Origin of the sequence: Gilliamella apicola, assembly GCF_000599985.1 — a bacterium.
Taxonomy (GTDB): Bacteria; Pseudomonadota; Gammaproteobacteria; order Enterobacterales; family Orbaceae; genus Gilliamella; species Gilliamella apicola.
The window spans coordinates 2,651,650-2,709,320 of sequence record NZ_CP007445.1 but is presented as its reverse complement, the minus strand read 5'-3'; the positions used below and the strand labels follow the sequence as shown (position 1 = coordinate 2,709,320).

Genomic DNA, 57,671 nt, shown 5'->3' with positions numbered 1-57,671 from the left:
TTATTTGTTTTATTTTATATGATGATTGCTAATGCAGATGTTCGCATTATTATCACCGATGGTGTTAGTTCTGCCAAACCAATAGCAGTTGTACCTTTTAAGTGGACGGGATCTGGAGAGCCGCCACAAAATATTGAAGATATAGTTGCTTCAGATTTACGTAATAGTGGTAAATTCAATCCTATTGATGTTAATAATATGCCACAAAAACCAACAACTGCTTCAGAGGTTACTCCTACTGTTTGGGATCAACTTGGAGTTTCAGCTGTGGTTGTTGGTACTATTCAACCTGATGCTTCTGGAAAATACTTAATTAATTATCAATTAGTTGATACCGTCACTCGTCCTGGTGCAGTTTTAGCTCAAAATCAATATTCTATTGATAAACGCTGGATTCGTTATGCAGCCCATACTGCAAGCGATGAAATTTTTGAGTCATTAACAGGCATAAAAGGCGCTTTTAGAACACGTATTGCTTATGTGGTTAAAACTACTAGAGGACCTTTTACACACGAATTAAGGGTGTCTGATTACGACGGGTATGATCAAATGACTGTCCACCGTTCTAAAGAACCATTAATGTCGCCTACATGGTCACCAGATGGCAAAAAACTTGCTTATGTAACTTTTGAAGGTGGTCGTTCATCATTAGTTGTAAAATCATTAGAAACCGGCGCTGTTCAAACAATTGCGGCTTTCCCTAAACATAATGGTGCTCCTGCTTTTTCTCCTGATGGCAGTAAATTAGCTTTTGCATTATCCAAAGATGGAAGTTTAAATTTATATATGATGGATTTAAACTCAAAGAAATTAACTCAAATTACATCAGGTCGTAGCAATGATACTGAGCCATCATGGATGCCAGATAGCCAAACAATTGTTTATACTTCTGACCAAGCTGGTCGTCCTCAACTTTATACTATTAATATAAATGGTGGGAGTTCCCAACGTTTAACATGGGATAATACACAGAATCAAAATGCCCGTGTAGCTCCTGATGGTTCTTTTATTGCAATGATTTCGACAAATAACGGCGAACAGCATATTACACGTTATGATATAGAAACAAATACTTATCAACGATTGACGGATTCATTTTTGGATGAAACACCAAGCATAGCACCTAATGGAACTATGATTATTTATAGCTCAACACAAGGATTAGGAACAATTTTGAATCTTGTGTCAACCGATGGTAATTTTAAAGCTAGACTACCTGCAACTGATGGACAAGTAAAATTCCCAGCTTGGTCGCCATATTTATAAATAAAAGATTGAAATTTTTTTCTATATTCTGAATTTTAAAATTGTGCAAAATGTAATAGCGTTATAATATATAACGCTATTATTTCTAATTGATAAATTGTGTTATTTTTTGATTAGTAAGAGATATAATATAAAAAGCAATATTTTTAAAACACAAAGGAGTTAATACAATGCAATTTTCTAACTTTCTTAAAGTAGCTGCGGTTGCTTTACCACTAATGGCAGTTACTGCATGTTCATCAAACAAAACCACTACTGACGAAGGTGGAACTACAATAGATAATGCATCACAAAAAGTTTTAGAACAAATTCGTAAATTACAACAAATGAATATCGTATATTTTGATTTTGATAGATACAATGTTAAACAAGAGTATGCAACATTATTAGATGCTCATGCAATTTTTATGCGTGCAAATTCAGGTGTTAAAGTTGTAATTGAAGGTCATGCTGATGAACGTGGTACTCCAGAATACAATATCGCATTAGGCGAACGTCGTGCGAGCGCAGTTAAATCATATCTACAAGGAAATGGTGTTTCTGGCGGACAAATGGACATCGTATCTTATGGTAAAGAAAAACCAGCAGTATTAGGGCATGACGAAGAAGCTTATTCTCAAAATCGTCGTGCAGTAATAACATACTCAGGTTTCTAATTAATTTATTCAACGGCTGTTTATCAGCCGTTTTATTTTTCAAGTTCACGCCGAGTATAAATAATATGCATAAAAAAGCACTGATATTGTTCTTATTTCTTTTATCTAACAGTTATAGTTGTGCAGCGAGAAGTTCAGATTTAGAAAGAACGATTCAAGCGCAAGGTCAATTACTAGTTGAAAGTCAACAGAAAATTAGTGAATTACAAGCAGACGTCGATACACTTCGTGGTCAATTAGAAGAAACTCAATACCAGCTTAATCAAACTATAGAACGTCAAAAAATGATTCTTCAGCAACTGGTTAATGGTTCAGGACTCCCTTCTAATACTAATCCACCCAAAGAGGGTATATCTTTACCAACTTCTCTTACTGAAGATCAACCACCATCAGATTTATCAAGCTGGACAAATTCTGGTAATGATAAAACTGATTATGACTTCATTGTACAATTTATTAATGATGATAAACAAAATGCGGATACAATAGTTGCCTTTCAAAAATTTATAAAGAATTACCCTAAATCAACTTATTTAGCTAATGCTAATTATTGGTTAGGTCAACTTTATTATAAGGAAGGAAAGAAAGATGAAGCTTCATTTTATTATGCTACTGTTGTAAAAAATTATCCATCTTCTTCCAAAGCAGCAGATAGCCTTTATAAAGTGGGTGTTATCTTATTGGATAAAGGTGATAAAAAGAATGCTAAAAACGTTTTTCAACAAGTTATAAGCAAATATGCTAAAGATAAAAAGACTGTTGATCTTGCGAAACAAAAATTAGCATCGATTAAATAAAGTGTATAAATAACCAGCTATTGAATTAAAATACTAATAAAAGGGTTGCGCTGCTTAGCAATTATAAGTATTATAGCAACCCGAAATCGCTTGTAGCGTTAGTTGTTAAGCATAAAGATTTCGTTCAATATGGGTTGTTAGCTCAGTCGGTAGAGCAGCGGACTTTTAATCCGTTTGTCGAGCGTTCGAATCGCTCACGACCCACCACTTTCTCTCTTCATTTAAAAATCATAAAAAAAATATCAATTTAATAAACTTAACTTAATAAAAAACATTAACGTTAGTAAAAATTTATCTTTAATAAATTTGAACAACAAGCATTCTTAATTCAAAATAGGTTAAGTATCAAAAGGTTAGAATAATCAAAATTAATTCTTATCATCTTCATTTATACTTTCTTAGTTTAACAAAATCACTTTGAATATATATTAACCGTTATAAAGGTATCACTTAATAAAATCGTATTACTTATATTTACTAATGTTACTATATTTCAACAAAATATAATTAAAAACCTATTTTATAGGGGGTGAAAAACATAAAATAAGTTGTATATGTAAATAATAATCATTATCATCATTATTGTTGTTTTAGCATTTATCAAATAACACAACAAATAATAGGAAAAATAATGAAATTAGTTAGTCAAATAGTCTTACCTTGTTTATTGAGCTCTACTGCTCTTATCGCTTACGCTCAAGAAAAAGTTAACGATGATAATGATATTGAAACTATGAAAGTTGTCGCAACAATTAAGGATAATAATGATCAGCGAATAAAAAAATCATCAACAGCAACTAAATCATCCTTTGATATAAAGGATATTCCTCAAACTATTAATTCGGTTGATCTTCAACAAGAGAAAATTTATGGACAAAATGATCTGAGCATCATAGTAAATAAATTACCTGGGGTAGATGCAACTTATGATATGCGAGATGAAGGTATCAAAATCCGAGGTTTTTCCGCCAGCTCTGGCGATATTTATCGTGATGGTGTTCGCGCGAGTGGACAAGTTAGACAAAGCACCGCTAACATTGAACGAATTGAAGTGTTAAAAGGGCCCGCCTCAGTACTTTATGGCAGAGGCTTAGGTGGCGGAATGATAAATATGATTAGTAAACAAGCAAACTTTGATTCACCCACTACGTTAAGTTTGAGAGGGGGATCTTGGGATAAATACGGCGGAATGATAGATATAAATCGTGTTTTACATGATAAGATTGCTATACGCATGACAATTGATCATCAATCAGATAAAAGTTTTCGTAAAGGAATAAAACAACGCGATACAATGGTTTCACCAAGTATATTGTATGATAATTTGGCTGGATTTAATTGGTTAGTACAATATACTCATGATAAATTATGGCGTAAGCCAGATAGGGCGCCAGCCTATTATAACCTACCTAAAGGCGTCTCAATTAAAACCGCTTATGCTCACCCTGATGACTATGTAAAAGATAATTTTAATTCATTACGTTCAGTTATGGGATATGAATTTAATCATGACTGGTCTATCAAGCTAACTAATCTATATCGTAAAGCTGATCAGAATTTCGATCACCTTTATGCAGGTAATTATTGTGATTTAAATGGTAAACTCAGTAATAGTGCGCCTTGCGACTACAAAGGTAAATTAAAATTCCGTCGAGCTTGGCAAGAAACATCAAATAAAACTTATAGCAATACCCTTGATTTAGTAGGTAAGTTTAATACGGCAAGTATTTCTCATGATATGTTAATAGGGTTTGAATATAATATTGAGAAACGAGAACCTAGATTAGCGTTAACTACTCAATATCCAGAAGCAGTTGATCCGTATCACCCTCATTGGAACTCGAAAAAACCTCGATATAATAAATTAAGTACGAAAACTAATCATAAAGCTACATCCAAAGGGATATATTGGCAAGACCTAATTAGTTTTACTAAGCAGTGGAAATTACTTGCAGGATTACGTTATGATAATTATGAGTTTGCATCGGATAACAAATTAAATCATCAAAATCGTTCATATGATGGACACTCCCTAAGTCCTCGGATCGGGTTAATTTGGCAGCCGATAGAATCTCAAAGTTTTTATGCTTCGTATAGTAAAAATTTTGCGCCATACGGCGGTCGCGGTTTAATCACAATTGCAACCGATTCTAAGACTGTTTACGATGACAAGCCTCAATATTCTCGTCAATATGAAGTTGGTGTTAAAAGCGATTGGTTTAATGATAAGCTTTCCTCTCAAATCGCGCTTTATGACCTTGAGCTTTATAATGTTCGTTATCAACCTGATGCTGTTAACGATCCTTATAATTGGCAAGTTAGAGGCAGTGATAGAAGCCAAGGTATAGAATTAAGCGTAATAGGAAAATTGAGCAATGATTGGTATATCAATAGCGGTATTGGTTATCAGCAAGCAAAAGTTCATAAAGATAAAAAAACACCTGCTAACAAAGACAAATATTTATCCAATACCGCTAAACATAGTGGTTATTTAAGCGTACGTTATTTGCCTTATGAAAATTGGTTTACTGAATTGGAAGTTAACTATAAGGGCTCAATGTATAACGATGATAACAATCAGATTAAACGTCCAGGTTATGCATCATGGAATGCTGCAATTGGTTATCAAACTCAATTCGTTGATGTGACTTTAGCTATAACTAATTTATTAGGTAAAGAGTATTGGCGTTCAAGTAGTATGCCCGGTACACCTCGAGCCTTTTTATTAACTGCAAGTTATAAATTATGATACTAAATTAATGTTTTTAGGCTTGAGAGCTAATAGGTTAACTATTTATGTATTCATAAAAAGTAAGCATAAATAATAAGTTGCTACAGTAAAGAGGGAATAGCATTCCCTCTTTTTTATGATGTTTAAACTTTAGCTGCTAATTCAATAATTTTCATTGTTACTTCGAATGATTTTACAAATGATGATAACGGTAAAAATTCGAAACATGAATGAAAGTTATGTGCACCAGTAAAGTAGTTTGGTGTAGTCAGGCCTCTTGCCGATAGAGCTGAACCATCTGTTCCGCCACGCATAGCAATTGTATTTGCCTTAATATTCAATTGCTCAAATGATCGATAAATTAAATCAATTGAACGCTTGTCTTCACCTAAATAATTAGCAATATTACTATAAGTATCGGTTATTTGACATCCGATTTTAGCTCTTGGATATTTACGGCTTATAAAACTTATCACTTCTTGGATATAAGTTTTACGGGCTTCATATTTAGCCAAATCAAAATCTCGGATACTCATTTTTAACGTTGTCGTACTTTGATTACCAATAATATCGTTAAACCAGAAATAACCTTCTTTACCTTCAGTATGTTCAGGCGTTTCGAAACTATCAAAACAGTTAATAATATCGTTAGCAATACCAATAGGGTTGATTAAAACATTTTTAGCTGACATTGGGTGTGCAGTTACACCTTCAATTTCAATAATTGCTGAACCTGCATTAAACGTTTCATAAACGACTTCACCTAATTCGCAACAGTCAATTGTGTAAGCAAAATCGGGTTTAAAACGATTCAAGTCAAGTTTCTTCGCGCCGTTTAAACCGACCTCTTCATCAGGTACGAAAGCAACATAAATATCACCATAGGTACAATTTTGCTTTTGTAATTGATCTAACATTGTCATAACAACAGCTATTGCAGCTTTATTATCGGCACCTAGCACACTTGTACCATCAGTAACAATTAATTCTTCATTGATGTATTTATTCAATTCAGGATGCTCAGCAACTTTAAACCAGATATTTTTATCTTTATTTAATAAAATATCTTCACCCGTAAAAGTGACTCGTTGTGGGTTAATTTTATCCGATAAGGCGACATCAACCGTATCAAGATGAGCGACGTAACCAATTTTAGGCGCATTTGGATTATTTCCAAGTAACTTAGCAGTTACAATACTGTGTTCATCAAGATGAACTTCTTGAAGATTAAGATCAATTAACTCTTGTTTGAGTAAATTGGCTAATTGTGTTTGTCCTGATGTAGAGGGAACATGCGCACAACCCATCGCACTTTGACTTGGTATACTAACGTAACGTAAAAAACGTTCAACTAATTGTTCGGTAATATTCATATTATTTTGACTCCTTATTGATGACTAATGATTCACGGGTGGATAAACATAACCACTATCAAAGCCGATAGGCAGTCCTAGGAACCAAAATAGCAGTAAATTAATTGTTAAAGCAATAAGTAAGCCCGCAGTATATGGGATCATCATAGAGCTTAAAGTACCCACTCCAGTATTTTTACAATACTGCTGACAATAGGCAATGATTAAAGGATAGAAAGCAAACATTGGTGTACTAACATTGACTGCTGAGCTAATACGATAGGCCGCTTGTGTTAGTTCTGGTGAGATACCAACAGACATGAGCATAGGAACGAAGATCGGCGCTAAAATAGCCCATTTTGACGAAGCAGAAGTAATTAATACATTTAACATGCTAGTTAAAATGATCACACCAAAAATAGTGACAACCGATGGTAAATGTAAGGCTTTTAAAAATTCAGCACCACCAATGGCAATCAATGTCCCTATTTGGGAGTGTGAAAAAACATATAAAAACTGTGCACAAAAGAATGCAAAAACAATAAAAGGAATAAGAGATTGAGTAATCTTTTCCATTGATTTGACAATATCACGTGATGATTTAAATGCGCCAGTGATTACGCCATGGATTAAACCAGGAATAGCAAAAAAAACAAATAATAAAGGTACAATAATTTGCATAATCGGTGCTTGATTGCTGGTTAAACTACCATCAGGTGCACGCAGTAAAGAATTTTCAGGTAACAGTAACAATACTAATCCAATAGCAATAATCAAAAATATGCAAGAAGCGATTTTAAAAGCGCGATTTTCTAAAGGTGTAATTGCTGGTGAATTAGCCAAATTATTAAGTTCAAGATCGTTATTTAGTGGCATCGTTGCTTTTAAGCGAGGTTCAACAATTTTATCTGTTATAAACCAACAAGCAATTAACACAAAGAATGTACCTCCAAAACTTAAAAAATAGTTACATAAAACATTAACTTGATAAGATGGATCGATAATTTGTGCCGCACTTTGGGTAAAACCTTGCATGATCGGATCGATGATTGATGGCGTATAACTTGAACTAAAACCACCTGCTAATCCTGCAAATGAGGCCGCTATCCCAGCCAGAGGATGACGGCCTGTTGCATAAAACATCATTGCCGAAACAGGCATTAAAATAACATAAGCAGAGTCAGCTGCAATATGACAAACCATACTGACAAAGATAACTGACGGAGTAACTAATTTTTGGGGAGTTACAGCCAATAACTTTTTAAGTAATACATGAATATAGCCACTACTTTCCGCAATTCCTATACCTAATGTGGCAACAATAGTAATGCCCAGTGGGGGAAAACTAACAAAATTGGGTACCATTTTAGTAAAAAATGTTACTAAATGATCAGGCGCTAGCATATTAACGACCGCCAGTTTTTCTTTAGTTACTGGATTTATAAAATCGAAGCTCACAAATGAAAGTAAAAATGAAGCAACAAAACAGATAATTAAAGCAAAGAAAAAAAGTGTGGTGACATCGGGGATTTTGTTTCCAATTCGTTCTATAGTATTTAAAAAGCCGCCGGTTCTAATCGGTGACGAATTTGTAGTTTGATTCATAAAAAAATAAGTATATATGTTGTCGGACCGACAATTTAGCACATATCAATACGGTAGGTAAACCAAGTGTTAGTTAAGTTTTATGCTATTTTATTAATTTAATTTAAATGTTCTTATCATTACTATAATTTATATAACTAGTTATTTTTAAAATATCTTTGATATGCATCTTAATTCATATTTCGTTAGTATAGCCTATATCACCGGTCATCTTTCATGCAAATTATATTCAATTATTATTAACAACAATGTAATTGCATAAAAAATTTTTAGTGATATATTAATTGAATATTTAGTCATAAAAACAGCATAAATATTCAATCAGGTTAAACGTAATACTTTAGGAAATATTATAATACACGCAGTGGGGGTTATCATGGTTTTCGATATTGATTTAATTAAATATATCTATCAGCACTATCCACAAAAAATTGACCTCATTCGGCAAAGAATCGGAAAACCATTAACCTTAACAGAAAAAATTCTTTATGCACATCTAACACCAGGAGAAGAGCTTAAAAATTATAAACGTGGTGAAGATTATGTTAATTTTGCGCCAGACCGAGTGGCTATGCAAGATGCAACCGCCCAAATGGCGCTCTTACAATTGATGAATTCAGGAAGAAATAGAGTTGCTGTACCATCAACAGTTCATTGCGATCACTTAATTCAAGCGTATAAAAATGCTCATGATGACTTAATTATTGCTGAAAGTAATAATCAAGAGGTCTATCAATTTCTACGAGATGTATCAAACAAGTATGGTATTGGGTTTTGGAAGCCTGATGCCGGCATCATTCACCAAGTTGTTCTTGAAAATTATGCTTTTCCGGGTGGGATGATGATAGGTACGGATTCACATACTCCAAATGCAGGAGGCCTTTCAATGATAGCTATTGGCGTCGGTGGAGCTGATGCTGTTGACGTCATGGCTGGTATGCCATGGGAATTAAAAATGCCTAAAATTATTGGGGTAAAATTGATTGGTAAATTATCTGGTTGGGTCTCACCTAAAGATGTTATTTTAAAACTTGCTGGTATTTTAACGGTTAAAGGTGCAACAAATTCAATTATTGAGTATTTTGGTGAGGGTGCTCAATCTTTATCAGCAACAGGAAAAGCAACAATATGTAATATGGGTGCAGAGGTTGGTGCTACAACATCCATATTTGCATATAGTAAAAAATCTGCCGATTACTTGGCGATAACTGGTCGCCAAGAGGTGGTTGATTTAGCGAATAAATTAGTTGACTGTTTTAATCCAGATTCTGCTGTTTTAGATCAACCAGAAAAATACTATGATCAAGTGATTGAAATTAACCTTTCCGAACTTGAGCCTTATGTAAATGGGCCTTTCACGCCAGATTTAGCTTATCCAATCTCACAACTTGCAACAGCAGTTAAAGAACATAATTACCCAGATAATATGGAAGTTGGATTGATTGGTTCATGTACTAACTCTTCCTATGAAGATATGATGCGTGCCGCATCGGTGATTAATAATGCTAACCAATTAGGGCTCACCGTAAAAGCCAAATTAATTATTAATCCAGGATCCGAGCAAGTAAAATATACTTCCAAGCGAGATGGTATATTAAATCATTTTGAACAAGCTGGCGCTGCCATCATGGCAAATGCTTGTGGACCTTGTATAGGACAATGGCGCCGTGATGAAGTAGCCGATGAACATAAAAATTCGATAGTAACATCGTTCAATCGTAACTTTGCTAAACGTAATGACGGCAGCCCAAACACTTATGCTTTTGTGTGCTCTCCTGAAATTGTAGTGGCATTATCTATTGCTGGAAAATTAAGCTTCAATCCATTAACCGATAACCTAATTAACGATAAAGGACAAAAAGTCAAACTTCAAGAGCCAAGCGGTGATGAATTACCGAAACGTGGATTTGAGGTAGATGACGCAGGCTATGTTGCTCCAATTGCTGATGGCAGTTTAGTGGAAGTTCATATTGCTACAAATTCTGAAAGGTTACAGCAACTTGCTCCTTTTTCTCCTTGGGATGGAAAAGACATTATATCACAACCGTTATTAATTAAAGCGACGGGTAAATGTACCACAGATCATATTTCAATGGCAGGTAAATGGCTAAAATTTCGCGGTCATTTAGATAATATTTCAAATAATATGCTGATCGGCGCTATTAATGCTTTTAATCATAAAAGCAACTCAGTGTTAGATACTCAAACGGGGGATTACATCGAAGTTCCAGCATTAGCTCGCAAATTGAAAGCACAAGGCATTGGTTCAATAGTAATTGCCGAAGAAAATTATGGTGAAGGTTCATCACGAGAACATGCTGCGATGGAGCCACGTTTCTTGAATGTTAAAGCGATAGTTGTTAAATCATTTGCTCGAATTCATGAAACCAATCTAAAAAAACAAGGAATGTTAGCACTGACATTTGTTGATAAGTCTGATTATGACAAAATTCGTGAAGATGATCTGATTAGCATTACCGGTTTAACTGATTTTATGCCTGAAAAACATCTGACATTAACGCTTCATCATCATGATGGTACAACAGATTCTTTTGCTGTTGCTCATACTTATAATCAATCTCAAATAGATTGGTTTAAAGCGGGCAGTGCTCTAAATAAAATGAAAGAACAATTTAATGAAAACCACAAATAAGAGGAATATAAAATGAATCAGCAAGTTTTGATTGCAAATGGACAACTCATCGTACCTGATAACCTGATAATTCCTTTTATTGAAGGTGATGGTATTGGTAAAGAAATTTGGGCGGCAGCGAATAAGATATTTGATAAAGCGATAGAAAAAGCTTATCAAGGTAAGCGTAAAGTTGAATGGCGCGAAGTACTTGCTGGTGAAAAGTCATTTAATTTGAATGGTAATTGGTTACCCGATGAGACTATGAATGCTTTTAAAAAATATTTGATTGGCATAAAAGGGCCATTAACAACACCCGTTGGTGGAGGCATTCGTTCTCTTAATGTTGCACTTCGCCAAGAGTTAGATCTCTATGTATGCTTACGACCGGTTCGCTGGTTTAAAGGTGTTGAATCGCCTGTAAAATACCCAGAAAAAGTTAACATGACTATTTTTCGAGAAAATACTGAAGATATTTATGCTGGCATCGAATGGATGCAAGGAACACCAGAAGCCGAAAAATTTTATCAGTTTTTATTTGAGCAAATGGGTGTAAAAAAAGTGCGTTTTCCTAAAACTTCATCTTTTGGTGTCAAACCCGTTTCAATTGAGGGATCTGAACGATTAATAAGATCTGCAATAAACTACGCATTACAACATAATCTGCCTTCAGTTACTTTAGTTCATAAAGGGAATATTATGAAGTTTACTGAAGGAGGATTTAAACAATGGGGATATGAACTGGCTGAAAAAGAATTTTCTGATGCGGTTTTTACAATGAATCAATATGCGAAGATACAAAAAACAGATGGAAAGGCCACAGCAGATAAGGCTTTAAATGATGCTATATCAGCATCTAAATTGATTGTAAAAGACGTGATTTGTGACGCATTTTTACAAAATACCCTGTTAAATCCGCAAGACTATTCCGTCGTCGCTACATTAAATCTAAACGGTGATTATGTATCAGATCAACTTGCAGCCATGGTTGGAGGTATTGGTATAGCACCTGGAGCTAATATTAATTATTTAACTGGGCACGCCATTTTTGAAGCAACACATGGCACAGCTCCTAATATAGCGGGTCAAAATCAAGCAAATCCTTCATCACTATTACTTTCTGGTGTCATGATGTTTGATTATCTTGGCTGGCATGAAGTTGGTCAACTGATTACTAAAGCTATGGAAACTTTATTTCAACAAGGAAAAGCTACTAGCGATTTAGCTCGTTTCATGCAAAATGGGCAACCCTTATCAACCACTCAATTTACTCAAGCAGTAATAGATAACTTATAAAATAAGGAGTAATTGTAAATGAAAGAAAAATTTTTAGTTTATAAGCTATCTGAAACTGTTAAAAATACTAGTAAGATTCAATCACAATTATTTGAAAAGTTTAATGTAAAACGTGGATTACGCAATGCCGATCACACAGGCGTCCTAGTCGGTTTAACTAAAATTGGTGATGTATTAGGTTATAAACATTTGGATGATGGCACATTAGAACCAATTCCAGGAAAATTATTATATCGAGGCATAGATATTGAAAATCTGGTTCACAATGCTCAAGAAGAACAACGAACAGGTTTTGAAGAAACCATCTATTTACTTCTATCAGGACGATTACCAGATGCAGAAGAACTTAGTGATTTTTCTAGATTACTAGGTGAATCAATGGCATTGGAAAAACAGACAAAGATAGCCATTATGGAACTCGAAGGCCACGATATAATGAATATTTTGGCCAGAACGGTTTTGGAAATGTACACCTATGATTCACAAGCGGATGATACCTCGCGTGATAATCTTATGCGTCAATCTATCGATCTTATTGCTAAATTCCCTGCAATTATTGCTTATGCTTACAATATGTTGAGTCATAGCGCTAAAGGTAAATCATTGCACATCCGCCATCCTCATGAACATTTTTCAATAGCAGAAAACTTTTTATATATGATGAAAGGCTCGGATGGATATACTGAGCTTGATGTGCGCGTTCTTGATTTAGCTATGATTATTCATGCTGAACATGGTGGTGGTAATAATTCAACATTTACCGTTCGTGTCACGAGTTCAACAGGTACAGATACCTATTCATCAATTGCCGCAGGCATTGGCTCATTAAAAGGACCGTTACATGGCGGAGCTAATCTACAAGTTGGTAAAATGTTAAAACATCTCGCAGAACAAATAAAAAACTGGACAGATGTGAACGAAATTGACAACTATCTACAGCGGATATTGAATAAAGAAGTATTCGATAAAAAAGGGCTAATTTATGGTATCGGCCACGCAGTTTATACTGTATCGGATCCTCGAGCCGTATTACTTAAAGAAATGGCACATGAACTAGCAAAAGAAAAAGGACGAGAAAAAGAATATAACTTCTTAAATCTGCTTGAAGAACGAGCAATCAATGCTGTTGTTAATCGAAAAAATGCCAGAACAAAAAAACTTGTATGTGCCAATGTTGATTTTTATTCAGGTTTTGTTTATGACATGATAGGTTTACCTAGAGAAGTTTATACACCATTATTTGCTATGTCTCGAATCGTTGGATGGTGTGCACATCGAATTGAAGAGCTTAATTTTGATGATCGACGCATAATTCGACCTGCCTATAAAAATATTGGTGAGCTTATGCCGTTTATTCCATTAAAAGATCGTTAAAATTATCTTCCGTCAGTTTAACACTGGCGGTTTGCAAGAAAACTTATTTTATTAAAAAAGCGTGGTGCTTTGAGGCAATAGTTTGTAGACTATCCCACATTGTCGGTTTTTGACTCTGTATTATATAAATGAATCTTTTAAAATCCTTAGCTACAGTGAGTTCCATGACCATGGTATCTCGTGTATTAGGTTTTGTGCGTGATGCTATCATTGCTCGCTTTTTTGGTGCCGGTATGGCTACCGATGCCTTTTTTGTTGCCTTTAAACTCCCCAACTTATTGCGGCGTATTTTTGCTGAGGGTGCATTTTCACAAGCCTTTGTACCGATTTTAGCTGAATATAAGAATCAACAAGGGATAGAAGCAACACGGACTTTTGTCGCTTATGTTGCTGGTTTATTAACTTTAGTATTAGCTATTGTTACCTTAATTGGCATAGTGTGTGCACCTTTTATTATTATGTTAACCGCTCCAGGATTTATGCAAGAATCTAGCGAAAAATTTGATCTTGCCACAACTATGTTGCGCATTACCTTTCCTTATATCTTTTTTATTTCACTTGCGTCATTGGTTGGGGCGATATTAAATACTTGGAATCGTTTTTCTGTTCCAGCTTTTGTTCCAACTTTGTTAAATATTAGCATGATTATGTTTACGCTATTTTTAACACCTTACTTTAATCCTCCCGTATTAGCTCTCGCGGTATCGGTTGGTGTAGGAGGGATTTTACAATTACTTTATCAACTCCCTTATTTAAAGAAAATTGGTATGTTGGTATTACCTAGAATTAGCTTTAAAGATAGTGGCGTTTGGCGAGTATTAAAACAGATGGCGCCTGCTATTTTAGGGGTATCGGTTGGGCAAATTTCGTTAATTATTAATACGATTTTTGCTTCATTCCTTATTTCTGGTTCTGTATCGTGGATGTATTATGCCGACCGACTTATGGAATTTCCAGCTGGAGTACTAGGGGTTGCGCTTGGCACAATTCTATTACCATCGCTATCTAAAAGCTTTTCTAAAGGTGATTATAAACAATATTCAGAGTTGCTAGATTGGGGATTGCGACTCTGTTTTTTATTAGCATTACCAAGTACTGTCGCTTTAGGTGTCATATCTCGACCACTTATATCAACCTTATTTGAATATGGACAATTTACCTTAAATGACGCCTTGATGACCCAGCGAGCATTGGTTGCTTATTCAGTTGGTTTACTTGGGATGATTTTAATTAAAGTATTAGCACCGGCTTTTTATTCACGACAGGATATTAAAACTCCTGTCAAAATTGCAATTGTTACCTTAATTTTAACACAACTGATGAACCTTGTTTTTATTGGTCCATTACAACATGCTGGGCTTTCGCTTTCAATTGGCCTTGCGGCTTGTTTCAATGCAGCGTTATTGTTCTGGCAATTACGTAAAAAACAACTATATCAACCTCAGCCAGGATGGTATAAATTTTTAGCTAAAGTTATTATTGCTGTTATTTTAATGTCCGTCGTTTTATGGTTTGGTGCACAACTATTACCTGATTGGTCAACTGGATCAATGTTAATGCGTATTGGACGACTACTAGTGTTAGTTATTTCTGGTATTATTATCTATTTTGCATCATTGATCGTAATGGGATTTAAGGTAAAGCATTTTATTAAACGTATTGATTGATAACAACTAAACAGCTAAAAAGATTTTGTCAAAAAGTTTGAGGTTAACATAACGTTTCAGTAAAAAAATGTAATTAAATTCGAGATTTGGTCTGATATTTCAACACTATTGAATAATTAGACGTTTATGATTTTAGATGTTAGTTTTATTTCCCTATCGATATTCAATTACTATGGACCGATACAATCATCGGTCCAGTTATTTATGAAAATAATCAACAAAACTTACTTTTTAGATTGATTGATTTTAATAATTCCTATTATTTTTATAAAAATGAACGATATGGTAATTCTGGTTCATCAGTAAAGATATCTCTAAATCCTCTATAATGCTGATAATGCATTTTATGTTGATCTGTAGGATATGTATATTTACCCCCAACTTGCCAGAAAAATGGTCTAAATTGATATTCAAGACGATCTTTTTTCATTTCCCAAAGAACTTCAATTTCACGAGGATCACTTTGGAAATTTGACCATATATCATGATGGAATGGAATCACTACTTTGGTATTAAGCGATTCAGCCGCACGCAAAATGTCTGATGAAGTCATTTTATCGGTAACGCCACGAGGGTTTTCACCATAAGAAAGTAAAGCCACATCAATTTTATGATCATTACCATGTTTGGCATAGTAGTTAGAATAATGAGAATCTCCTGAATGGTAAAGTGATCCTCCTGAAGTTTCAAATAAATAGTTAACAGCACGATCATTCATACCATCTAAAATTGATTTATCGGTAGAAGATACGCCTTTTGGTAACGTGACTAATGATGTTCTATCAAAAGAATCTAGTACATGAATTGTAATATCACCTACTTTAATTGTGTCACCAACTTTAGCAACGATGCAACGATCTTCTGGTACCCCCCAACTTTTCCATAACTCAACACAAGCTTTTGGACCAATAAATTTAACTTTTGGAGAACAATTTTGAATTACAGCAGCAGCGACATTGACATCAATATGATCGGCATGATCATGAGTTGCCATAACGGCATCAATTTCCTTAATCGCAAATGGATCTAACACAAATGGACTGGTTCTTAAATTAGGTTGCAATTCACGTACTCCACCCATACGCATCATTTGATGCTGTTTGTTCATTAATGGGTTAGCATGTGTTTTTTTTCCTGTACCACACCAAAAATCGACAGAGATATTAGTATTACCTGCTGATTTTAACCAAATCCCGGTACAAGCTAGCCACCACATGGTGAAAGTATTTGGTTTCACAACGGTGTTTTCAATCTCTTCATTTAACCAAGTTCCCCATTCAGGAAAAGTGTTTAAAATCCAAGAATCTCGGGTAATTTCATTTACTTTACTCATACTATGTTCCTTTTTTATTTAATAGTTAGACTAATATCACTTCAACTCCCTGCTTTTTAATGCATTCAATTACTTCCTTATTTGCTTGCGCCCCAGTAATCAAAATATCAATTTTATTTACTGGGCAAAAAAGCATGCCAGAGTTAGCTTTGGTATCGATCTTTGAGCTATCAACCACTACAACTAATTTTTCTGCTTTCTCTAATATCTGTTGTTCAGCAACAGCACCTAAAATTTCACTTTTATAAAGACCTGTTGACGTTAATGTTTTTCCACTAGTAAACATCCATTTTGCGGCATAAGAATCGGTGATACTTGCAATAGGATTGAGTATGATATTTTGTGTTTTATTATATAACCCACCCATAATGATCACATTTTCGTGGTCATGTTCAATCAAATAACACGCTAAAGGAAAATAATTAGTGATGATTGATACATTTTTTCCACAAAGTTCTCGCCCTAATAAAAATGCCGTTGAACCACAATTAATCACTATATTTTCATCACTACCGCATAACTTAGCTGCTCGAATCGCAATCCGCGCCTTTTCGTGATAATGATCAGTATTGTTATTACCTATTGGAGCCCAAATTGGTTTTTGTTCTTCAAGACGCATAATGCCATTGCGTACTTTTTTGACACGACCATCTTGATCTAATTTGGTGATATCTCTTCGAGCCGTAGCAGGTGATATTGAAAAATGACTGATTAATTCGGTCACTTTTAATTCACCTTTCTCGTTAACCAAAGCGACGATCTCATTATGTCGCGTTAATTCATTCATTAAGATCCCTTATTTTAATTTGATTATTTTTGATTATTTTGATAATAATTTTCATTATTAAAATTGTCAATTATCTTATTGTTTTTATTTGTCAATATTTATTTAATCTATTGATAATTATAAATATAGGTTTAAATTAATGTAGTTTTTTTTCATTATTATGTGAAGTTGATCACAGATATGGTTTCTGATTTTATAGAAAAGTGATCTTCATCAAAATAATCATAAATAATCATTGTGTGATTTATTTTGATTATAGAATATAACAAGCGTTAATCAAACCATCTTAATTTGATTAACAAAGTATAGGGTTAATTTAGCTCAAAGATTCATTCGACAGTGAACAACTATATAAAAAAGGGCATTAGGATAAGTTTTATTACTGCTTAGTAAGCACGATATAAACTTCAAATTTTAAAAAAGCCCATAACCAATGAGAGGGGCATATGGAAGTAATCTATAACGTATTTTATATTTTTTATAGTCAAGTCATGACTAAAGCACCATTGTTACTCGGCTTAGTAACAATGTTAGGTTATTGTCTTTTACGCAAAGATATAACTACAATTTTGAAAGGAACAATCAAAACCATTGTTGGTTTTATGTTGTTACAAGTTGGTTCAGGTGTACTGGTTTCAACATTTAAACCAGTGATTGCCAAACTGGCTGAGTATCATGGCATTAATGGATCGATTATTGATGTTTATGCTTCTATGATGACTGTAGAACATAATATGGGTGATAAATATTCTTGGGTTGGTTATGCCGTATTACTCGCATTGGCTATCAATATCCTTCTAGTAATTTTTCGCCGTATCACAGGTATTCGCACCATTATGTTAACGGGTCATATTATGTTCCAACAAGTGGGATTAATTGCTCTGTTTTATTTTCTGTTTGGTTACGGTATGTGGGAGACAATAATCTACTCCGCCATTATTACCGCATTATATTGGGGTATTTTTTCTAATATGATGTTTAAATCTACAGAAGCCGTTACTGGAGGTGCTGGGTTTTCGATTGGTCATCAACAACAATTGGGGTCTTGGATTGCTGTTAAATTAGCCCCTAAATTAGGTGATAAAAATGATACAGTTGATAATCTAAAATTACCTAAATGGTTACATATTTTTCACGATAGCATCGCCGCAACAGCGATTGTGATGACATTCTTTTTTGGCATCATCCTTCTTTCATTTGGTTTGGATAATTTGCAAACCATGGCAGGGTCAACCCATTGGACAATTTACATTTTAGAAACAGGTCTTAAATTCGCTGTCGCAATACAAGTCATCGTCGGTGGGGTCAGAATGTTTGTGGCTGAATTGTCTGAAGCGTTTAAAGGTATTTCTGAAAAATTAATTCCAAATGCCGTATTAGCAATTGATTGTGCCGCAATTTATGCTTTTTCTCCAAATGCAATGGTATTTGGCTTTATTTGGGGTGCATTAGGACAATTTTTAGCAATTGCCTTATTACTTATATTTAAATCACCGATTATGATCATTCCTGGTTTTATTCCAATGTTCTTCTCAAACGCAACTATTGGGGTATTTGCTAATCACTTTGGTGGTTGGAAAGCCGTTATGAAAATCTGTTTTGTCATGGGTATGATTGAGGTATTTGGTTCGGCTTGGGTGATTCATATCTTTGCAAAAAATGGCACTCCAATTGACTCTTGGATGGGAATGGCTGACTGGGCGATATTATTCCCACCTATTATACAAGGTTTATCTTACTCCCACTTATTTATCTATCTGATTATTGCATTGGCGTTAGTGTATATGTTCTTTGCTGCTAAACAATTACGCCAAGAGGAAGCAAATGCAAAAACTGAACCAGAACAAAACAATATTCATCAAGATGTTAATGAAAATGTTGTAGAAAAAATGGATGAAGTAGCAATAAGCGAAGGACGTGCAGTACGAATCTTAGCGGTATGTGGTAGCGGACAAGGCTCTTCTATGATGATGAAAATGAAAATAGCTAATTATTTAGATAAGAAAGGCATCGCCAATGTCATGGATTCTTGCGCGGTGACAGATTACAAATCACGGTTACCTAATGTTGACATTATTGTGGCGTCTAAACATTTAATTAACGAGATTGAAGTTAATGAAGGACAACATGCTTTAGGTGTCCAAAACATGTTAAATCCAAATACATTTGGCGAAGAACTTATTGAACTTATTAAAAAAGTGCTTGCTCAATAACGAATTGATTAAAAAAGGAGTACAACAATGGCATTGAAAGAATCATTAATTGAAAATAACTCTATTTTACTAAAAGCGGATGCATCAACTTGGCAAGAGGCGATCAAATTGGGTACAGATATGCTTGTTGCTTCCAAAGCGATTAACCCTTCTTATTATGATGCAATTATTAACTGTGTAAAAAAAATGGGGCCTTACATTATTATTGCACCAAATTTTGCGATGCCTCATGCCAGACCGGAAGATGGTGTAAATCGCACTGCTTTTGCTTTAGTGACATTAAATTCTCCAGTCTACTTTGAAGGTGAAGAGCAACCTGTTGATGTGTTAGTTACCTTAGCGGGCAGTACCTCAGATGAGCATATGCAAGGCTTAATGGAAGTCACGCAAATATTAGATGACGAAGACAGCCCAACAGGTATCGATCTTGATAAGTTGAGAGCATGTAACAGCAAAGAAGATGTTTATGCTGTTATTGATAAGGCTTTATTAGGAGACTAATGTTATGTATCAAGCATTAAAAGAAAGAGTATTACAGGCTAACTTAACCTTACCTAAATATCATTTAGTCACTTTTACATGGGGTAATGTTTCTGAAATCGACCGTGCTAAAGGTGTTATTGCTATCAAACCTTCAGGCGTTGAATACAACAACATGAAAATTGACGATATTGTTGTGGTGTCATTAACGGGTGAAATTGTTGAGGGTAAATTAAATCCGTCTAGTGATACTGCAACTCATATTGAACTTTATAAAGCCTTTGAAAATATTGGTGGTATTGTTCATACACATTCTCGCTACGCAACCGTTTGGGCGCAAGCTGAATTAGATGTTCCAGCTTTGGGAACAACTCATGCCGACTATTTTTATGGTGATGTACCTTGTACTCGTCGTTTAACTGATAGCGAAATCAATACTGATTACGAAAAAAATACTGGTTTGGTGATCATTGAAGAGTTTAAACGAAGAGGCATTGATCCTACAGCGATGCCAGCAGCCGTTATTTCTGGACACGCTCCATTTTGTTGGGGAAAAAACGCTTCGGATGCTGTACATAATGCTGTAGTCCTTGAAGAAGTAGCCATGATGGCAATATCAACCAGACAACTTAATAAAACAATTAAAATTCAACAAACTTTATCTGATAAACACTATTTTCGTAAGCATGGAGCAAATGCTTATTACGGACAAAAATAGTATTTATAAGGGAGAAATAAAATGACAAAACCAAAATTACAAATTGCATTAGATCAAACAGAATTAGAGCCAGCTTTAGCGGTAGCCAAGAACGTAGCTGGATTTGTAGATATTATTGAAGTTGGAACCATTCTTGCCTTTGGCGCAGGTATTAATGGCGTAAAAACTTTAAGAGAAAAGTATCCAAACCATATTTTAGTTTGTGATTTAAAAACCACTGATGGAGGTGCTATTTTAGCAAAAATGGCTTTTTCGGCGGGTGCTGATTGGTTAACTGTTTCAGCAGCCGCTCACATTGCAACAATTGAAGCTTGTAAAAAAGTAGCGGATGAATTTGGGCGTGAAATTCAAATCGAACTTTATGGACATTGGACTTTTGATGATGCAAAAGCATGGCGAAAACTGGGTATCAAACAGGCAATTTATCATCGTTCTCGTGATGCTGAATTAGCTGGTGTTGGTTGGGGTGAAGAAGATTTAACTAAAATGCGACAACTTTCTGATTTAGGTTTGGAACTATCAATAACAGGTGGCATTGTACCTGAAGATATTCATCTGTTTGCTGGTATTAAAACGAAAGCTTTTATTGCTGGACGAGCTTTAGCCAATGAAAATGGTCAAAAAACTGCTCAAGACTTAAGAGAGCAGATTGCTAAATATTGGTAGGGAGTGTGCTAACAGTCGGGAAATCGGCTGTTAGCTTTTTACCTTAATATTATCGGATCTAAATTATGACAAATAATACAATCAATATGACCAGACAAACTCCATGTATGGGTATTTACGAAAAGGCACTACCTAATACACTTTCTTGGCAGCAAAAAATACTAGAGGCAAAATCTTTAGGATTTGATTTTATAGAACTTTCTATTGATGAATCCGATGAACGTCAAGCTAGGCTTGATTGGTCTGATGAAGAAATCTATTCATTGCGTCATCTATGTGAAGAAAATGGCGTTTTTTTTCACTCAATATGTCTTAGTGCACATCGCAAATATCCGTTTGGTTCTGCTGATGCAACGATCAGAGAACACGCTAAAAGTATTATGTGTAAGGCTATTACCCTTGCTTATAAACTTGGCGTTAGAGTGATTCAACTCGCTGGGTATGATGTTTATTATGAGCCAGCTAACTTACAAACCCATCAACGCTTTATTGCTGGTATGCAATGGTGTGCAAAACAGGCAGAAAAAGCAGGTGTTATGTTAGCTGTTGAAATTATGGATACTAACTATCTAAATTCACTGAGTAAGTTTGAAATTTTAAAAGCCGAGATAAATTCACCTTATTTTATGGCCTATCCTGATGTGGGAAACATCTCTGGTTGGAATTATGATGTTAGTACTGAGCTATTGTTAAGCCGTAACCATATTGTTCAAATTCATTTGAAAGATACCTATAAAGTAAAACCCAATTATGCAGGACAGTTTAGAGATTTGGTGATCGGTGAGGGGGAGGTTGATTTTTCGGCAGTATTTAGAACACTTAAATCTATTGATTATTGTGCGCCATTAGTGATTGAAATGTGGGCGAAAGATAATCAGTGGAAAGAAAATATTATTACTGCACAACAACGTTTAAAATCCATTGCTGACCAAGCTAATTTTCCTCTCTTCAACGCTTAAATTGAAGCATAAAAATAAATTTCTATTTTATAATTTGCTTCATCATATTTTAAATGATGAAGCATTAATTCCCTTTTACATAATAATTCATCGAAAAATAGCTCTGCTTATTAATGTAATCATCTAAAAAATATAATGTTTTATACTAATCATTAATACTATAAGTATTGATGATTATTGTTGATTAAAAAAGTCTTTGGTATTATTGTAAACATATTTTAACTCAATAGGTTATTTTTAATGACTCAATAGGACATTGTTGTTGAGTTTAATTTTATGTTGTTATCAAAATGTTTTTTAAAAAAGAGAGAATTTACTGATCTTGAGTATCAAAACGGAAAAACTAGCTTTTTTTAAGCTACCTTTTATTTTTATTGTGCTATTTTTTTTCTGTAGTGCTTTGATTTTTAATATTAGATTTGGTATTACCTTTATATCAACCTTTCATGACTATCAATTTTTATGGAGTATATTATATAAATTTACCCCATATCAATTACTACGTACAATTCCAGAATGTTTGTTGTTATTTGGTATTTCAGCGATCAGTTTATATCGGGTTAATGTTCATCAAGTGACATTTAAAAATATTACACTGTTAATTTTTAATATAATTATTGTTTGTATGATTGGCTATTTAATAAATGCGATAGCTGAAGGTATTTTTGATAATGTATTAATAAAAATAATTAATGTGGCTTCATGGTTATTTATTTTAGTTTTATGTATTATTCCAAGTTGTCTATTTTATCTATTTTCAGGATTATTTACCTATTTTTATATCAAAATATTAAATAATCATTTCGACAAAAGTAAACAGACTTTCGAACTAACTATAATCAATAGTACTAAAATTCATTTTATTCTATTTTTAGTATTTTTCTTTTTTATTTTAATCGCCTTTCCTTCTTTTATTTTAGATGTTTTAGTACATAACAGTTACTACTTTATTTCATTTTGGGAGCATATTTTCTTACCAAGCGGTTGTTATTTATTTAGTTTATTAGTTGTTATTTTAATTAGTAAAAACATGTTTACCCAAATGTTTGTTGTATTACAAACGGATAGAATAATAAAGTGTGCGATCTCTTTAAATATCATTATATTTCTTTTAAATTTTATTTTGTGGAAACTAGCCAATTGGTTAATTTATTATGTTTTATCTCAAAATACAGAACTAACATCTATAGTGATCATATTGTTAGGCACTATATCATTTATCCTATCGTGCTTAATTATTCGAAGATTGACTAAATATTACTTTCATCCAGCAGTTAAATACAAGATTAATTTATAGTATTGGTCTTGTCATTTGTTGTTGTTTTAAAAATGTATAAATCTCTTTTTGCGATTTTAATGTTCTAATATTTTGTAACATCTCAGATGCTTCTACATAATATTGTTTTAAATAAGCAAGCCATTGTTTAATACGAGCAGAATGATAAAGTGGTTTCACATCATCAATAGAAGAACTTGCATAGTGGATTAAAATTTCCAATACTTGTGACCAACTTAACGCGGGTTGTTTGTTGCGGATCATATTAGCTAGATTAGGAATAGTTAAAATCCCACGTCCCAACATAATGTCTTGCGTTTGACTTTGAGCAATGCATTTTTGTGCATCTTCAACAGAGAAAATTTCACCATTGGCAATCACAGGAATTGTTAAGTTTTGTTTGATTTGTGCTATTGTTTGCCAATCAATTTTATCCGCTTTATAACCATCCTCTTTAGTTCTACCATGAATAGCAATTTCATTAGCTCCAGCACATTCAATTGCATTGGCTATTTCATAGCAATGAGATTTGTTTGACCAGCCTAAGCGAATTTTAACTGATAATATGTCCGAGCGACCAATAGATTGTCGAACTTGACTAACAATATTAAAAATTTGTTCAGGGTATTGTAATAAATAAGCTCCGCCTTGACTGCCAATTACGGTTTTAGCTGGGCAACCAAAATTAATATCAATACCAAATGAACCAAGTTCAATCGCTTTTACTGCATTTTCTGCCATCCATTGTGGTGATTGACCTAGAATTTGTACTCGAATAGGAGTACCTGAAGCAGTCTTACCACCATTATAAAGTTCAGGACAAAGGCGATAAAAGGTGCGGTTGGATAATTGGTAATGAGTGACTCGCACAAATTCTGTTACACAATAATCAAATTGATTGATCTCAGTTAAAATTTGTCTCACTTGATAATCAAGTACTCCCTCCATTGGAGCTAAGATAATTCGGTTATTTTGTTTCATTCTGCTTATTGATCAGTTTGGTGATTACCACAGACAGGGCAATTTGCCTGCTTAGATATAGAAAATTGATTAAATTGCATGTTCATTGTATCAACCATCAATAATCGACCTGATAACGGACGACCGTAATGAGTAAGGATTTTTATTGCTTCTATGGCTTGCATTGAGCCAAACATACCAACTAAAGGCGCCATAACTCCTGTTTCAACACAAGTAAGCTGATCATTCCCAAATAGATGACTCAAACATTGATAACATGGTTCGTTAGATTGGAAGGTAAATACACTTAGCAAGCCTTCCATTCGTATTGCAGCGCCTGAAACTAAAGGTTTCTTTTCTTGAAAACAACAGCGATTAATCTGCTCACGGGTAACTAAGTTATCTGTACAATCAATGACAATATTATGTTGCTTAATAAGCGAAATAAGATCGTTATCATTTAGCGACTGATTAACTGTTTCAATTAGTATGTTGGGATTTATATTGGTTAAAGAGTGTTTAGCCACATCAACTTTTTTTTGATTAATTGATTTATGGGTATATAAAATTTGACGATTTAAATTTGAAGCGGATATGGTATCAAAATCATTTAATGTTAACTTACCAATACCCGATGCAGCTAAATAGAGAGAAGCTGAACAACCTAATCCCCCTAATCCAATAATTAATACTGAACTATTTTTTAAAATTTGTTGCTTTTCAATGTCGAAACCCTGCAAAGTTATTTGCCTGTCATAACGAAACAATTCTTGATCGGTAAGCGTTAACATATGAAGTGATTATTGTTGTTGATAATAATGTGGATAGTATAACAAAAACTTGGCACAAGATTGTGCCAAGTTCTAAACTTTATTTATCAAAACCCGATAGGAATTTTAAATATTCTTCTTTTGTCATTAGCGGTTTGTAATTTGTCATTAGGGTTTGAGCAGCTAGAGCGTCATCATAAAGTAAGTCAATAATCGTACAAGCCATCATTTGTGCAGGACGGATATAAGCCATCTCTTCATCAAATACGGTATAATCTTTACCATGTAAAATTCCTCTAACCGAACCAATCCAAGGGTGACTTACTGGCATAATATGTGATAGATCACCGGTATCTGTACTTCCAGTCATATGTGGTGCGATTGAAACGTTTTCTTCCCCAATTAAATTTTCAGCGTTTTGCTTTAAAAGATCATTAAGTGTTGGGTTATTATTTAACGGCAGATAACCTGGAAGATCTTTAATTTCACACGTAGCACCAATAGCCATTGCACCAGCTTTTAACGCTTGATTAATTCTTTCATTGGCATCAATCATAGCTGGAACATTGCCTGCTCGTACATAACTTTCCATTCTTACATCGCTTGGTATGACATTTACTAAATCACCACCTTGGGTAATAATTGGATGAAATCGAATGTAATCTTTTTCTTGAAATGTTTCTCGGATAGCATGGACACCCATCATTCCCATCATAGCTGCATTTAACGCATTTACACCAGCGTGAGGTGCCGCTGCGGCATGGGATGCTTCACCTTTATATTTAATTAGTTTACCAATAAAGCCATTGCTTGTTGTTGAGATTTCAATAAAACCATCTTGACGTTCATTTGGTACACTTGTTAAATGTATCTGCAACGCCATATCAACATCATCAAAATCACCACGTGAAATCAATTCTGGTTTGCCACCAATGTATTTGATTTTACCTTCTTCAATTAAGCGATTGCGATAGGTTATTTCAACATATTCTTCTGCAGGAACAGCAAATGGTACTACATCACCCGCTAAAAATTGCATGGCACCTGAGTCAATTAGTCCCATAGTGACAGCCATCATATTAGCGATTTGTGCATTATGACCACAACAGTGAGCCGCTCCTGATGTCTCATCGGCAGCTGGGTGGTCGGCACAAATAATTGCATCAAGTTCTCCAATAACTGCGATGCTGTATTTGCTTCCTTTACCGCCTTTAAGACGACCTTTAACACCCGTTAGTGCTAATTTATTTTTAAAAGGGACACCCAATTTCTCAAAAGCGTTTTCTACTTTTTTAGCCGTTTTGTGTTCTTTATAGCCAAGCTCTGGTTCGGACCAAATCGCTTCAGCAATCGATTTGATGTCTGCTTTTCGGTTTGCAATCGCGTCACAAACTTTTTTCTTTAGTTCATCTTTAGTCATAAATTAAATCCTTATCTAAATTAGATAACGCCTTCCCAATGCAAAGTGACTTGAGCTATTAAGGCTGCAAAAATAAACGTACCTGAAAATACCGCTAAAGATACGGGAATAATGCGCCAAGAGATATTTTTAAATAGCGCAAGATCTTTACCTATGGCAAGTCCTGCATAAGCAAGTACTGGCGTACACACTGCAAGTAGCGAAACTTGATCTGTAATTGCAACCAATTCTTTATGGTATGGGAATATAGGTGAAGAAGCTACAGCTGCAACAATCGATACCCATAAAATTACTGGAAATTTTTTAAGTCCGGGTAACTTACTTAGTAAAAATCCTACAATAGAGATAACAACTAGGACTGCTAAAGCTTCAAACGACGAAATAATATCAATTTTATAACCCACACTGTTTCCAGCAGCCATAATAATGGCTACTAAAATAAGCACAAAAATTGTTTCTAAAATCTTCATTTTTGGCTCCTTATTTATTGCGTCGAAAACGGGCTAACGTGTTATACATAAAAGAAGCAAAAGGTAAAGAAAAGAGCGTATAAATATATATACCAACCATACCAGACATTAAATTTGCTGTTGTTGCATAAGCGTTAATATTTTCAGATAAATCTGGATATAAATCACTTATCGGGGCAAGCGATGCCGCCATCATGCTTCCACTTCCTACACCAGCTCCCATGGCTAAAGCATAAGGATGAAGAATATCCAAATGAGCAATTAGACTCGCAAGAATACTCATCCAAATTGCACCATAAAGAGTACCACATATATACATAGCCATTACACCACGACCTTCTGGTGAATCTAAACCATATTTATCTGCTACAATGGCTATATTGGGTTCGCGAGCAACGGAATAGGTCGCCCCAACAGCCTCTCGTTTCATACCTAAGAGCATTGCTAATGGCAACCCAAGTAAAATTGTTCCAGCAAAATGACCTAATTCTTGAAAAATTAGAGCTAATTTAGCATCTTCTAAAATCATATCAATTTTGGGACCTACTGCTACACCAAGTTTTGCAACAAGTAACATTAATGTAACCATCATAACGATACTTGCATTTTGCATATTTTTATTGGTGAGTATTTTAAGTTTTGGCAAACTAATGATTCCGCCAAAAATCATCGCATATAACATTGGATAAACGGCAATAATCCATATCGATTGCTTGCCGATAAGTTCACAACTAACTACTACTAAAAGTGCAATTATATGCAATTTAAAGTCTCGTAAAACCTCCATTCCTGCTCCTTTTTTAATTGTTATCTATTGTTATATTAACGTTGCCCCTAAGGTATTTTGAAAGTGTTTTAAAGCCCATTGATGACCAATAGGATCAAAGCTTGCAACTGCATTTTGATGAATAACTATTTTATAACCTAAGTTATAGGCATCTACGGCTGTATGTAGAATGCAAATATCCGTACAAACACCAATTAAATGGATTTCGGTAATATGTCTTTCACGTAAACGTAGATCGAGATCTGTACCACAAAATGCTGAGTAGTGGCGTTTGTTGATCCAGTAAATATTGGTTGAATTTTTATTTTTTTGATAAAGTTGATGTAAATCACCAAATAATTGTTGGCCAACAGTTCCAACAATATTATGAGGTGGAAAAAGTGCATTTTCAGGGTGATATTCATCGGTCGGATCGTGAGCATCAATTGCCAAAACGATAAATTGATTATTTTTAATAAATGATTCAGTTATTTTTAACATTTCTGATTCAATTTGTTGACCGGCTAAACCTGTAGTTAAAGTACCATCATCCGCAATGAAATCATTCGTGTAGTCAATTGAAATTAAAGCTTTCATATCAAGTTAATAATATTTAAATAATACTTAAGCTTATTAATAAATATTTGATATTACAAGTTAATAAAGCAAACATTTTTCAAGTACAGCTAAATAATGCGCTTTTTGAATAATTATCCTATTGAATTTTAATAAAATTATAAAAAGCTATATAAGGTAAAATTATTATCATAAACCGAGTATAAATAAAATAAATAGTGATTATTTTAAAACATAGTCTTTATACCCTGATAAATTGCTCTATAATAATTATTATTTTCGACAATTGTACACAGGATATATTTAATGAGAACAATTTATTGCGGACAATTAAACGCAAGTTATGTTAATCAAGAAGTTACACTATGTGGATGGGTTAATAAACGCCGAGACTTAGGCGGTATGATTTTTATTGATATGCGTGATCGTGAAGGAATTGTGCAAGTTTTTTTTGATCCTGATTATCCACAAGCATATCAATTAGCTGGCGAGTTACGTAATGAATTTTGTATTCAAATTAAAGGAAAGGTGAGAGCCAGACCTGAAGGTCAAATTAATAAAGATATGGCAACCGGTGAGGTTGAAATTTTAGCGACCGAACTTACTATTTTCAATCGTAGTGATGTATTACCTCTCGATTTTAATCAAAATAATAGTGAAGAACAGCGGTTAAAATATCGATATATAGATTTACGCCGCCCAGAAATGACCTCAATCTTTAAAACTCGTGCACAAATTACCGCATTTGTTCGTTCATTTATGAATGAAAATGGTTTTTTAGATATTGAAACTCCTATGTTGACCAAGGCTACGCCAGAAGGTGCTCGTGACTATTTGGTACCGAGTCGAATCCATAAAGGTGAATTTTATGCATTGCCACAATCACCACAATTATTTAAGCAATTGCTTATGATGTCCGGGTTTGACCGTTATTACCAAATTGTTAAATGTTTTCGTGATGAAGATTTACGAGCCGATCGTCAGCCAGAATTTACACAGATAGATGTTGAAACTTCATTTATGACAGCCGAACAAGTGCGTGAAATCATGGAAAAAATGATACGCGAACTTTGGCTGCATGTTAAAAATGTTGACTTAGGTAAATTCCCAATTATGACTTTTAGCGAGGCAATGCGTCGTTACGGTAGTGATAAGCCAGATCTACGTAATCCGCTTGAAATTATCGATGTGGCTGATTTGGTTAAAGATGTCGATTTTAAAGTATTTTCAACTCCAGCAAATGATCCAAAAGGTCGAGTAGCGTTACTTTGCGTGCCAAATGGTGCTCAATTAACACGTAAACAGTTAGACGAATATACTCAATTTATTTCTGTTTATGGTGCAAAAGGTATGGCTTGGATCAAAGTCAATGAACGCAGTAAAGGTTTAGAAGGTGTACAAAGTCCAATCTCTAAATTCTTTAATGAATCACAAATGGAAGCGTTGTTAAGCCGTGCTAATGCGAAAGATGGTGATATTTTATTATTTGGTGCTGATAGCTATAAAGTTGTTAGTGATGCATTAGGTGCATTACGTTTGAAAGTTGGCAAGGATTTAGGCCTCACAGATGAAAACAAATGGGCGGTACTTTGGGTCGTTGATTTCCCTATGTTTGAAGAAACAGATGAAGGTTTAAGTGCTATGCATCATCCGTTCACATCACCAAAAGGTTACACTCCTGAAGAGTTAATTAACAATCCTCAAAATGCTGTAGCGAATGCTTATGATATGGTAATCAATGGCTATGAAGTCGGTGGAGGATCGGTACGTATTCACCGTAGTGAAATGCAACAAGCGGTATTTTCAATATTAGGAATTGGTGAACAAGATCAACGTGAAAAATTTGGTTTCTTACTTGATGCATTGAAATATGGTACACCACCTCATGCAGGTTTAGCTTTCGGGTTAGATAGATTAAGTATGTTGCTCACAGGAACAGATAACATCCGCGATGTGATTGCATTTCCTAAAACAACAGCGGCAACGTGTTTACTTACTGATGCACCAAGTCCAGCAAATTCTGCTGCATTAATAGAACTTGGTATTGAAGTCGCTAAAAAATAACGATATTTAGATGCGAGAATATAAAAAACCTGAGTCGGTTCTGGTGGTGATTTACTGCCAGACAACCAATCGTTACCTTATGTTACAACGCAAAGATGATCCATTATTTTGGCAATCAGTAACAGGTAGTATGGAGACAAATGAATTGCCACGTCAAACAGCAATTCGTGAAGTTTTGGAAGAAACAGGCATTGATATTATAAAGGAAAATCTTGAGCTAATTAATGCTAACCATACAGTTGAATTTGAGATTTTCCCACAGTTTAGACACAGATATTCGCCAGAAGTTAAGATAAATAAAGAACATTGGTTTTATTTGCCTCTTGCTAACGAAGTAATTCCAGTTCTTACCGAGCACTTAGCTTATCAATGGCTGACTATGGAGGATGCGGCTAAACTAACTGTATCGTCTAATAATAGTCAGGCTATTTGTAATATTAACAACTTTCTTAAATTGAGTTAAGAGGTAAAAAATGAAATTAAGCCAGTATACCATTGTATTATTTTGTTTACTTTTTTCGATAACGAGCAGTTATGCCGAAATTAATATTGAAAAATGTAAAACAAATGAAAGTGATTATATTATTTTTGATGAATATGATTCTCAAATTGCTGAAAAAATAATTGATTATAAATTACATAACCAACCAGAAAAGCGCGAAAGTAGTATTATCAAAATATTTGCCAATGAAAATAGTGATGACCGTAATTATTGGTTAGCTTCTTTCCAATTTGATGATCAAACTCAGCAATATTTATTTTTTCAAGTTGAACCCGAAACATTTATTGAAATTGATAAAAACCAATTTGAAGCTTTACTACCTAAAATTGTAGAGTGTAATCAAAATCAACAAACACCCATTTACAGTGAAAATTTTGATGAAGACTAACTGCAATTAAAGAGATAACCTCTTTGAGGATTAAAAGGTACCTTTGAATATTATTTACAAAAGGTCAACAAGTAATAGAGAGTGGTAATAAATGAACTTTTCTGATTTCCGTGAATTTTTAGATTATCTTGAACAGCAAGGTGAATTAAAAAGAATTACTTATCCTGTTAATCCTTATCTTGAAATGACAGAAATTGCCGATCGAGTACTTCGTAATGAAGGACCTGCTTTATTGTTTGAAAATCCGATTGGTTATGATATGCCAGTTTTATGTAATTTATTTGGTACACCTAAGCGTGTGGCTATGGGGATGGGCCGTGAAAACACTTCTGCTTTGCGTGAAATAGGGGAATTGTTAGCATTTTTACGTGAGCCCGATCCACCTAAAGGCATTCGCCAATTTTTTAATGTACTACCTAAATATAAACAAGTCTTAAATATGCCAGTTAAACAACGGTCATCAGCACCTTGTCAAGAGGTGATCTTTGAAAATGATGAAGTTGATTTAACGCGTTTACCCATTATGCACTGTTGGCCTGAAGATGTCGCACCTTTGTTATCTTGGGGATTGACTATTACCAAAGGTCCATTTAAAGATCGGCAAAATCTCGGTATTTATCGCTTACAGCTCTTAGGTAACAATAAATTAATCATGCGCTGGTTAGCTCATCGTGGAGGTGCGCTAGATTTTTCTGAGTGGCAACAAGCACATCCTAATGAAAAATTTCCAGTTAGCGTTGCAATTGGCGCTGATCCAGCGACAATTTTAGCCGCAGTCACACCCGTACCCGATACTTTACCTGAATATGCTTTTGCAGGATTGTTAAGAGGTAAACGAACAGAGGTAGTTAAATCATTATCCAACGATTTGAATGTACCTGCAACGGCTGAAATTATTCTTGAAGGTTATATTGACCCCAATGAGTTAGCAAAAGAAGGTCCTTATGGTGATCATACTGGTTATTATAATGAAATTGAACAATTTCCAGTTTTTACTGTAACTCATATAACTCATCGTAAAGATGCTATTTATCATTCGACTTATACTGGGCGACCACCTGATGAACCTGCAGTCATGGGACTTGCATTAAATGAAGTGTTTATTCCAATTTTGCAAAAACAATTTCCTGAAATTGTGGATTTCTATTTGCCACCGGAAGGGTGCTCATATCGTATTGCTATTGTTACTATAAGAAAGCAATATCCGGGGCATGCTAAGCGTGTCATGATGGGAGTATGGTCTTATTTGCGTCAATTTATGTATACTAAATTTGTGATTGTCTGTGATGATGATATTAATGCTCGAGATTGGAAAGATGTCATGTGGGCAATTTCGACACGTATGGATCCGCATCGTGATACGACTTTTATTGACAATACCCCGATTGATTATTTAGATTTTGCTTCACCTATTTCTGGATTAGGTTCTAAAATGGGTTTAGATGCAACCAATAAATGGGCTGGGGAAACCGGTCGAGAGTGGGGAAAAATAATAAAAAAGAATCCCCAAATTGTTGCTCATATTGATGAAATTTGGGACAAACTTGGAATATCATGAATTAAATATTGCAAGTGAAAAATAATTATAGTTAAAATTATGTACTGTAGATAAATGAATCAAAAAAATAAAAACTATTTTTTTTAGATAATTGTGTATAATTATTGACCATGTTATGGTAATAAAAAACTTATGAAAAAACTTCAAATTTTATTGGTACTATTTTTATTCATCTCTTATGGTGCTTTGGCGAGTGAAACTAAAGTGCAATCAGATATGGATCTACAAGTTGCCGAACCTGGGGCATTGATTCCTTCTTTGCGTGTATCTGCTGAAAACGGTAATGCTGAAGCACAATATTCTCTAGGCACTATTTATAAACAAGGATTAGGTGTTGAAATTAGCGATATTAGAGCATTATTTTGGTATAAAAAAGCGGCAGATCAAGGTTTGGCTAAAGCACAAAATAATTTGGCATTTATGTATCAAAATGGTTTGGGGACAGTAGCTGATCCCTATGAAGCGTTCAAATATTACAAACTTGCCGCAGATCAAGATTATGCATTAGCCAAATATAATTTAGGCTTAATGTATAAAAATGGTGAAGGCACCGACAAAAATCCATCAATTGCGGTTAACTACTTTGTTGAAGCGGGTAATCAAGGTGTTTTAGATGCTTATCTAAATCTAGGCATTATGTATTTTTTTGGTGATGGTGTTGAACAAGATCGTTTGATTGCTGCCGACTGGTTTAGTAAAGCCGCGACAGAAAGTAATCCAGAGGCCCAATACTATTTAGGATTAATGTCAGAGCACGGCGATGGGTTGACTAAAGATTATGTTGCAGCCATCTATTTTTATACTCAAGCCGCTACACAAGGTAATGTGCTTGCCATGTATAATTTAGGCATCATGTATGCAACGGGTACTGGTACTAAACCCGATAATGTGCAGGCAGCCAATTGGTTTACTAAAGCTGCGGAAGCTGGTAACGCTGATGCTCAATATAATATTGGAGTTATGTATGATGTTGGTGGTGGAGTGTCAAAAGATATTGCAAAAGCCATAGAATGGTACATAAAAGCGGCTGAGCAAGGTAGTGTTGATGCTCAATATAATTTAGCTATTAAGTATTTAGATGGCGAAGGGACAGAAAAAAATATTAATAAAGCGATATATTGGTTTACTAAAGCTAGTGAGCAAGGTGACCAAGATGCTAAAGTATATTTAGATGAATTATTAGAAAAATAAAAAGAGCAATTGATTGCTCTTTTTATTTTTTCCTGTTTTTAACTATCCTGAGTTACGCATACCTGCCGCAATACCAGAGATGGTGATCATTAATCCTTGTTCAACGTTACTATTTTCATCCTCATTACGATTACGCGAACGACTTAATAATTCAGCCTGTAATAAATTTAGTGGCTCAATGTAGGTATTACGTAATGCAACAGATTCTGCAATCCAGGGTAGATCGGCCATCAAACTGATATCATCAGTGATAGTGAGTACCGTGTTGATATCTTGCGTTAATAGATTTCTTAACTCTTCTCCTAACGGCCATAAGGCAGGATCAACAAGTCTTTGCTCATAATATTCATGGATATTTGGTGCTGCTTTTGCGTACACCATTTCGAGCATACCTAGGCGAGCATTAAAGAAAGGCCAATTATGATACATGTCTTTAAGTAGATTTTTGTTACCTTTTTCGATAACTTGTTTGAGTGCTGTTCCTGCACCGAGCCAAGAAGGAACCATCAAACGGTTTTGTGTCCAAGCAAAAATCCATGGAATGGCTCTTAAACTTTCAATACCGCCTCCTGTTCGTCTTTTTTGTGGACGAGAACCGAGTGGTAATCTACCTAATTCAGTTTCTGGTGTTACTGCTCTAAAATAATCGACAAATTCAGAACGTTCACGAATGTAACTACGATAACAACGACAAGAGATATCAGACATTTCGTCCATAATATCCCGCCAGTTTTGTTTAGGTTCAGGTGGTGGTAATAAATTAGCTTGCAAAATGGCTGAGGCATATAACATCAAACTGCTGAGTGCTACTTCAGGTAAACCGAGTTTAAAACGAATCATTTCACCTTGTTCGGTGACTCGAAGCCCTCCTTTCAATGACCCAGGCGGTTGAGATAATAATGCGGCATGTGCTGGCGCACCACCACGACCAATTGAGCCACCACGACCATGAAATAAAACTAAATTAATATTATATTTTTCGAATAATTTAACTAACTCTTCTTGTGAACGATACTGAGCCCATGATGCAGCAAGCGTTCCTGCGTCTTTAGCTGAATCAGAATAGCCAATCATAACCATTTGCTTGCCATGAATCTTTTCGCGATACCATGGAATATCAAGCAGTTTTTGCATAACTGTCTTGGCATTATTTAAATCGTCTAAGGTTTCAAATAATGGCGCTACAGGAATTACCTTTTGACAGTCAACTATTTTTAATAATAAGTAAACAGCCAAGATGTCTGAAGGTGCTTTGGCCATTGATATAACGTATGAAGCAATGGATTCTTCACCAGCCTTTTTAATAACTCGACAGGTATCTAAAACTTCTTGAACCATTTCATTTGGTTGCCAATGGTAAGGTAACAGTGGACGATTTGATTGAAGTTCAGTTAACAAAAAAGCCTGTTTTTCTTCTTCTGACCACTCGGCATAACTGCCTAAGTTAAGTTCTTTGGTTAATGCATCCAGTGCTTCTGTGTGTACGGAACTATCTTGTCGGATGTCTAATCTAACCAGTTGCAGACCAAAATTTTTTATACGTCGCAAAGTATCAAGCAGTGGTCCATGTGCAATCGTTGACATGCCATTTTCGATTAATGATTCATAACATGTATAGAGTGGTCCCCATAATTGTTCGTTTTTAATTAAAATATCCGCTGGGGGTAATACTTGTTCGTTATTTAATAATGACACTATAAAACTGTGAGTTTTTACTAAACGTGCACGCAGTTGTTTCATTACCGCGCGATAAGGTTCAGTTGCAGCTTTATTATTTTCATCTAATAGATCGATGACAGATTGACTGCACTCAGTCATGGATAATTCACGAACCAGAATTTGAATATCCGCTAAAAAAAGTTCAATTGCTTTTAATCTAGCTTGCAACATAACTTTTTCAGTCACTTTTGCTGTTACATTAGGGTTGCCATCGCGATCACCACCCATCCACGAAGTAAATTTAATTGGTACATGCTCAACGGATAATTGTTCATTAAATGCATCGACTAACTGATCATTAAATTCGCGCAAAAAGAGTGGTACCCCTTCCCAAAGACTATCTTCAATAACCGAAAAGCCCCATTTAGCTTCATCCAGTGGCGTTGGTCTTTTTTTACGAATCTCATCGGTGTACCATGCTTGACAAACTAACTGCTTCAAACGACGCATAATTCGCTCTATTTCATAATCTGCTAAATCGTCGTGATCAAGTTGCGATAGACAGCTATTAATCGCTGTATAAGTATTTATCATGGTTCGGCGATTGATCTCTGTTGGATGTGCAGTTAACACAAGTTCAATCGAAAGATCATTAATGGCTTGAGTGATCGTCTGATTTGAAAAATTAAGATTTTTTAAAGTACTAAACAGTTCTGTCATTTTTTTAGGGCTACTTGATGCTTCACCATGTGGGGATATTCCATAATATTCTGCTGCGGTGTTAACTAAATTTAAGAACTGATTAAATGCACGAGCCACATGTAATAAATCTTCATCATTAAGATTTTCAATCAGTTTAAGTAACTTATTATGAGCTTGCTTATTACCTTGTTGAGCTGATTTTGATAATTGTCTGATTTGTTCAACTAAGTCAAAAGTATCGTTACCTGTAGCCCGTTTAATTGCATCACCTAGTAAAGTACCTAGCATATTGACGTTGCTTCGCATAGAGGAATATTCACTGTTCATTATCTTCTCGTTTTTATCTTTATTAAGTCATAACAAACTTTAAGTTGTCTAATGAGCATGACAATTTAAAGGCGTTGGAATAGATGTTAGTTAATGTGTTTAACTTATACACTTTATAACAATACCACATTGAATTTAAATCATAAAATTTTATAATTTTTATTTTTTTTAACGTTTTAATTATATTTGTTATACTTTACTGATTGATAAAAACAAAATTTTCTAACATTTTTTAACCAAATCTCATCTTTTTATGTTTGCTTTATGTTAATACAATGTCAGTAAACTGTATCTTGATATGATTTGGGTATATACTAACAAAACTATAAATGCATATTGGATTATTATTTGATGCTTATTGTTTTCTATATTGCGTCTATTATTGCGGTGTTTGCCAGTATAAAAGCAATTAGTTGCTTACGTGTTGATAAGGCTCTTTTGTACTTTATGGTTTCACTTTTTTCTTCAGCCTTAATATTTATCTTGCTTGATGCATATTTTTCCGTTGTCTTATACATTTTATTATTTATTGCCGGCTCAGTGACTTTGTTCTTATCTGTTGCCATTGTATTGCAAATTCGTATAGATAATGTTGAAAATAGAAAACGAGGTATCAGTCCTAAAATTTGGTTAGGGCCTTTAGTTTTAGCATTTATTTTACTCGTTGTTCTTATTTATGGTGTAGTTAGTACTGACTATTCACAGATTAAAGAATCGCACGAATTGATGCATGAAATGTCAGTATATGCTTACATTTTGATATCTGAACTCGCTGGTTTTTTATTATTAGGTGCAATTGTGATCGCTTATCATTTTATGCATCGACTCTTGTCGGAGAAGTAATATGATTCCTCTTATGTATAGTCTTATTTTTGCCTCAATTTTATTTGTGATAGGTTTATTAGGGGTAATGATTCGACGTAATCTCTATTTTTTGTTATTAAGCCTTATGATTATGAATAATGGTGCTATTGTTGCATTGGTTTCTGTAAGTAGCTATTGGCAACAATCGGAAGGACAACTCCTTGCTATTTTAGCGGTGATTACTGTATTAGCTCAAGCTTGTGTAGGACTTGCGTTGTTTATGAAATTAATTTATCGCCGTAAAATCTTTAATATTGATTCACTGAGTGAAATGAAAGGATGAATTTACTTTACTTAACTATTATTACTCCCTTGCTGTCTTTTTTGTTGTTAGTTTGCTTGGGTAGACATCTTCGACCAATCAACGTCATGATTATTGGCTTTAGTACAATGCTAATAACAAATCTTATTACTATATTTACCTGTATTGATTTTATAAAAAACACAGTTCCGGATATGTTGTTAGTATATACAAGACCATTATGGACTTGGTTTTCTGTTGGGGATTTTGTTGTACCTTTATCATTAACGTTAGACGGTTTATCGTTAACTTTCTTAGTGATAATTGCATTTTTGGGATTATTAATTTATTTCTTTGCAGCAAGTTATCTAACATCAAAAAAAGATATCTATACTTTTTATGCCTATAGCAATTTATTAATCGCGAGTATGTTAACCATTATATTGGTTGATAATCTACTTGTTATGCTTATTGGTTGGGAAGGAGTAAGTATAAGTACTTACTTACTTATTGGCATCTATTATAAACAATTGCGCAATGGTTACGCTGCCGTTAAAGCTTTTGTTATTATGCATTTAACGGATATCTTTTTAATCATTGGTGTATTTTTACTTTATCAAACTTTAAATACTTTAAATATACGTGAAATTTTAACTCAAGCTCATGACAATTTAGCGATTGATTCCGATATTATATTTTGGATCACATTAATGCTATTTTTAGGTGCTATTAGTAAGTCCGCTCTTTTTCCAATGCAATCTTGGTTTGTCGAAACAACATTAGCACCAATGCCTGCGGTAGCTTTAATGCAATCATCTACTGTTATATTAGCGGGTGTATACTTGATTTTAAGATTAAGTAACTTGTTTATGATGTCTAGTGACACATTAGCCCTCATGACTATTTTCTCCTCGCTAACGGTTTTATTTGCAAGCTCAATCGCCTTGGTTCAAAGTGATGTTAAACGAATCGTAACTTATATTAATTTAGCCCAAATAAGTTATTTGTTTTATGCTTTTGCAACACAAAATTGGGGATTATCGCTTAATTGTTTAATTAATTATGTTGTAACTAGCACTTTATTGATTTTAGCATCGGCAATATTGCTCAAAAAATGTCAAGGCGAGCGAGATATTAATAAACTCGGTGGACTTGTAAAATTATTCCCTGTTCTCAATGCGATATTTTTAATTATTATGTTATCGTTAAGTGCGATTCCTTGGATTTCAGCTTCATTTTATATTAAAGGTGATATTATTTGGGGATTAATGATAAAAGATCATTTAATGGCTGGAACGATTGGTTTATTAGGTATTTTGTTATCTAGCTTAAGTATTTGGCGCCTAATTTTTATGGTCTTTTATCATAAACCAAAAATTGCTGAATTTGCTAAAACAAAATGGATTAGTTATTGTCCAATTTTTATCTTACTCATATTTACGACAGCCATTTTTATCTATTTGCCAATACCTGTACAAAGTATTATTCCTATTGCTAAATATGATACTAATAGTCAGTTATCGTTTCAATTATTGTTATCTGCGGTAACCATATTAAGCTTTGTTATTGCTTATATCTTTTATGCACACCCAAATAGTGAAGTGCAAGAAGTATTAAATACGCCAGTGGTTAAAATTATTATAAGATTATGTAGTTGTGATTGGCGATTTGATTATTTACTGAGTATCATTTTCGTGAAACCTTATCAGCATTTAGCTAACATGCTTAAAAAAGATCCATTGGCGATTTGGGACAATTGGATTATGTTGGGCATAAAAAAAATAAACTCATATATTGTCAGCTTTGAAAATGGGCATATTCGGTGGTATATGGTATCTATTGTTATAGGCAGCATTATTATATTAATGTTACTGGTTTTTATTTAATAAAGGTGTAATCATTCATGTTGTTATGGCTTGTTTTTTTACCTGTTATAGGTGGATTTATTAGTTGGTTATGCCATGTATTTTTATTGCGGATTGTAAGATCCTCGCGAATGGTATCGCGCTGGTATCAATTGCCGATGATTATTGCTTTCATAACCATTTTTATAACTCTATTGTTATCACTTAGTTTATGGCAAGAAGGAATAACTGTTTTACAGCAAGGCAATAATTGGAAAGAAGAAGTTAACATTGAATGGATCCCTTTGCTTAATATTCACTTTCATTTAGTCTTAGATGGTCTATCGTTAGTTTTAATTACTTCAACTCTATTTATTGTTTTACTAACAATTGGTTATTCAAGTAAAGAAAGCCCTAATAATTTTGGTTTATTTTATTTATGCATTTTATTTATGACATCTGCCATTATGATGTTATTTGTCATAACAGATCTATTTTTAATGTTCTTTTTTTGGGAAGCAGTGGCAATCCCAATCTATTTTCTAATTTCTTTATGGGGAAGACGAGATTCAAATTCTCAATTACGTTTTAATGGAGCAAGTAAATTTTTAATTTATACACAAATTAGTAGTTTACTGATGTTGATTTCAATTGTTTCATTGGCTTTAATTAACTGGACTTTATCCGGTCATTGGACATTTGATTACCAAGAACTAACCAAAACACCTATTTCAAGTTACACTGAATTTATGCTAATGCTAGGTTTTTTAGCTGCCTTTATTATACGTATCCCATTTGTACCTTTTCATAGCTGGTTTATTGATGCGCACATTGAATCATCAACTACTGGTTCAATGATGATAAGTGGATTATTACTCACAACCGCGACATTTGGTTTATTACGTATTGTTATTCCGCTTTTTCCTAATGCCTCTGTTATGATTATGCCGTTAATTATGATAATGGCATTATTTACGGTTATCTACTCGGCATTACTGACATTTATTCAAACCGATATTAAAAAATTAATTGCTTATGTACATATCGCTTTAATGGGGTTTGTAACTGCAATTATCTATAGTGGTTCTGTTATTGCTTACCAAGGCATTGTGATACAAATGATTGCTATTAATTTAGTAATTGTTGGCATGTTCATGATTAGTGGCTTGTTAGTAGAATGTTATTCAACACGAAACATTAGTCAATTTACGGGTCTTAAGCAACAAGTACGTTATATATCTTCTTTTACCCTATTTTTTATGTTAGCGATTTTAGGTATTCCAGGAACAGCTAATTTTGTTGGAAATTATATGATGCTACTTGGCAGTTATTCATCTTTTTCATCTTATACAATTTTGCTCGTTGTTGGCCTATTACTAGTGTCAATTTCTTTAATTATTCGAATGCAACCTATATTTTATGGCGTTGTTGAAAAAGGTTGTGTAACCAAGCATCAACTTGATAAAAAAGATATTTTGCTACTCGCTAGCGTATTTATTGTACTTGTCTTTATTGGCTTATATCCGCAAATAGTTTTAGATATGTCTTATTCTGTGGTGAATCAAACACAGCAATATATAACTGCAGAGCAAGTGGGAGAGTAATAACTTATGATAGCATTATCGCCTATATTTGTAATAAGCTTGACTATCATTGTTTTGCTTATCTTATTAATTTTCTTAAAAATAAATACAAAAACATGCGCTTTGATAACCATATGTGGTTTAGGGTGTGCATTAGCTTGTGCTGTCATTATTGGATACAATATTTCATCTAGAACCCAAATGATTACTAATATTAGTAATGATAATATGCAAATATCGGACAATTCTGATGCATCTAGTCAAGACGCTGTGTCGCCAAGTGAGGAAACTATTGCTGTTGAAGCCGTACCAACTGAAACAGGCAATTCGGCTAATGAAAACAGTGTTAATCCGCAAGTTGATACCAAAACCGAAAGTAATAATACCGAAATTAATACTAATTCTGGAGTCAACACTAATAGTGAAGCTGGTACTAACATTAATGGCGAAACTAATACTAATTCAGAAACCCAAACTAATAATGAAGCTAGCACTAACATTAATAAAGAAACTAATACTAATTCTGGAGTCAACACTAATACTGAAGCTAATACTAACATTAATGGCGAAACTAATACTAATTCAGAAACCCAAACTAATAATGAAGCTAGCACTAACATTAATAAAGAAACTAATATTAATGCTGGAGCTAATACTAACACCGAAACTGGTAATAATAATGTAACGAACACTAATATTGAAGCGAGTACTACTGCTGGAAGTAATACTAATACAGATACTGCAACGGTTGATAACAATAAAAGTGATACCGATCAACAAACAGATCCTTCAATGGAATATTGGAAAGCTCGTCAGATCACTGCACTTTTTACGTGTGATGGTTATGGATTATTATATACTAGCTTAGTTTTAATTATTGCCATTATCGTATCTTGTTTGGCTTATCGTTGGTTTGTACAAGAGCATTTATCTAATAATCTTTTTTACGTCATTTTATTGTTTATGACGTTAGGCGGTGTAACACTTGTCTATGCTAGCCATTTAATTGCATTCTTTATTGGTATTGAATTGCTTTCAATACCTTTTGTCGGATTAATAGGATACCAATATATTCAAACTCACTCCTTAGAAGCTGCCGTTAAATATATGATTTTATCTGCTGTGGCGAGTGCGTTTTTATTAATGGGAATAGCCTTTTATTATGCTACAACAGGTGAGCTTACTTTTAGTGGTTTAAGCTATCAACTCTCAACGATGTCTTATCCAAGTAATTTACTACTGATGGGAGTTTGTTTAATACTCGTTGGCGTAGGTTTCAAGCTATCATTGGTTCCATTTCAGCTTTGGTTACCTGATGTTTATCAAGGCGCGCCTACTGTTGTGGCTTTGCTATTATCAACAGTTGGTAAAGTTGCATTATTCTGCGCTATTGCAAGATTATTTTTATTGGCACCGATTGTTAATAATGAAACCATTCGTATGATTTTAGTTATCATGGCCTTTTTATCAATTTTATGGGGTAATTTAGTTGCGTTAATGCAAACTAGTTTGAAAAGGTTGCTAGCTTACTCCTCAATTGCACATTTCGGGTATCTATTGATCGCTTTAATTTCCGTACAATATCAAGTACTTGCTTTAGAAACCATTGGCGTCTATTTAATCGGTTATATTTTGGCAAACATCTGTATTTTAGGTGTTATTAGTCTAGAATCTCATTCAAATGAACTGCAAGATCATGAAAACGAAGTCGACCTTTCTGGTCTATTTTGGCGTAGACCGATTTTAGCATTAACTATGGGAATGGGCTTATTATCATTAGCAGGTGTACCGCTTACAGCCGGCTTTGTAGGTCGCTTTTTACTAGTATTATTAGGTGTGACTGCGGAATTGTGGTGGTTAATTGCCGCTGTAGTAATAGGTAGTGCATTAGGGCTCTATTTCTATGCACGTTTGATAATCAATCTTTATATCAGACCGACTTATCGCGATGATCAATTAACAAACAATCCAGTGATTAAGTTAAAATGGCAGGATATTAAAATAAGTGAACTTATGATTGCGTTTTCTGCACTATTAATTTTGATTTGCGGGATTTATCCAAAATGGTTATTCAACTTGGTAAGCATGGCGCAATACTTAACAACCTAATAAATACGTTTTAAATACGTTTCCGCCTTCATTATCATGTTGGCGGAATTATTATAGATTATCTAATATAAATCGCTATTTTTTATACTCAAACGTATAGTGAATCTGAAACTTCTTGACAAGAAATAGTTAATAACAGATTTGTTTCTTGTGTTATAATTCTGACCTTTAATATTTTATTTGAATCAAGAGGACCTGTATGGACTTTTTAATTTCTAATGCTTATGCTGCTGATGGCGCTGCAGTTGAAACTAATCCTTATTTCTTACCTATTATGTTAGTTGTATTTGGTTTGTTTTTCTATTTCATGATTATGCGCCCACAACAAAAACGAGCTAAAGCTCATCGTGACTTAATGGCTGCTATTTCTAAAGGTGATGAAGTATTAACTAATGGTGGACTTATTGGTCGAGTAGCAAAAGTTAACGAAAATGGTTATATTGCGTTAGAATTAAATGATTCAACTCAAGTTGTGATCAAACGTGACTTTATCACATCTGTTTTACCAAAAGGGACAATGAAATCACTATAATAGTGTGTTTCCTATTATAGTTCATTGTGTTAATTACCTAATCCCACAAGAGAATACGTCGTGTTAAATCGCTATCCTTTGTGGAAGTACATTATGTTGGTCGTCGTGATTTGCGTCGGCCTTCTTTATGCACTTCCTAATATTTATGGTGAAGATCCTGCTATACAGATTTCTGGTTCTAATACTTCTGAAATTGATATTACCACACAAGATAAAATCAGAAAAATTTTGGCGGATAACCACATTGAAACCAAATCCTTTGTTTTTGAAAATAAATCTATCTTAATTCGTGTTGGTGATAATGATACTCAGCTAAAAGCTAAAGAGCTGATTTCGAAAGAGCTAGGTGACGCTTATATCGTTGCTTTAAATTTGGCTCCAGCAACACCAAAATGGCTTACTGTATTAGGTGCAGAGCCGATGAAACTTGGTTTAGATTTGCGAGGTGGTGTTCACTTCTTAATGGAAGTAGATATGACCACAGCATTAAGTAAACTTACTGAACAATCCATCGAAAATTTAAAATTTGAGTTTAATAATAGCAAATTAAAATATAAAGCACTTAATAAAGATGGTAATCAACAAATTGTCATGCAATTTGATAATACCGAAGATCGTAACAAAGCCATCACTAAGATCAATGGCATCCCAGATTTTAAACTCATCTCTCAAACTGAAAACAGTATTACCTTAAGCGTTAGTGAACAACGATTACAACAAGCTAAGAATGATGCAGTCCAACAAAATACGACCATCTTACGTAATCGTGTAAATCAATTAGGTGTAGCTGAACCGATTGTTCAACGTCAAGGTGCAGATCGAATTGTTGTCGAATTACCGGGTATTCAAGATACAGCATTAGCTAAACGTATTTTAGGTGCAACTGCTACCCTTGAATTTAGACAAGTAAATGAAGAAAATACCGCCAATTTACCAGCCATGCTTACAGGTGAAATGCGTGTACCTTACGGATCTGAAATCAAATTTATGGAAAATGGACGTCCTGTTTTACTCTATAAACGCATCGTTTTAACGGGAGATCATATTACCGACTCCTCATTTAGAGTTAATGAATATGGTCAACCAGAAGTTTCCATTACACTTGATAATTCAGGTGGTAAGGCGATGTTAAACTTCACTCAAAAAAATATTCATAAAGCAATGGCTACATTATTTGTTGAATATAAAGATACCGGCAAACGTGATGAAAATGATAAACCGATTCTTGAAAAACAAGAACGTGTTATTAATGTTGCGACAATTCAAGGTATTTTTAGTGAACGATTCCAAGTAACGGGTATAAGCAGCGTTGATGAAGCTAAAAACTTATCTCTACTATTAAGAGCAGGGGCATTGATTGCGCCAATCCAAATTATTGAAGAACGTACTGTTGGACCATCAATGGGACAAGAGAACATTACTCAAGGTTTAGAATCTTGTGTATGGGGCTTATTAGTTTCTGTTATCTTTATGTTAGTCATGTATCGTTTGTTCGGTGTATTTGCAAGCCTTGCATTAGTCGCTAATCTTATTTTAATTGTCGGAATCATGTCTCTATTGCCTGGAGCAACATTAAGTATGCCTGGTATCGCTGGAATAGTATTAACGGTTGGTATGGCAGTTGATGCCAACGTTCTGATTAATGAGCGAATAAAAGAAGAACTCAGTAATGGTCGTGGCGTTCAACATGCAATTAATGAAGGATATGCAGGCGCTTGGAGTAGTATATTTGATGCTAACCTAACGACATTAATTACTGCGGTTATCCTTTATGCCGTCGGCACAGGATCAATCAAAGGTTTTGCTATAACATTGGGTATAGGTATCGTAACATCAATGTTTACATCGATTGTAGGTACTCGTGCATTGGCCAATCTTATTTATGGCGGTCGCCGTGTTAATAAGTTATCAATTTAGAGGTTTATTGTGACTGTTAATAAAAATGAAAATCATGATGTAAGAGAATTGAATCATGGCCGCAGAGTCCTCGACTTTTTAAAATTTGGCTTTGTTGCTTTTGTAATCTCAATGTTATTGGTAGTGGCATCATTTGTTATTATCTTTGTTAAAGGTTTTAATCTTGGACAAGATTTTACAGGTGGTACAACTGTTGAAATAACTGTGACCAAAGACGTTAATCTTGATGATCTACGTAATAGTTTGCGTAATGCTGGTTATCATGAACCAGTTGTACAATACTATGGTAGCAGTAAAGATATTATCATTCGATTACCTTCAGATAAGCAAGAGGATGGTAGTACATCGTCAGTAATTGATAATGAATTAGGTGCAAAAATTTCTAATTTAATACATAAAGAAATTGATGAAGATGCACAAATTAAACGAATTGAATTTGTTGGACCAACGGTTGGTGCTGAACTTGCTCAAGATGGTATTTTGGCAATTTGTGCAGCATTAGTTTGTATCCTAATTTATATTGCATTTCGTTTTGAATGGCGATTTGGTACTGGAGCGGTAGTTGCATTGGCGCATGATGTTGTAATAACTGCTGGGTATCTATCACTGTTTGAACGTGAATTAGATCTCACAATTATTGCGGCGATGCTATCAATAATAGGTTATTCACTTAACGATACCATTGTGGTATTCGATCGAATTCGTGAAAACTTTAGAAAAATACGTCGAGCATCACCTTACGATGTTATTAATATCTCTTTGACACAGACATTGCATCGAACCTTAATGACATCAGGCACAACGCTTGCAGTAGTTATTATCCTTTATATTTTTGGTGGATCTATGTTGAAAGGCTTCTCAGAAACATTAGGCGTTGGTATTGTACTTGGTACGGTATCATCGATTTATGTGGCTGCGTATATGTCACTTAAATTAGGTGTTAAACGTGAACACTTTATGCCTCCAAAAGTAGAGGCAGAAGGCGCCGATCAACCTTCAATATTACCTTAATAAGCCCATATTCTGCCACACTTATTGTGGCAGAAATTTTTTGATTATTTATCAGACAAATAAAATCAAATAGATTGACACTTAATCTTTAGTTGCATATCATTAGTCGCAGTTTAAACCTTTCTATTGGGGCCATAGCTCAGCTGGGAGAGCGCAACGCTGGCAGCGTTGAGGTCAGGGGTTCGATCCCCCTTGGCTCCACCAATTCACTATTCAATAACATTCTTTTAAATCACTTAAATCACTTAAATCACTTAAAACACATCAAACCCAACAAAAACAATGCTTAAAGTCTATTTTTTATTCATTAAGCTCCAGTAAGATGCATTTACTATCAAATTTTTTAGGTATATTCTTAGGGATATGAACGCAGTATACCTAAAATCATTATGGCAAGAATACTCTACCAAAGCTTATTCTTTCATAATAACAATACTGATGAGTCCGAGTTAGTTATCCCTGAGCCAGAGACAATTACAAATGTAGGTGAATTAGTTCTTAGTTGTGAATTTGTTAGCGTTCGTGACGGCAACGATGAAGTTAGAGAGTATTACCTCTGTACGACTCCTGACGGTGAGCAATATACAATTGAGAGTGAAGAGAATTAATAATGCTTATTATTTTTATTTATTATTTTTTATCTATAGCTACTTTGTGTGCTTGCTATTATTTTCGTCGTTCTCGTTTTACAGAAAAGGATTATAAATATAACAAACCTTTAAGATGGACTCGACGTATTCTGATAATCTGGTCGTATTTATTTATGGGAATACAGGGCAGCATTTGTTTTAGGAAAAATTTTTTCCGTGACGTAGAAAATGATTTTATCATCGGGTCAGCATTATTTTTTCTATTTGCATATATAATTGCTATAAGTTGGGTAGAAGATATCACACATCCTTTCGATAAAAAGAAAAAATAGCAATCGAATTAACAAAAAAATAACTTTTTAATTGCTCGTTATTAACTAAAAGTTAAAATTTTTTAACAAAGCATTGATCAAATATTATTCACTGTATATAATAACACCTGTGTATATAAAAACAGGTAATATAAATATGAAAAATGGTCTTTATTCTGCAAATTTTGATAGCAACACGTATGATTGGGGAAATGGAATTATTACAATTCAAGAAAACAAAGTGAATGGTGGTGATTTTGTTTGTTATTATCAAGGTGAAATTAAAGGGGCAAAAATAATCCTTCATGTGACTCAATATAACACTAATGAAACCTCAGTTTTTGGTAGTATTAAAGAATTTGATTTAGATTTAGATTTAGATATTACAGAATCAGGTTCAGATTTAATCGCTACGGGTCATGTTGTTAATCAACCACAGTTAATGATTAAAATTAAATTAAAATTCTTGTCTGACTTGATTTAATATAAATCAATTATTTAAAAACCGCTTAATAAAAGTGTCCAACTTTATGGGGTCACTTCATAATTGGCGGTTTTTGTTTTTATGTATAGTAAAAAAGTAGAGTTATGTATAGTTAAAATGAAGACTATACATAGCGTAAGTCCTTATATAATAAGGCTTATAAGAAACCATGTATAGTATGTACAGTTTTTTATAAAATTTTATTTTAATGGGAGTAGTTGTGATTTATGATATATATATAATATTATGTTCTTTTGAATAAATGAGTTTATTCAGGTAAATATATGACAGGAAGACTCTATTTGACCAATAAGAAACTGAGAGGGAAAAAACGTCGTTTAAGAGTACTTGAGGCTTGGTCTAAATCTTTCTTGGACTATTTTCCTGAACAAATCACTGAAGATAAACGATATTGGAATATAAAAATTCCTGTTGATATTCGATTGGTGCAGGGAAAGTATACGGATCAAATTACTCAAGCTCAATGCGCTCAATATTTAATTAATGCTACTTATCAGATTTATCAAGCAAAGCCATCAAATCTTAAACATTTTAGAGTTACTTGCGTTATTTGTTTGCCCGATATGTTTACTAGTGAAATTTGTATCTATACTTCAGAAGAATATTTTAAGTATCAGACAGAAGCTTGGGATAGAGAACCGGAAAAATTAGATACTACTCTAAACAGAAGTTTATCAAAAGAATGGGAATTAATATTGCCTCAAGGTTTTTGTGAGAAAGGTGTTTTAAGAAATGATTTTGATTTGGAAGATAAAGAATATTTTGTTGAACGTTGGTATTTTGGTGAAGTAGGATAGTTATTTAAATTTAAAATTTATCTAGTTGGATACCTATCGTCTAAACAAATTTTCACACTGTCAAAATTTTAAATCTGATTTTAAAAACAACTCCTTTAAAGAGACTTTCAAGTAAATTATAATTGTTTGAAATCTAATCACTTTATAGAGTCACTTTTCGATTTAGGTATACGTTTGGATTTGTTAAAAATAAAAATATATTATTAACAAGTGTTTTTCTTGCGTTGTTTAGTTTCCCTTGGCTCAATAATCAGTAACATACTTTTAAATCCTTTAAAACCTAACAAACACAAGGTTTAAAGGTCAATTTTATTAACATTATGTTATTCAACACAAAAACTAATAATGTTAGTAAGTTTATAATTGAGTTACTTATTTGAAGTAACGGTGTATTATATTTGTTGGTAAAGATATCTTGTATTGAATAAGCCAAAAATCATATTGTGATGAAATTAATGAGGTTTGTTTCTTCAAATCAATTTAAATAAAGATTATGGATTAATGAAAACTGTATTAATGAAGTTTAAGATATAACATATCATCACAATAGCTACAATATTAATAACTATCTAAAGGTTAAATGTCATGGAATATAACTCTACCCGATCACCTAAACAATGTTACGATATGAATGATATTCGTACTGAGATCGATAAAATTGATCATACTGTTATAAAACTATTTGCTACTCGTTTTGAATATGTCAAAGCTGCTAGTAAATTTAAGAAAAATGCTAATGATGTACAAGCAAAAGCCCGTTTTGACAGCATGCTTGAACAACGAAAGCTTTGGGCAAATGAGTTAGGGCTAAATGGTGATGTGATCAAAGAGTTATATGCTAATTTGGTTCGTTATTTTATTGATGAAGAATTAAAACAATTTAATAATAAAGAAAAATAAGGATAGTTTTTTTATGGCTTATGCAAGTAAACAACAGTTATTGGATGAAATAAATAAAACCGCTAAGCTGTTTATTAATGAATTCACTGATTTATCAGAATCTGAAAAAGATCTTTTAATTGACGGTGTTGATCGTACACCCGCCCAAATGATTGCTTATCAGTTAGGATGGTTAAAATTAGTTAAATCTTGGGATGATGACGAACTAGCAGGAAAAACGCCCGAGCTACCTGCACCTGGGTATAAATGGAATCGTTTAGGCAGTTTATATCAAACATTCTATGATACGTATCAAGATCTACCTCTATCAGAATTAATCCAATCATTTAACCAACAAATTACGATTTGGAACAATTGGATTGAGTCTTTAAATGATAACACATTATTTATTAAAGATGTTCGTAATTGGACTAAACCTTATCCTGAATCTTGGACAGTCGCTCGTTTTATTCACATCAATTCTGTTGCGCCATTTAAATCCTTTAGGTCGAAAATCAGAAAGTGGAAAAAACTCAACAATCCAGTTTAAAAGTAACTTAATATTAAATATAACTATATAACCTAATAGGATGAATATGGCTTTTTCAGAAACCGAACGCCAGCAATTATTAGAACTAAAATTTGTTGGCACTAAAATTATTGAAAGACTTGAAGAAATGAAACTTGATTCTTTTGATAAATTACGCAACGCCTCTTTAGATGAAATTCTTAACAAAGGTGCATTATTAACAGGCTCAACTTGTTGGAAAAACAGTCATCAAGCAAAAACTGCAATACTCAATATTTTGTATTTAGTCCAACAAAAATAGTTAAAATATTTATAGTTACAAGATAAAATGAAAAAATAATCATTCTAGTTGAGAAGTTCTGATATGAAAAAAATGTTCTTATTACTGTTATTGATGACAATTAGTATGGTTTGTCACGCTGAAGAGTCCTGTACCAATAAAACCTCTGTTAGAGATTATCAATTTGATATTAACAATCAACCTTATAAATTCACATCTTACTTTTGTGAAGATGAAAATCAAGATAGAGTTTTTCCATATCCCGCTATATTAGAAATACACGGCAAAAATTTTAATAAAACGCTTAAAAATGTTATTGGAATGGCAGGTAAGATTGGTGTCATGTTTTCAAACTGGGATGATAAAAATACACCCGTATTCCATTATACTTTCAAATCACCAAAAAATGTTGAGGCTTATATTCCCATGATCATTGATGATAATAATGTAATGGTTGAATGTTCATACATGGATAAGACATTAACAACTGGAATAAAAGTTAAATATTCTTATTGTGGTGATTTGCAAATTGTTCAAGATGGCTTTGGAGAAGTTGAAGAGGGATTTGACAATTTACTTCCTGAGTTTTATTTAGAATTAATATATGATTTTTCAGATTTTACTGAGAATAAGAAGAGTCTGAAATACAAAAATTTTGATGTTTTTATCGGCAAAATCAATGATATCAGTTTTTACCGTCGCTATTCATCGATAAAAGATTATAAGTTGAATAAATATATGGTTGTTATAGCAAACAAAGAAAAAGAATACCAATTTAAACAACAAGATGAAATTTATCAACGTATGGGTAATCCTTTTATTCCAGAACGTTTTATTGGTCTGGATATTGTCGATTCAAAAGGAAATATCAAGTTTTATGATAAAAAGGCTTTATCGGCATTATTAAACGATTCGCCAATAAAAAGAAACATCAAATCTTATATACAGAATGATAAAAAAACACAACTTTATAATCAACCTGATGATAACTCGGCAACAGATATTTTCCTAGTCAAACACGATTTTGTCACAATTTTAGATGAGATTTTGAATGAATACCAATACGATATTCTTTGGTACAAAATAAGTTATAACAGTAAAGAACACGGTAACATAACTAAATGGATTAAAGGAAAACCGTTTATCTCTAATTTAGATTAGTTTGAATTTGAATATTTGGCATAAAACAAGTTATTACAGTAACAAGCACAGTAAAATAATTAAATGGATTAAAGAAAAATCATTTAACTTTAAGAGAAATGATTAACGAGAACACTTAATTAAATAAATCAGAATGTATATTGATTAACCAGCTAGAGTCAGCAATATAGCTAAATTACAATCCTTAATATTATTGTTATTTTGTCAAAAAGTTTGAGGAAATGGGTATGTTTCAGTATAAAACTAAAAAAATTGGTAGCGTTTTTAATTGACTATTTTAATTATTTAACAATTAGTTATAATTAAATTGTTTCTTTCCCTATATAGGGATAAACCGATACTATACCAACACAAAATTATAAACGTTTAGTGTTTCCTATATGCATAAAGTTAAATTTGTCAGCTAAGGATCAAATCAATTTTAGTTACTATTACTGGTAACTAAATTTATAATTTAAAGGCGGTACAGTAATACATATGATTTTTAATACTATTCTCTACTAAATTCATTAAATCTAAAAGTTAACCTATCTATTTTATGGATAAGATGTTTATTTCTTTATCCTCACGCTTATTAGTAATTAAACATATTCCTTATTTTGATAAATTTAATGTGATCAAAAACACAATTTTACTATTATCGGTGAGTTTATACACAAAAAAGTAATGCAGATAACCTGTTGAGAATGATAAGATAGCTTGTAGCAAAAGGTTTTATGGCTTTAGCTTTTTAGATTATGATGTCTTTTCAAATTAAAAATTGTAGTTTTATATCATGTTCTTAACAAAAGAATATTTGTTAAATAACTAAATTGTTGTAAAGTATGCAGTCTTTTTAGTAGTCAATGGATTAAGGATTTTTATGAAAACATGGCAGCGAGTTTTAGCTTGTTTTTTGGGTGGTTGTTTGATTGTTGGCGCATTTTGGTTTTTTACACAAACTTCATTAAGTGATGGTGATAATCAGATAGAAAAAGAAAAAAAAGCGCTCATTTCTGAGTTTAATTCAAATAAAGAAAATATTTTTTCACAAATTAATCAGCTAATCACTGAAGAAAAATATGATGAAGCGATTTCTTTAGCCAGTAAATATCAGGTTACAGAAGATCAAGCATTGTTGAAATTGAAAGATCAAGCTCAAGCAGAATTAACAAAAGTTAACACCCAGAAACAAATTACAGATTTGTCAAATGAGCTTAATACAACTCCTGAATCTGAATTACAGAAAAGATTCGATTTATACAGTAAACTATTAGAACTCGTTCCTGATAATTCGGAATATAAAACTAAATACGCTGAGTTAAAGCCAATAGTAGAAAGACAGCAAATGATAAGCTCTCAATTTACGGATGAAAATGGTGTTCATCGTAAACTTGAAAAATTTATAAAATTTAAATTGAAGGATGTAAGCACTTATAAACATCTTGAAACTAAATATGTCGAAAATGACGATGATACTTTAACAATTACCATCACGTTTAAGGGCAAAAAGGATGGTAGTAATAAAATTACTAAAAATACTGTTAAAGCGATTGTTGATTTAAATGGCAATCCAATTCGTATTATAAGTTGGAAATAAAAGGAGCTATAGCTCCTTTTTTAAAGTTATTAAATATGTGGCAACACTGAATAATAATGCGATATTCCTTCACTTTCTGCTTGTTCACTTATTTTTTATTGCATTTCATCTCTAATTTAAATCGGTTAATTTTCCTTAAATTTAATAGCTAGTGTTTCAATCAGTTAGCATAAAAACCTAATGATTTTGAGTAAAAAGATGAGTCTTTCCCTTTTTTAAGTAAAACAATGATGGCTTGTGGTCTATGCAGTTGCTGTCTAATTTTTTCTAAACTTATGTCGTCAAGTTGTTTAATGCTTTTTTTTATTCTTTCCCATTTTGATCGGCTGATTGGCACTCGGCTTTGTTCCCATGCATATTCACTATTAACACTGTAAGGGATTATTTTGTTTTCTTCATTATAAGCTAAATATAGATCGATATTATCTTTAGACAATCGGGTGGATAATTCAACATCTTCATCCCAATAGCTATCAATGCCTCGTCTATAACCACTGTTAATATCTAATACACTCTGATTGGCAATAGAAGAGTGACTAAAAGACTTTCCTTTTTCTTTATTGTAAACTTCTGATAACCCTGACGGAAGCTCAATATCTTGAGCATAAACAGAATCAATCAATAAACGTGCCTCTTGAGGCATTTTGATATATTCTTGCTTAAGTAGGATTTTTTGAGTGAGCCATAAATAAGCGTGATTAGGGTATACATAACTGGTATTGCGAAAAGCAGGATTATCCAGCCAATCTTTTTGCGGTTCATCTTGCCAAGGTGGCGCAAACACAGTAAGAACGGGCGGATCTCGCTCATCTTTTGATAGATTTTCTTTATTATCAGGTTTGATATTGCCGTATTTATCTCTTACATGCCGTTGTAAACGCCCGGCACGTTGTATCAATAGATCGATAGGGGCTATGTCACTTATCATTTCGTCAAAATCAAGATCTAAAGATTGTTCTATGACTTGGGTTGCAATGATCACTTTTGCTTGACGAATTTTACTATTTGAGGATTTTCCTGCCCATGTTAAGGCTTTTTCTTCAATTTCCAGTCGATCACAAAAAGCAAATCGACTATGAAAAAGTAAAATATGATCAGTGTCGATATTCAAGGTAAGTTGTAGTTGCTGATATAACTCAATAGCATCAGCTACACTATTTTTAATCCAACAGATAATTTTACCTTGTTCTATTGATTGTTTAATTCTAGTTATACCGGTTTCAATGTCGGCAATCCATGCTATTTTAACCTGACGTTTTACTTCTTCCCTGGTATCTATTGGTTGTTCAGTCAGACCATGATAATTAAGTCTCGTTATAAGCGGAAACGGTAATGACTGATTTAAAGATAAGGTTTGTTGGTTATTTGTTAAACCTTTATTGAATGCATTAAGTAACTTCTCACGTAAAAAGCCAGGTAATGTGGCAGTTAGAATAATGGCGCTACCGCCTTGTGAGGCGTGATAATTAAGTAATACTTCTAGCAGCTTTACCATGTAGCTGTCATAAGCATGAATCTCATCTAATATAAGTAATTTATGTTGCAGACCTAATAAGCGCAATGATTGATGTTTAAAAGGCATAATAGCCATTAAAACCTGATCCAGTGTACCTACGCCAACTTCTGCTAATAAGGCTTTTTTACGAGTATCAACAAACCATTCGTTACATTCAGCACTGACAGATTGTTCACCATTAGAATATTTTTGTTGGCTGATATGATCGTTCGTTAAAATGGATTGGGTAAAATTTGGATTCATATAGCTAGCGCCGTGAGTCAACACTAATGATGGATGACTACCTGTTTGATATAATTTTTCGTAGACATTTGCGGTGCGTTGATAAATAGCATTAGCTGTTGCCATAGTTGGTAGACCAATATAAATTCCTTGTGCTTTTTGGGCTGACATTAATCGACTTGCTAAAATCATTGATGCTTCGGTTTTTCCTGCACCCGTTACATCTTCCATAATAAACAATTCAGGGTTTTCATCAAATAATTGACAGGATAATGCGTACTCTTGTAGTGGTGTTGGTTTTTCAATAAAGGGAAAGAGATTTTTAATATTCTTAAATTGAGCAACAGAAGATAATTTGGGTAGAGTTGCTATGGCATTTTCGGCTTGAATGATTGCATGATTTTGCCAATATTCCATTAATGGCATCACTTGCCTATTAAATGCGAATAACTGCTCATTTGATCCTAACCAATCGCTGATAACAGTTAAACCAGCAATCAACCAACTTATTTGGTTCAGTTTTTTTTCATGTGTTTCATCGGAAAAAAATTCTAGATAATGTTGTAATTTATTATCTTTAATAAAAAGCTGATTAATTGCTTGAATATAATCGGATGCACTTTCTTTATCTTGTTGATTAAATGCTAACTTACCTTTTATATCTTTTAGTAGTTTAGGAGGCTTTCCATGATGCCCAGCCATGATTAGTAACCAAATATTATATAAATTCTTAATTTTTCGATTATATTGGTCTAGCTGAATTTCTGGCTTGAGTGATAAGAATTCACGCCATAACCACCAACCCAATGAGTCATGTCTTGATAAATATTCTTTTGAGGGATCAGCGGCAACAAGTTGTGGGTTATTGTGCTTAAATAGTTTTTGAAATCCATTAGCAAATTTACCAATATCATGCCAAGCTAAAAAATAGGCAAACCAAAGTGCAGCTTGTTCTTTATCATTTGAAGAAAAGCCTATTTTTTCAAATAATTCAAAAGAATTTAAATAATTGTGTTTGACTATCTGATAACCGCATGCCGCTACATCTAAATTGTGATAAGCAAGCAAATGATAGGAAGAATTATCGGCATTTTGTCGACATTTTCCCCAATATTGATAAAAAGATTCCGCCATTATAATTATTATCCCTTTTTAATTGTCGATAGATTGATTCATATTTTTATTGGATAACAAAGTGAATGATATAAAAATAAATAATTTCATATAATTAACTTTATTATCTGTCCTATCATTGTGCTAAACAGATATTGTGCTAGTAAATCAATTTTTTGTCGTTAATTAATTTGTTAAGGTTATTTACTAATCTATTTAGATTCTAATGAATAGAAAGCTTATAATTTATTCATTAATATAACTGGTTTAACATAAAAATACAGGTAATAATTTAGCGTTTTATACTGAAACGTTATGTTAACCTCAAACTTTTTTACAAAGAAAATTAGTTTTTTAAAAAAACAAATGGATTAAGTGTTATGTTTATCAACCCATAAAGAGCGTTATTAATGAATATAATAATATTAACTATTGTGTTGGTTCTTGAATTTATTAATTAGGTTTTGCTCATTTAGTTGAAGTTTGGCAAAATAGATGACCTATTATAGATGGGATAATTGTTTTGAATCATCAAGACAATAATTTCAATGGCACTTACCAATATTTATACGAGTGATTAAACAGGAATGACAATAGGATGATTAACCAAATCAAACAAAAAATAAACACAATACTTATAACAAGTTGTATAAGTGGGTTAGTTATTTGTTCTATGACGGTTAATGCTCAAGAAACTCAGGCAGAACAATCGCCAACAGCAACAGAGGCTAACGCTGATGCTGTTTTACCTAGCCAACCATTAACAAATGATCAGGCTAATTTTGTTGGACCTGTTCAAGTTACTGAAAAAATCTATCGTAAAACTACTTTTTCTTTATTAGGTGAGCCTAAATATCCTGAAGATTTTGATCATCTTGATTATGTAAATCCAAAAGCACCAAAAGGTGGAACGATCAAGCTCGCTGA

The 57,671-nt window shown here is 33.5% G+C and carries 47 protein-coding genes and 2 tRNA genes (2 of these 49 only partly in view); 37 read left to right on the top strand and 12 right to left on the bottom strand.

Going from position 1 to position 57,671, the window contains the following annotated elements; all coding sequences use genetic code 11:
• The 5 genes from tolB to GAPWK_RS12085 all read left to right on the top strand — a co-directional run.
• A protein-coding gene (tolB, locus tag GAPWK_RS12105; RefSeq protein ID WP_025316486.1) for a Tol-Pal system beta propeller repeat protein TolB crosses the window boundary here: on the top strand, window positions 1–1,266 show its 3' portion. The gene continues 30 nt to the left of window position 1, outside the view; only the last 1,266 of its 1,296 coding nucleotides appear in the window; the start codon falls outside the window, past its left edge; it ends in the stop codon at window positions 1,264–1,266.
• A gap of 170 nt (window positions 1,267–1,436) precedes the next feature.
• Complete coding sequence (gene pal / locus GAPWK_RS12100; RefSeq protein WP_025316485.1) at window positions 1,437–1,922, top strand: peptidoglycan-associated lipoprotein Pal; 486 nt, start codon at window positions 1,437–1,439, stop codon at window positions 1,920–1,922.
• A 65-nt stretch (window positions 1,923–1,987) separates the two neighbouring features.
• On the top strand, window positions 1,988–2,719 hold the full coding sequence (gene ybgF, locus GAPWK_RS12095; protein ID WP_025316484.1) for a tol-pal system protein YbgF: 732 nt from the start codon (window positions 1,988–1,990) through the stop codon (window positions 2,717–2,719).
• A gap of 131 nt (window positions 2,720–2,850) precedes the next feature.
• Window positions 2,851–2,926 (top strand) — tRNA-Lys (locus GAPWK_RS12090).
• A 424-nt stretch (window positions 2,927–3,350) separates the two neighbouring features.
• Window positions 3,351–5,468 (top strand): TonB-dependent receptor, encoded by a 2,118-nt coding sequence (locus GAPWK_RS12085; protein ID WP_025316483.1) that lies wholly within the window; start codon window positions 3,351–3,353, stop codon window positions 5,466–5,468.
• 125 nt (window positions 5,469–5,593) lie between these two features.
• On the opposite strand, the gene pepT is transcribed toward GAPWK_RS12085, so the two are convergent.
• Window positions 5,594–6,823, bottom strand: a complete 1,230-nt coding sequence (gene pepT, locus GAPWK_RS12080; protein ID WP_025316482.1) for a peptidase T — start codon at window positions 6,821–6,823, stop codon at window positions 5,594–5,596.
• Between the two features lie 24 nt (window positions 6,824–6,847).
• Window positions 6,848–8,407 carry an AbgT family transporter gene (locus GAPWK_RS12075; protein ID WP_025316481.1) on the bottom strand — a complete coding sequence of 520 codons (1,560 nt, stop codon included), beginning with the start codon at window positions 8,405–8,407 and terminating at the stop codon, window positions 6,848–6,850.
• Window positions 8,408–8,783: 376 nt separating this feature from the next.
• Here GAPWK_RS12075 and GAPWK_RS12070 point away from each other — a divergent pair, with 376 nt between their 5' ends.
• The 4 genes from GAPWK_RS12070 (at window position 8,784) to murJ (ending at window position 15,376) form a co-directional block, all read left to right on the top strand.
• Complete coding sequence (locus tag GAPWK_RS12070) at window positions 8,784–11,060, top strand: aconitate hydratase (protein ID WP_025316480.1); 2,277 nt, start codon at window positions 8,784–8,786, stop codon at window positions 11,058–11,060.
• A 12-nt stretch (window positions 11,061–11,072) separates the two neighbouring features.
• Entirely contained in the window at window positions 11,073–12,335 is a 1,263-nt protein-coding gene (icd, locus tag GAPWK_RS12065; protein WP_025316479.1) for an NADP-dependent isocitrate dehydrogenase, read from the top strand.
• Window positions 12,336–12,353: 18 nt separating this feature from the next.
• Window positions 12,354–13,709 (top strand): citrate/2-methylcitrate synthase, encoded by a 1,356-nt coding sequence (locus GAPWK_RS12060; RefSeq protein WP_025316478.1) that lies wholly within the window; start codon window positions 12,354–12,356, stop codon window positions 13,707–13,709.
• A 128-nt stretch (window positions 13,710–13,837) separates the two neighbouring features.
• Entirely contained in the window at window positions 13,838–15,376 is a 1,539-nt protein-coding gene (gene murJ, locus GAPWK_RS12055; protein WP_025316477.1) for a murein biosynthesis integral membrane protein MurJ, read from the top strand.
• A 265-nt stretch (window positions 15,377–15,641) separates the two neighbouring features.
• Here the strand turns inward: murJ and ulaG are convergent, their stop codons facing one another.
• Together ulaG and ulaR are read right to left on the bottom strand one after the other, a co-directional pair.
• The gene (ulaG, locus tag GAPWK_RS12050; protein WP_025316476.1) at window positions 15,642–16,709 is read right to left on the bottom strand and encodes an L-ascorbate 6-phosphate lactonase; all 1,068 of its coding nucleotides are present in this window, start codon (window positions 16,707–16,709) and stop codon (window positions 15,642–15,644) included.
• A gap of 25 nt (window positions 16,710–16,734) precedes the next feature.
• Entirely contained in the window at window positions 16,735–17,496 is a 762-nt protein-coding gene (ulaR, locus tag GAPWK_RS12045; RefSeq protein ID WP_025316475.1) for an HTH-type transcriptional regulator UlaR, read from the bottom strand.
• Between the two features lie 446 nt (window positions 17,497–17,942).
• Between ulaR and GAPWK_RS12040 the strand changes: the two genes are divergently transcribed.
• The 5 genes from GAPWK_RS12040 (at window position 17,943) to GAPWK_RS12020 (ending at window position 22,532) form a co-directional block, all read left to right on the top strand.
• On the top strand, window positions 17,943–19,709 hold the full coding sequence (locus GAPWK_RS12040; protein ID WP_025316474.1) for a PTS ascorbate-specific subunit IIBC: 1,767 nt from the start codon (window positions 17,943–17,945) through the stop codon (window positions 19,707–19,709).
• Between the two features lie 27 nt (window positions 19,710–19,736).
• Window positions 19,737–20,210, top strand: coding sequence for a PTS sugar transporter subunit IIA (locus GAPWK_RS12035; RefSeq protein ID WP_025316473.1), 474 nt, complete (start codon window positions 19,737–19,739; stop codon window positions 20,208–20,210).
• Between the two features lie 4 nt (window positions 20,211–20,214).
• Window positions 20,215–20,907 (top strand): L-ribulose-5-phosphate 4-epimerase, encoded by a 693-nt coding sequence (locus GAPWK_RS12030; RefSeq protein WP_025316472.1) that lies wholly within the window; start codon window positions 20,215–20,217, stop codon window positions 20,905–20,907.
• 21 nt (window positions 20,908–20,928) lie between these two features.
• Window positions 20,929–21,573, top strand: a complete 645-nt coding sequence (locus GAPWK_RS12025) for a 3-keto-L-gulonate-6-phosphate decarboxylase UlaD (protein ID WP_025316471.1) — start codon at window positions 20,929–20,931, stop codon at window positions 21,571–21,573.
• A gap of 86 nt (window positions 21,574–21,659) precedes the next feature.
• Window positions 21,660–22,532, top strand: coding sequence for an L-ribulose-5-phosphate 3-epimerase (locus GAPWK_RS12020; RefSeq protein ID WP_038518506.1), 873 nt, complete (start codon window positions 21,660–21,662; stop codon window positions 22,530–22,532).
• A 1,291-nt stretch (window positions 22,533–23,823) separates the two neighbouring features.
• Here the strand turns inward: GAPWK_RS12020 and dusC are convergent.
• The 6 genes from dusC to GAPWK_RS11985 all read right to left on the bottom strand — a co-directional run bounded on the left by dusC (window position 23,824) and on the right by GAPWK_RS11985 (window position 28,791).
• Window positions 23,824–24,789, bottom strand: a complete 966-nt coding sequence (gene dusC, locus GAPWK_RS12010; protein WP_025316468.1) for a tRNA dihydrouridine(16) synthase DusC — start codon at window positions 24,787–24,789, stop codon at window positions 23,824–23,826.
• Between the two features lie 5 nt (window positions 24,790–24,794).
• Window positions 24,795–25,559 carry a molybdopterin-synthase adenylyltransferase MoeB gene (locus GAPWK_RS12005; RefSeq protein ID WP_025316467.1) on the bottom strand — a complete coding sequence of 255 codons (765 nt, stop codon included), beginning with the start codon at window positions 25,557–25,559 and terminating at the stop codon, window positions 24,795–24,797.
• Window positions 25,560–25,638: 79 nt separating this feature from the next.
• Window positions 25,639–26,958 carry an amidohydrolase gene (locus GAPWK_RS12000; protein WP_025316466.1) on the bottom strand — a complete coding sequence of 440 codons (1,320 nt, stop codon included), beginning with the start codon at window positions 26,956–26,958 and terminating at the stop codon, window positions 25,639–25,641.
• A gap of 20 nt (window positions 26,959–26,978) precedes the next feature.
• Entirely contained in the window at window positions 26,979–27,428 is a 450-nt protein-coding gene (locus GAPWK_RS11995) for a hypothetical protein (RefSeq protein ID WP_025316465.1), read from the bottom strand.
• Window positions 27,429–27,438: 10 nt separating this feature from the next.
• Complete coding sequence (locus GAPWK_RS11990) at window positions 27,439–28,215, bottom strand: DUF3100 domain-containing protein (protein WP_025316464.1); 777 nt, start codon at window positions 28,213–28,215, stop codon at window positions 27,439–27,441.
• Window positions 28,216–28,245: 30 nt separating this feature from the next.
• On the bottom strand, window positions 28,246–28,791 hold the full coding sequence (locus tag GAPWK_RS11985; RefSeq protein WP_025316463.1) for a cysteine hydrolase family protein: 546 nt from the start codon (window positions 28,789–28,791) through the stop codon (window positions 28,246–28,248).
• A gap of 285 nt (window positions 28,792–29,076) precedes the next feature.
• On the opposite strand from GAPWK_RS11985, the gene aspS reads away from it, so the two are divergent.
• The 5 genes from aspS (at window position 29,077) to GAPWK_RS11960 (ending at window position 34,473) form a co-directional block, all read left to right on the top strand.
• Window positions 29,077–30,834 (top strand): aspartate--tRNA ligase, encoded by a 1,758-nt coding sequence (gene aspS, locus GAPWK_RS11980; protein ID WP_038517547.1) that lies wholly within the window; start codon window positions 29,077–29,079, stop codon window positions 30,832–30,834.
• A 10-nt stretch (window positions 30,835–30,844) separates the two neighbouring features.
• A complete protein-coding gene (gene nudB / locus GAPWK_RS11975; RefSeq protein WP_025316462.1) occupies window positions 30,845–31,297 on the top strand; it encodes a dihydroneopterin triphosphate diphosphatase in 453 nt (150 codons plus the stop codon).
• A gap of 10 nt (window positions 31,298–31,307) precedes the next feature.
• Window positions 31,308–31,724 carry a hypothetical protein gene (locus GAPWK_RS11970; RefSeq protein ID WP_025316461.1) on the top strand — a complete coding sequence of 139 codons (417 nt, stop codon included), beginning with the start codon at window positions 31,308–31,310 and terminating at the stop codon, window positions 31,722–31,724.
• Between the two features lie 91 nt (window positions 31,725–31,815).
• Window positions 31,816–33,282, top strand: a complete 1,467-nt coding sequence (gene ubiD, locus GAPWK_RS11965) for a 4-hydroxy-3-polyprenylbenzoate decarboxylase (protein ID WP_025316460.1) — start codon at window positions 31,816–31,818, stop codon at window positions 33,280–33,282.
• Window positions 33,283–33,414: 132 nt separating this feature from the next.
• Window positions 33,415–34,473, top strand: a complete 1,059-nt coding sequence (locus GAPWK_RS11960) for an SEL1-like repeat protein (protein WP_025316459.1) — start codon at window positions 33,415–33,417, stop codon at window positions 34,471–34,473.
• Window positions 34,474–34,515: 42 nt separating this feature from the next.
• Here the strand turns inward: GAPWK_RS11960 and ppc are convergent, their stop codons facing one another.
• On the bottom strand, window positions 34,516–37,161 hold the full coding sequence (gene ppc, locus GAPWK_RS11955; protein ID WP_025316458.1) for a phosphoenolpyruvate carboxylase: 2,646 nt from the start codon (window positions 37,159–37,161) through the stop codon (window positions 34,516–34,518).
• 351 nt (window positions 37,162–37,512) lie between these two features.
• Here ppc and GAPWK_RS11950 point away from each other — a divergent pair, with 351 nt between their 5' ends.
• The 17 genes from GAPWK_RS11950 to GAPWK_RS11865 all read left to right on the top strand — a co-directional run bounded on the left by GAPWK_RS11950 (window position 37,513) and on the right by GAPWK_RS11865 (window position 53,893).
• Window positions 37,513–38,004, top strand: a complete 492-nt coding sequence (locus GAPWK_RS11950) for an NADH-quinone oxidoreductase subunit J family protein (RefSeq protein ID WP_025316457.1) — start codon at window positions 37,513–37,515, stop codon at window positions 38,002–38,004.
• 1 nt (window position 38,005) lies between these two features.
• Window positions 38,006–38,308, top strand: coding sequence for an NADH-quinone oxidoreductase subunit NuoK (nuoK, locus tag GAPWK_RS11945; RefSeq protein WP_025316456.1), 303 nt, complete (start codon window positions 38,006–38,008; stop codon window positions 38,306–38,308).
• 173 nt (window positions 38,309–38,481) lie between these two features.
• Window positions 38,482–40,152, top strand: coding sequence for an NADH-quinone oxidoreductase subunit 5 family protein (locus tag GAPWK_RS11940; RefSeq protein ID WP_158413606.1), 1,671 nt, complete (start codon window positions 38,482–38,484; stop codon window positions 40,150–40,152).
• 17 nt (window positions 40,153–40,169) lie between these two features.
• The gene (locus GAPWK_RS11935) at window positions 40,170–41,714 is read left to right on the top strand and encodes a complex I subunit 4 family protein (protein WP_025316454.1); all 1,545 of its coding nucleotides are present in this window, start codon (window positions 40,170–40,172) and stop codon (window positions 41,712–41,714) included.
• A 6-nt stretch (window positions 41,715–41,720) separates the two neighbouring features.
• Complete coding sequence (gene nuoN / locus GAPWK_RS14820) at window positions 41,721–43,802, top strand: NADH-quinone oxidoreductase subunit N (protein WP_051516287.1); 2,082 nt, start codon at window positions 41,721–41,723, stop codon at window positions 43,800–43,802.
• A gap of 199 nt (window positions 43,803–44,001) precedes the next feature.
• Window positions 44,002–44,334 (top strand): preprotein translocase subunit YajC, encoded by a 333-nt coding sequence (yajC, locus tag GAPWK_RS11925; RefSeq protein WP_025316453.1) that lies wholly within the window; start codon window positions 44,002–44,004, stop codon window positions 44,332–44,334.
• 60 nt (window positions 44,335–44,394) lie between these two features.
• Window positions 44,395–46,251, top strand: a complete 1,857-nt coding sequence (secD, locus tag GAPWK_RS11920; RefSeq protein ID WP_025316452.1) for a protein translocase subunit SecD — start codon at window positions 44,395–44,397, stop codon at window positions 46,249–46,251.
• Window positions 46,252–46,260: 9 nt separating this feature from the next.
• Window positions 46,261–47,262: a protein translocase subunit SecF gene (gene secF / locus GAPWK_RS11915; RefSeq protein ID WP_025316451.1), complete on the top strand. Its 1,002-nt coding sequence runs from the start codon at window positions 46,261–46,263 to the stop codon at window positions 47,260–47,262.
• A gap of 128 nt (window positions 47,263–47,390) precedes the next feature.
• A tRNA-Ala gene (locus GAPWK_RS11910) sits at window positions 47,391–47,466 on the top strand.
• Between the two features lie 185 nt (window positions 47,467–47,651).
• Window positions 47,652–47,870 (top strand): hypothetical protein, encoded by a 219-nt coding sequence (locus GAPWK_RS11905; protein ID WP_025316450.1) that lies wholly within the window; start codon window positions 47,652–47,654, stop codon window positions 47,868–47,870.
• Between the two features lie 450 nt (window positions 47,871–48,320).
• Window positions 48,321–48,647, top strand: coding sequence for a GrlR family regulatory protein (locus GAPWK_RS11895; protein WP_025316448.1), 327 nt, complete (start codon window positions 48,321–48,323; stop codon window positions 48,645–48,647).
• Window positions 48,648–48,931: 284 nt separating this feature from the next.
• The gene (locus GAPWK_RS11890; RefSeq protein ID WP_025316447.1) at window positions 48,932–49,465 is read left to right on the top strand and encodes a DUF3916 domain-containing protein; all 534 of its coding nucleotides are present in this window, start codon (window positions 48,932–48,934) and stop codon (window positions 49,463–49,465) included.
• A 585-nt stretch (window positions 49,466–50,050) separates the two neighbouring features.
• The gene (locus GAPWK_RS11885) at window positions 50,051–50,365 is read left to right on the top strand and encodes a chorismate mutase (RefSeq protein WP_025316446.1); all 315 of its coding nucleotides are present in this window, start codon (window positions 50,051–50,053) and stop codon (window positions 50,363–50,365) included.
• Between the two features lie 13 nt (window positions 50,366–50,378).
• Entirely contained in the window at window positions 50,379–50,894 is a 516-nt protein-coding gene (locus GAPWK_RS11880) for a ClbS/DfsB family four-helix bundle protein (protein ID WP_025316445.1), read from the top strand.
• A 46-nt stretch (window positions 50,895–50,940) separates the two neighbouring features.
• Entirely contained in the window at window positions 50,941–51,174 is a 234-nt protein-coding gene (locus tag GAPWK_RS11875; protein ID WP_025316444.1) for a hypothetical protein, read from the top strand.
• Window positions 51,175–51,237: 63 nt separating this feature from the next.
• Window positions 51,238–52,314 (top strand): hypothetical protein, encoded by a 1,077-nt coding sequence (locus GAPWK_RS11870; RefSeq protein ID WP_025316443.1) that lies wholly within the window; start codon window positions 51,238–51,240, stop codon window positions 52,312–52,314.
• An 862-nt stretch (window positions 52,315–53,176) separates the two neighbouring features.
• Window positions 53,177–53,893 carry a hypothetical protein gene (locus GAPWK_RS11865; protein ID WP_025316442.1) on the top strand — a complete coding sequence of 239 codons (717 nt, stop codon included), beginning with the start codon at window positions 53,177–53,179 and terminating at the stop codon, window positions 53,891–53,893.
• A gap of 160 nt (window positions 53,894–54,053) precedes the next feature.
• Here the strand turns inward: GAPWK_RS11865 and GAPWK_RS11860 are convergent, their stop codons facing one another.
• The gene (locus GAPWK_RS11860; RefSeq protein WP_038517540.1) at window positions 54,054–56,765 is read right to left on the bottom strand and encodes a CRISPR-associated helicase/endonuclease Cas3; all 2,712 of its coding nucleotides are present in this window, start codon (window positions 56,763–56,765) and stop codon (window positions 54,054–54,056) included.
• 652 nt (window positions 56,766–57,417) lie between these two features.
• On the opposite strand from GAPWK_RS11860, the gene GAPWK_RS11855 reads away from it, so the two are divergent.
• A protein-coding gene (locus GAPWK_RS11855) for an extracellular solute-binding protein (RefSeq protein WP_080692537.1) crosses the window boundary here: on the top strand, window positions 57,418–57,671 show its 5' end (the start). It continues 1,633 nt past the right edge of the window; only the first 254 of its 1,887 coding nucleotides appear in the window; it begins with the start codon at window positions 57,418–57,420; its stop codon lies off the right edge, out of view.

Bases quoted from the DNA above. Each gene is read 5' to 3' on its own strand.
- ubiD (WP_025316460.1), top strand. From the start codon at position 31,816: ATGAACTTTTCTGATTTCCGTGAATTTTTAGATTATCTTGAACAGCAA.
- GAPWK_RS11990 (WP_025316464.1), bottom strand. From the start codon at position 28,215: ATGGAGGTTTTACGAGACTTTAAATTGCATATAATTGCACTTTTAGTA.
- ulaR (WP_025316475.1), bottom strand. From the start codon at position 17,496: ATGAATGAATTAACGCGACATAATGAGATCGTCGCTTTGGTTAACGAG.
- GAPWK_RS11935 (WP_025316454.1), top strand. From the start codon at position 40,170: ATGTTGTTATGGCTTGTTTTTTTACCTGTTATAGGTGGATTTATTAGT.
- GAPWK_RS12040 (WP_025316474.1), top strand. From the start codon at position 17,943: ATGGAAGTAATCTATAACGTATTTTATATTTTTTATAGTCAAGTCATG.
- GAPWK_RS11890 (WP_025316447.1), top strand. From the start codon at position 48,932: ATGACAGGAAGACTCTATTTGACCAATAAGAAACTGAGAGGGAAAAAA.
- GAPWK_RS12035 (WP_025316473.1), top strand. From the start codon at position 19,737: ATGGCATTGAAAGAATCATTAATTGAAAATAACTCTATTTTACTAAAA.
- GAPWK_RS12005 (WP_025316467.1), bottom strand. From the start codon at position 25,559: ATGTTAACGCTTACCGATCAAGAATTGTTTCGTTATGACAGGCAAATA.
- nuoN (WP_051516287.1), top strand. From the start codon at position 41,721: ATGATAGCATTATCGCCTATATTTGTAATAAGCTTGACTATCATTGTT.
- GAPWK_RS12030 (WP_025316472.1), top strand. From the start codon at position 20,215: ATGTATCAAGCATTAAAAGAAAGAGTATTACAGGCTAACTTAACCTTA.
- GAPWK_RS11970 (WP_025316461.1), top strand. From the start codon at position 31,308: ATGAAATTAAGCCAGTATACCATTGTATTATTTTGTTTACTTTTTTCG.
- GAPWK_RS11895 (WP_025316448.1), top strand. From the start codon at position 48,321: ATGAAAAATGGTCTTTATTCTGCAAATTTTGATAGCAACACGTATGAT.
- GAPWK_RS11860 (WP_038517540.1), bottom strand. From the start codon at position 56,765: ATGGCGGAATCTTTTTATCAATATTGGGGAAAATGTCGACAAAATGCC.
- GAPWK_RS12070 (WP_025316480.1), top strand. From the start codon at position 8,784: ATGGTTTTCGATATTGATTTAATTAAATATATCTATCAGCACTATCCA.
- aspS (WP_038517547.1), top strand. From the start codon at position 29,077: ATGAGAACAATTTATTGCGGACAATTAAACGCAAGTTATGTTAATCAA.
- GAPWK_RS11940 (WP_158413606.1), top strand. From the start codon at position 38,482: ATGTTGTTAGTATATACAAGACCATTATGGACTTGGTTTTCTGTTGGG.
- pepT (WP_025316482.1), bottom strand. From the start codon at position 6,823: ATGAATATTACCGAACAATTAGTTGAACGTTTTTTACGTTACGTTAGT.
- GAPWK_RS11905 (WP_025316450.1), top strand. From the start codon at position 47,652: ATGGCAAGAATACTCTACCAAAGCTTATTCTTTCATAATAACAATACT.
- nuoK (WP_025316456.1), top strand. From the start codon at position 38,006: ATGATTCCTCTTATGTATAGTCTTATTTTTGCCTCAATTTTATTTGTG.
- GAPWK_RS11985 (WP_025316463.1), bottom strand. From the start codon at position 28,791: ATGAAAGCTTTAATTTCAATTGACTACACGAATGATTTCATTGCGGAT.
- pal (WP_025316485.1), top strand. From the start codon at position 1,437: ATGCAATTTTCTAACTTTCTTAAAGTAGCTGCGGTTGCTTTACCACTA.
- GAPWK_RS12085 (WP_025316483.1), top strand. From the start codon at position 3,351: ATGAAATTAGTTAGTCAAATAGTCTTACCTTGTTTATTGAGCTCTACT.
- GAPWK_RS12075 (WP_025316481.1), bottom strand. From the start codon at position 8,407: ATGAATCAAACTACAAATTCGTCACCGATTAGAACCGGCGGCTTTTTA.
- GAPWK_RS11885 (WP_025316446.1), top strand. From the start codon at position 50,051: ATGGAATATAACTCTACCCGATCACCTAAACAATGTTACGATATGAAT.
- GAPWK_RS11880 (WP_025316445.1), top strand. From the start codon at position 50,379: ATGGCTTATGCAAGTAAACAACAGTTATTGGATGAAATAAATAAAACC.
- GAPWK_RS12020 (WP_038518506.1), top strand. From the start codon at position 21,660: ATGACCAGACAAACTCCATGTATGGGTATTTACGAAAAGGCACTACCT.
- GAPWK_RS11960 (WP_025316459.1), top strand. From the start codon at position 33,415: ATGAAAAAACTTCAAATTTTATTGGTACTATTTTTATTCATCTCTTAT.
- ppc (WP_025316458.1), bottom strand. From the start codon at position 37,161: ATGAACAGTGAATATTCCTCTATGCGAAGCAACGTCAATATGCTAGGT.
- GAPWK_RS11875 (WP_025316444.1), top strand. From the start codon at position 50,941: ATGGCTTTTTCAGAAACCGAACGCCAGCAATTATTAGAACTAAAATTT.
- nudB (WP_025316462.1), top strand. From the start codon at position 30,845: ATGCGAGAATATAAAAAACCTGAGTCGGTTCTGGTGGTGATTTACTGC.
- dusC (WP_025316468.1), bottom strand. From the start codon at position 24,789: ATGAAACAAAATAACCGAATTATCTTAGCTCCAATGGAGGGAGTACTT.
- GAPWK_RS12000 (WP_025316466.1), bottom strand. From the start codon at position 26,958: ATGACTAAAGATGAACTAAAGAAAAAAGTTTGTGACGCGATTGCAAAC.
- yajC (WP_025316453.1), top strand. From the start codon at position 44,002: ATGGACTTTTTAATTTCTAATGCTTATGCTGCTGATGGCGCTGCAGTT.
- ybgF (WP_025316484.1), top strand. From the start codon at position 1,988: ATGCATAAAAAAGCACTGATATTGTTCTTATTTCTTTTATCTAACAGT.
- ulaG (WP_025316476.1), bottom strand. From the start codon at position 16,709: ATGAGTAAAGTAAATGAAATTACCCGAGATTCTTGGATTTTAAACACT.
- murJ (WP_025316477.1), top strand. From the start codon at position 13,838: ATGAATCTTTTAAAATCCTTAGCTACAGTGAGTTCCATGACCATGGTA.
- GAPWK_RS12025 (WP_025316471.1), top strand. From the start codon at position 20,929: ATGACAAAACCAAAATTACAAATTGCATTAGATCAAACAGAATTAGAG.
- GAPWK_RS11870 (WP_025316443.1), top strand. From the start codon at position 51,238: ATGAAAAAAATGTTCTTATTACTGTTATTGATGACAATTAGTATGGTT.
- GAPWK_RS11995 (WP_025316465.1), bottom strand. From the start codon at position 27,428: ATGAAGATTTTAGAAACAATTTTTGTGCTTATTTTAGTAGCCATTATT.
- icd (WP_025316479.1), top strand. From the start codon at position 11,073: ATGAATCAGCAAGTTTTGATTGCAAATGGACAACTCATCGTACCTGAT.
- GAPWK_RS11950 (WP_025316457.1), top strand. From the start codon at position 37,513: ATGCTTATTGTTTTCTATATTGCGTCTATTATTGCGGTGTTTGCCAGT.
- GAPWK_RS11865 (WP_025316442.1), top strand. From the start codon at position 53,177: ATGAAAACATGGCAGCGAGTTTTAGCTTGTTTTTTGGGTGGTTGTTTG.
- GAPWK_RS12060 (WP_025316478.1), top strand. From the start codon at position 12,354: ATGAAAGAAAAATTTTTAGTTTATAAGCTATCTGAAACTGTTAAAAAT.